The 57,671-nt window shown below is 61.8% G+C and carries 44 protein-coding genes and 7 pseudogenes (2 of these 51 only partly in view); 22 read left to right on the top strand and 29 right to left on the bottom strand.

Annotated features, from left to right (window positions below; all coding sequences use genetic code 11):
* Positions 1-720: the end of a P-loop NTPase fold protein gene (locus GLR48_RS01630; protein ID WP_237058109.1), read on the top strand. Its footprint begins 1,110 nt before the window's first position; the window shows 720 of its 1,830 coding nt (coding positions 1,111-1,830); its start codon lies beyond the left edge, outside the window; it ends in the stop codon at positions 718-720.
* A 200-nt stretch (positions 721-920) separates the two neighbouring features.
* Here GLR48_RS01630 and GLR48_RS01625 read toward each other — a convergent pair whose 3' ends face one another.
* Genes GLR48_RS01625 through GLR48_RS01615 form a run of 3 tightly spaced genes read right to left on the bottom strand, consistent with a single transcriptional unit; the run spans position 921 to position 3,480 of the window.
* Entirely contained in the window at positions 921-2,969 is a 2,049-nt protein-coding gene (locus GLR48_RS01625; protein ID WP_237058107.1) for a hypothetical protein, read from the bottom strand.
* Entirely contained in the window at positions 2,969-3,280 is a 312-nt protein-coding gene (locus GLR48_RS01620) for a hypothetical protein (protein WP_237058105.1), read from the bottom strand. Before GLR48_RS01620 ends, GLR48_RS01625 begins: the two co-directional genes overlap by 1 nt.
* A complete protein-coding gene (locus GLR48_RS01615; protein WP_237058103.1) occupies positions 3,277-3,480 on the bottom strand; it encodes a helix-turn-helix domain-containing protein in 204 nt (67 codons plus the stop codon). The genes GLR48_RS01620 and GLR48_RS01615 overlap by 4 nt, the downstream gene beginning before the upstream one ends.
* Before the next feature lie 338 nt (positions 3,481-3,818).
* Between GLR48_RS01615 and GLR48_RS01610 the strand changes: the two genes are divergently transcribed.
* On the top strand, positions 3,819-4,415 hold the full coding sequence (locus tag GLR48_RS01610; RefSeq protein ID WP_237058101.1) for a DUF4760 domain-containing protein: 597 nt from the start codon (positions 3,819-3,821) through the stop codon (positions 4,413-4,415).
* Between the two features lie 104 nt (positions 4,416-4,519).
* On the opposite strand, the gene GLR48_RS01605 is transcribed toward GLR48_RS01610, so the two are convergent.
* The 3 genes and pseudogenes from GLR48_RS01605 to GLR48_RS01595 form a co-directional block, all read right to left on the bottom strand.
* The gene (locus GLR48_RS01605) at positions 4,520-5,341 is read right to left on the bottom strand and encodes a hypothetical protein (RefSeq protein ID WP_237058099.1); all 822 of its coding nucleotides are present in this window, start codon (positions 5,339-5,341) and stop codon (positions 4,520-4,522) included.
* On the bottom strand, positions 5,334-6,494 hold the full coding sequence (locus tag GLR48_RS01600; RefSeq protein ID WP_237058097.1) for a tyrosine-type recombinase/integrase: 1,161 nt from the start codon (positions 6,492-6,494) through the stop codon (positions 5,334-5,336). Before GLR48_RS01600 ends, GLR48_RS01605 begins: the two co-directional genes overlap by 8 nt.
* Positions 6,495-6,844: 350 nt before the next feature.
* A pseudogene (locus tag GLR48_RS01595) lies at positions 6,845-7,012 on the bottom strand (integrase core domain-containing protein); the annotation flags it as partial.
* 82 nt (positions 7,013-7,094) lie between these two features.
* Here GLR48_RS01595 and GLR48_RS01590 point away from each other — a divergent pair.
* Positions 7,095-8,249, top strand: a complete 1,155-nt coding sequence (locus GLR48_RS01590; protein ID WP_237058095.1) for an IS3 family transposase — start codon at positions 7,095-7,097, stop codon at positions 8,247-8,249.
* 39 nt (positions 8,250-8,288) lie between these two features.
* On the opposite strand, the pseudogene GLR48_RS01585 reads toward GLR48_RS01590, so the two are convergent.
* Positions 8,289-8,800, bottom strand: a pseudogene (locus tag GLR48_RS01585) (transposase); the annotation flags it as partial.
* Between the two features lie 296 nt (positions 8,801-9,096).
* Here GLR48_RS01585 and GLR48_RS01580 point away from each other — a divergent pair.
* The 3 genes from GLR48_RS01580 to GLR48_RS01570 all read left to right on the top strand — a co-directional run bounded on the left by GLR48_RS01580 (position 9,097) and on the right by GLR48_RS01570 (position 12,700).
* Positions 9,097-10,545 (top strand): TrkH family potassium uptake protein, encoded by a 1,449-nt coding sequence (locus GLR48_RS01580; RefSeq protein WP_237058093.1) that lies wholly within the window; start codon positions 9,097-9,099, stop codon positions 10,543-10,545.
* Positions 10,546-11,286: 741 nt separating this feature from the next.
* Positions 11,287-12,528, top strand: a complete 1,242-nt coding sequence (locus GLR48_RS01575; RefSeq protein WP_237058091.1) for a flavin-containing monooxygenase — start codon at positions 11,287-11,289, stop codon at positions 12,526-12,528.
* Positions 12,529-12,535: 7 nt separating this feature from the next.
* On the top strand, positions 12,536-12,700 hold the full coding sequence (locus GLR48_RS01570; protein ID WP_237058089.1) for a hypothetical protein: 165 nt from the start codon (positions 12,536-12,538) through the stop codon (positions 12,698-12,700).
* Positions 12,701-12,887: 187 nt separating this feature from the next.
* On the opposite strand, the pseudogene GLR48_RS01565 reads toward GLR48_RS01570, so the two are convergent.
* From GLR48_RS01565 to GLR48_RS01535, 7 genes and pseudogenes are all read right to left on the bottom strand, one after another.
* Positions 12,888-14,030 (bottom strand): annotated as a pseudogene (locus GLR48_RS01565) (LysR family transcriptional regulator).
* A 40-nt stretch (positions 14,031-14,070) separates the two neighbouring features.
* Positions 14,071-14,745 (bottom strand): DUF1028 domain-containing protein, encoded by a 675-nt coding sequence (locus GLR48_RS01560; protein WP_237058087.1) that lies wholly within the window; start codon positions 14,743-14,745, stop codon positions 14,071-14,073.
* A complete protein-coding gene (locus GLR48_RS01555; protein ID WP_237058085.1) occupies positions 14,742-15,158 on the bottom strand; it encodes a RidA family protein in 417 nt (138 codons plus the stop codon). The genes GLR48_RS01560 and GLR48_RS01555 overlap by 4 nt, the downstream gene beginning before the upstream one ends.
* 28 nt (positions 15,159-15,186) lie before the next feature.
* The gene (locus GLR48_RS01550; protein ID WP_237064613.1) at positions 15,187-15,546 is read right to left on the bottom strand and encodes a hypothetical protein; all 360 of its coding nucleotides are present in this window, start codon (positions 15,544-15,546) and stop codon (positions 15,187-15,189) included.
* A 3-nt stretch (positions 15,547-15,549) separates the two neighbouring features.
* Positions 15,550-15,753, bottom strand: a pseudogene (locus tag GLR48_RS01545) (Rieske 2Fe-2S domain-containing protein); the annotation flags it as partial.
* Between the two features lie 279 nt (positions 15,754-16,032).
* A complete protein-coding gene (locus tag GLR48_RS01540) occupies positions 16,033-17,172 on the bottom strand; it encodes an extracellular catalytic domain type 1 short-chain-length polyhydroxyalkanoate depolymerase (RefSeq protein WP_237058083.1) in 1,140 nt (379 codons plus the stop codon).
* A 288-nt stretch (positions 17,173-17,460) separates the two neighbouring features.
* Positions 17,461-18,069: a TetR/AcrR family transcriptional regulator gene (locus GLR48_RS01535; protein ID WP_237058082.1), complete on the bottom strand. Its 609-nt coding sequence runs from the start codon at positions 18,067-18,069 to the stop codon at positions 17,461-17,463.
* Between the two features lie 136 nt (positions 18,070-18,205).
* Between GLR48_RS01535 and GLR48_RS01530 the strand changes: the two genes are divergently transcribed.
* The 6 genes from GLR48_RS01530 (at position 18,206) to GLR48_RS01505 (ending at position 24,947) form a co-directional block, all read left to right on the top strand.
* Positions 18,206-19,039: an FAD binding domain-containing protein gene (locus tag GLR48_RS01530; RefSeq protein WP_237058080.1), complete on the top strand. Its 834-nt coding sequence runs from the start codon at positions 18,206-18,208 to the stop codon at positions 19,037-19,039.
* Positions 19,036-19,536, top strand: a complete 501-nt coding sequence (locus GLR48_RS01525; protein ID WP_237058078.1) for a (2Fe-2S)-binding protein — start codon at positions 19,036-19,038, stop codon at positions 19,534-19,536. Before GLR48_RS01530 ends, GLR48_RS01525 begins: the two co-directional genes overlap by 4 nt.
* On the top strand, positions 19,533-21,914 hold the full coding sequence (locus GLR48_RS01520) for a xanthine dehydrogenase family protein molybdopterin-binding subunit (RefSeq protein ID WP_237058076.1): 2,382 nt from the start codon (positions 19,533-19,535) through the stop codon (positions 21,912-21,914). The genes GLR48_RS01525 and GLR48_RS01520 overlap by 4 nt, the downstream gene beginning before the upstream one ends.
* Positions 21,915-21,947: 33 nt before the next feature.
* Positions 21,948-23,000: a C4-dicarboxylate TRAP transporter substrate-binding protein gene (locus GLR48_RS01515; protein WP_237058074.1), complete on the top strand. Its 1,053-nt coding sequence runs from the start codon at positions 21,948-21,950 to the stop codon at positions 22,998-23,000.
* Between the two features lie 64 nt (positions 23,001-23,064).
* Positions 23,065-23,622 (top strand): TRAP transporter small permease subunit, encoded by a 558-nt coding sequence (locus GLR48_RS01510; protein WP_237058072.1) that lies wholly within the window; start codon positions 23,065-23,067, stop codon positions 23,620-23,622.
* Complete coding sequence (locus GLR48_RS01505; RefSeq protein WP_237058070.1) at positions 23,619-24,947, top strand: TRAP transporter large permease; 1,329 nt, start codon at positions 23,619-23,621, stop codon at positions 24,945-24,947. The genes GLR48_RS01510 and GLR48_RS01505 overlap by 4 nt, the downstream gene beginning before the upstream one ends.
* 401 nt (positions 24,948-25,348) lie before the next feature.
* On the opposite strand, the gene GLR48_RS01500 is transcribed toward GLR48_RS01505, so the two are convergent.
* From GLR48_RS01500 to GLR48_RS01490, 3 genes are read right to left on the bottom strand one after another with little or no spacing between them, the layout of a single operon-like run.
* On the bottom strand, positions 25,349-28,450 hold the full coding sequence (locus GLR48_RS01500; protein WP_237058068.1) for an efflux RND transporter permease subunit: 3,102 nt from the start codon (positions 28,448-28,450) through the stop codon (positions 25,349-25,351).
* The gene (locus GLR48_RS01495) at positions 28,447-29,652 is read right to left on the bottom strand and encodes an efflux RND transporter periplasmic adaptor subunit (RefSeq protein WP_237058066.1); all 1,206 of its coding nucleotides are present in this window, start codon (positions 29,650-29,652) and stop codon (positions 28,447-28,449) included. Before GLR48_RS01495 ends, GLR48_RS01500 begins: the two co-directional genes overlap by 4 nt.
* A gap of 3 nt (positions 29,653-29,655) precedes the next feature.
* The gene (locus GLR48_RS01490) at positions 29,656-31,023 is read right to left on the bottom strand and encodes an efflux transporter outer membrane subunit (RefSeq protein ID WP_237058064.1); all 1,368 of its coding nucleotides are present in this window, start codon (positions 31,021-31,023) and stop codon (positions 29,656-29,658) included.
* 139 nt (positions 31,024-31,162) lie between these two features.
* Between GLR48_RS01490 and GLR48_RS01485 the strand changes: the two genes are divergently transcribed.
* The 3 genes and pseudogenes from GLR48_RS01485 to GLR48_RS01475 all read left to right on the top strand — a co-directional run.
* Positions 31,163-31,855: a response regulator transcription factor gene (locus GLR48_RS01485; protein ID WP_237058062.1), complete on the top strand. Its 693-nt coding sequence runs from the start codon at positions 31,163-31,165 to the stop codon at positions 31,853-31,855.
* A gap of 6 nt (positions 31,856-31,861) precedes the next feature.
* The gene (locus tag GLR48_RS01480; protein ID WP_237058060.1) at positions 31,862-33,100 is read left to right on the top strand and encodes a HAMP domain-containing sensor histidine kinase; all 1,239 of its coding nucleotides are present in this window, start codon (positions 31,862-31,864) and stop codon (positions 33,098-33,100) included.
* Between the two features lie 236 nt (positions 33,101-33,336).
* Positions 33,337-34,174 (top strand): annotated as a pseudogene (locus GLR48_RS01475) (transposase); the annotation flags it as partial.
* 309 nt (positions 34,175-34,483) lie between these two features.
* Here the strand turns inward: GLR48_RS01475 and GLR48_RS01470 are convergent.
* Positions 34,484-35,135, bottom strand: a pseudogene (locus GLR48_RS01470) (transposase); the annotation flags it as partial.
* Positions 35,136-35,294: 159 nt separating this feature from the next.
* Here GLR48_RS01470 and GLR48_RS01465 point away from each other — a divergent pair.
* Positions 35,295-36,506, top strand: a pseudogene (locus GLR48_RS01465) (IS256 family transposase).
* A 538-nt stretch (positions 36,507-37,044) separates the two neighbouring features.
* Here the strand turns inward: GLR48_RS01465 and GLR48_RS01460 are convergent.
* The 8 genes from GLR48_RS01460 to GLR48_RS01425 are packed head-to-tail and all read right to left on the bottom strand — an operon-like array spanning position 37,045 to position 45,139.
* Positions 37,045-38,457, bottom strand: a complete 1,413-nt coding sequence (locus GLR48_RS01460; RefSeq protein ID WP_237058058.1) for an NADH-quinone oxidoreductase subunit N — start codon at positions 38,455-38,457, stop codon at positions 37,045-37,047.
* A 3-nt stretch (positions 38,458-38,460) separates the two neighbouring features.
* Positions 38,461-39,948 carry a complex I subunit 4 family protein gene (locus GLR48_RS01455; RefSeq protein WP_237058056.1) on the bottom strand — a complete coding sequence of 496 codons (1,488 nt, stop codon included), beginning with the start codon at positions 39,946-39,948 and terminating at the stop codon, positions 38,461-38,463.
* A 1-nt stretch (position 39,949) separates the two neighbouring features.
* Positions 39,950-41,857, bottom strand: coding sequence for an NADH-quinone oxidoreductase subunit 5 family protein (locus GLR48_RS01450; RefSeq protein WP_237058054.1), 1,908 nt, complete (start codon positions 41,855-41,857; stop codon positions 39,950-39,952).
* A complete protein-coding gene (gene nuoK / locus GLR48_RS01445) occupies positions 41,857-42,162 on the bottom strand; it encodes an NADH-quinone oxidoreductase subunit NuoK (RefSeq protein WP_237058052.1) in 306 nt (101 codons plus the stop codon). The genes GLR48_RS01450 and nuoK overlap by 1 nt, the downstream gene beginning before the upstream one ends.
* Position 42,163: 1 nt before the next feature.
* Positions 42,164-42,826 carry an NADH-quinone oxidoreductase subunit J family protein gene (locus GLR48_RS01440; protein WP_237058050.1) on the bottom strand — a complete coding sequence of 221 codons (663 nt, stop codon included), beginning with the start codon at positions 42,824-42,826 and terminating at the stop codon, positions 42,164-42,166.
* Positions 42,823-43,731, bottom strand: a complete 909-nt coding sequence (locus GLR48_RS01435) for an NADH-quinone oxidoreductase subunit H (RefSeq protein WP_237058049.1) — start codon at positions 43,729-43,731, stop codon at positions 42,823-42,825. The genes GLR48_RS01440 and GLR48_RS01435 overlap by 4 nt, the downstream gene beginning before the upstream one ends.
* Entirely contained in the window at positions 43,728-44,756 is a 1,029-nt protein-coding gene (locus GLR48_RS01430; RefSeq protein ID WP_237058047.1) for a hypothetical protein, read from the bottom strand. Before GLR48_RS01430 ends, GLR48_RS01435 begins: the two co-directional genes overlap by 4 nt.
* A complete protein-coding gene (locus tag GLR48_RS01425) occupies positions 44,747-45,139 on the bottom strand; it encodes an NADH-quinone oxidoreductase subunit A (protein WP_237058045.1) in 393 nt (130 codons plus the stop codon). The genes GLR48_RS01430 and GLR48_RS01425 overlap by 10 nt, the downstream gene beginning before the upstream one ends.
* Positions 45,140-45,688: 549 nt before the next feature.
* Between GLR48_RS01425 and GLR48_RS01420 the strand changes: the two genes are divergently transcribed.
* Both GLR48_RS01420 and GLR48_RS01415 read left to right on the top strand, forming a co-directional pair.
* Positions 45,689-47,239 (top strand): multicopper oxidase family protein, encoded by a 1,551-nt coding sequence (locus GLR48_RS01420; RefSeq protein ID WP_237058043.1) that lies wholly within the window; start codon positions 45,689-45,691, stop codon positions 47,237-47,239.
* Between the two features lie 170 nt (positions 47,240-47,409).
* Positions 47,410-47,868, top strand: coding sequence for a c-type cytochrome (locus GLR48_RS01415; protein WP_237058041.1), 459 nt, complete (start codon positions 47,410-47,412; stop codon positions 47,866-47,868).
* A gap of 391 nt (positions 47,869-48,259) precedes the next feature.
* Here GLR48_RS01415 and GLR48_RS01405 read toward each other — a convergent pair whose 3' ends face one another.
* The 3 genes from GLR48_RS01405 to GLR48_RS01395 form a co-directional block, all read right to left on the bottom strand.
* Positions 48,260-48,736, bottom strand: a complete 477-nt coding sequence (locus GLR48_RS01405) for a hypothetical protein (protein WP_237058039.1) — start codon at positions 48,734-48,736, stop codon at positions 48,260-48,262.
* Between the two features lie 205 nt (positions 48,737-48,941).
* A complete protein-coding gene (cueR, locus tag GLR48_RS01400; RefSeq protein ID WP_237058037.1) occupies positions 48,942-49,334 on the bottom strand; it encodes a Cu(I)-responsive transcriptional regulator in 393 nt (130 codons plus the stop codon).
* A 10-nt stretch (positions 49,335-49,344) separates the two neighbouring features.
* Positions 49,345-51,855, bottom strand: a complete 2,511-nt coding sequence (locus tag GLR48_RS01395) for a heavy metal translocating P-type ATPase (RefSeq protein ID WP_237058035.1) — start codon at positions 51,853-51,855, stop codon at positions 49,345-49,347.
* A gap of 142 nt (positions 51,856-51,997) precedes the next feature.
* Here GLR48_RS01395 and GLR48_RS01390 point away from each other — a divergent pair, with 142 nt between their 5' ends.
* The 4 genes from GLR48_RS01390 to GLR48_RS01375 form a co-directional block, all read left to right on the top strand.
* Complete coding sequence (locus GLR48_RS01390; RefSeq protein WP_237058033.1) at positions 51,998-52,195, top strand: heavy-metal-associated domain-containing protein; 198 nt, start codon at positions 51,998-52,000, stop codon at positions 52,193-52,195.
* Between the two features lie 88 nt (positions 52,196-52,283).
* The gene (locus tag GLR48_RS01385) at positions 52,284-53,549 is read left to right on the top strand and encodes a sialidase family protein (RefSeq protein ID WP_237058031.1); all 1,266 of its coding nucleotides are present in this window, start codon (positions 52,284-52,286) and stop codon (positions 53,547-53,549) included.
* Between the two features lie 271 nt (positions 53,550-53,820).
* Positions 53,821-54,891: a FecR domain-containing protein gene (locus GLR48_RS01380; protein WP_237058030.1), complete on the top strand. Its 1,071-nt coding sequence runs from the start codon at positions 53,821-53,823 to the stop codon at positions 54,889-54,891.
* Between the two features lie 112 nt (positions 54,892-55,003).
* Positions 55,004-57,671, top strand: the 5' portion of a protein-coding gene (locus GLR48_RS01375) for an EAL domain-containing protein (RefSeq protein ID WP_237058029.1). 77 nt of this gene lie beyond the right edge of the window; only the first 2,668 of its 2,745 coding nucleotides appear in the window; its start codon is at positions 55,004-55,006; its stop codon lies beyond the right edge, outside the window.

Genomic DNA, 57,671 nt, shown 5'->3' with positions numbered 1-57,671 from the left:
GCCGATCTTGAAAAGACATATGATGCGGTCAGCAATTACGTATTTAATGAGGAAAATATAGAGGCAGGTCCTTATCTACATATGGCAAACGACCTTGTATCAATTGCAAAGGATAGCGATGGCAGTGGCGCTGAAATTGCGAGTAAGATAAAAGATAGAATTCAAGAGCTTTCAAAAAATTGTATGATCCCTGCTGCGAAATTTGGGGTGGATTTCGGCTGGAGTTCAGATATGGGGTTTTCTTATGGGGGATATGCTTTCGATCTTGATGAATTGAGAGTGCCGTTAGTTGAGGCCATGAAAGTTGCCCAATTGGATGCATTCCATGCTACAATGCCCGAAGAGGCTGAGCGAATTCTTGACCTATTTTCCGAAGACTTGGATGCGTTTGCCAACGAAGTTACAGGTCGAGATGGCCGATCCGGCTATTACAAAACAGAAATTCTGCATTTAATCGACTCCCGAAAGTTTGCTGAAGTTGCCTTTCGTTACGTCGGTTCGGGTCAATTCGAGGCTATTGGAAGTTTGTTGAGAGCCCTGGCCGACCGACACGGCAACTTGCATAGCAATGAAAGTGAGGGGGCGTGGGCGAAGGAAGTCAGGGGTGCACTTTGCAGTATCGCTGCAGAAGCCGGATCACTCGAAAAAGCACGAATGCATTGGTTCTTGGGTTTATATTGGAGGCTTCCGAAAGACGGTGAGGAGGCCAGTTCGGATTGAAGGCCCTGCGCATTTCCCAAAACGACTGCTTTGGCGAAATTGCATTGCAGGTCCGCCCGACATCATGAAATCGGCCGTGGGCCGCTCGATACAGCAGTCCGCCTAGCTACCTATTTTGCCGTCCGCCCTGTCCGCCGCTGTCCGCCGCCAAGCCCTGTTGATTATGATGGCGGACGGGGGCGGACAGGGCGGACAGCTGTTTAGGTCAGTGTTATTTCTGTAACGCGGCGGCGTTCCTTCCCGGTGCGGGTGTGCGTGACGATCACGCCCCGCGACCGGAGCAGGGGCGCGATGCGGCGCAGTTCGGTCCCAAAGGCTGCGGGCTGGCGCGGAAAGGCATCACTGCCTTCGGTGATCGCCGGATAGCGCTTACGTAGATACGTAATGAGATCGGCAGTTGTGCCTTCCCAATGGCTCTGTGCCTGGATCATCGTCAGGATGGCGCTGGCAACCGCGTTGCATTCCAGCGCCGCTTCCTCTGCCTCTTTGCGGTTCGCGCTGTAGGCCCGCAAAAAGCTCCCCTGGGGCCACCCTAAGGTTTGTTCGGCAGCTGTGACCCATTTGGCAAAGTCGGCCATCCTGGGCCGCTCTGTGAGTCGCACAGAGGGTAGGGCGGACATTGCCCCCGATATAGCATTCAGCAACGCCCCCAGGATCGCAGGGCGGGCCGCCTCAAAGCGCTGCCAGAAGTCAGCCTCATATTCCCGGCGCGTTTCGGAGATCACGGGGAGATTGAGGCTGATGGCCCTGTCTGCCAGGTCAGGCCGCTCTGCCAGTTCAGGAATGCCGTTCAGGATGATCGGGCGGGTTGCCTTAAACAGCACCTCGTCGGCATCGCTGTGCAGCTTGCGGGTGGCAAAGCCACCACCTGTCGCCAGGCGGCATAGCGCGTCAGCCATCGCGGGCTTGATCCGTGAGAGATTGTCGAAGGCCAGCACATGCCCATTCTGTGCCGCGATCATCAAATCCCGCTCATCACCTGGAAAGCTGCGGCTATCCAGTTCTGCCGGATCAATCAGGCGGCGCAGGACTTTGGCCGTCGTGCTTTTGGCGCTGCCTTGCTCCCCTGTCAGGATTAAGAGCGGGTAGGGGCCTTCGGGCCGTAACGCGCCCAGGAGCCAGCCAACGATGAGCTTAAAGTCATCATCGTTGCGGACGTTCACGAAGGGTCTCAGGCATTCGAGATCGGCTCCCTGGCGGGCAGGGCGGGGCAGGGCCGCCATACCAGGCGAGCGGCGGAAACGCGGGCTGCCCATCGGCCTCTCGCGCCAGCCTTCCGCGTCAATGTCGATCACCGACCAATCCGCGCCGCCCAGGTCCAGGGCAAAACCCTCATCGGTTTGGCCCATCCTGAAGAATACCGGATGAGTCTCGCCTTCAAACAAGGCCTGGCCGATGTATTGCCGCGACAGGTCGTCCAGCTTGGCGGTGGCGGGTGTCTTGCCCTTGGCCTGGAAGTACTCGTAAGCCAGCAGTCGCTTGAAGCCGCCGCTGCCGAGGGCGAAGGTTTCAAAGTGATCGCCGCGCCGGATCGTGGCGAAGGGCGTCTTGTCCGGACTGTGCCACAGGTCGGCGTCCTCAAAGAGCTGGACGTCAGCGCTGGCGTCGTCAGCTTCAGGCGGTGGCGGGCCATCATGTAACGTAAGGGCGATAAGTCGATCGATCTCGGTCACACCCCAGCCGCCTGCGATGGCGTCAGCGGCGTCCCATCCCTTATGTAAGGTAACAGGCTGTGCTGCCGGATCGGCTGAACTCTGTACCATTACGTTACATAGGAGCGCGTCAGAGATCGGGATCACCTTCGCCGGGGTCTTAAATTCCCTATGTAACGTATCAGCGATTTGCGCGGCGTATTTCTGGCCTGGTTCGTCGTGGTCCGGCCATACGATGACCCGCCGCCCTGTAAGGGGCGAAAGGTCGGTTTTACGGGCCGCGTTCGATCCGCCGAAGGTCGTCGTCGCAATGAAGCCAAGTTTCGCCAAGGCATCGGCGCACTTCTCGCCTTCGGTGACGATGATTGGGCGGTCCAGGTTTGCGGCCTGGAGTTCGGGCAAGCGATACAGCGGGCGGCTGTCCAGGGCGGTCCAGGTTTCGGCGGCCACGTCATAGGGGATAAAGAACTTACCGCCGTCGCCGCGCTCAAAGCGATTGGCAATCAAGACAGTGTTGCCCTGGGCGTCACAGTAGAGGTGCTGCGTTGTCGGTGCGCCTGCTTTCGGGTGGCGCAATGCTTTCAGATTGTCGCGCATTATTTCAGCCCCCATTCATTGCCCAGCACGCGGGCCGCGTCGGTTTGCTTCAGCCCGTTTATGTAGGCGTAAAGACTCACAGGGTCGCCGCCCGCGTCACCTGTGGCGAAGTCTGCCCAGCGTCCCGTCACGGTGTTCACCTTGAACGATCCGGCGCGGCGATCTGCCCTGGTCGGATTGCGGGCCACCCATTCTTGGCCGCAGCGCCGCCCATCGGGCAGCCAGGCCGCCAAGAGGCCAGGGAAGCGGTCCATGCAGGCCATATTGACCACGACGAAGGACACGCTGCGCCAGTTGGTTTGAACGCTCATAGCCCCACCTCATGCTCGCGGGACGCTTCAAAGGCTTCCAGGTCTGCCAGGCGATACCGGACAAGCCGCCCGACCTTGATGTAGGTCAGCGCGTAGCGTTTGGTGCAGCGCCAGGTCGCAAGCGTTGTCGTGGACACGCCAAGCCGCGCTGCCACGTCCTGAGGGGTCAGGAGGTTCGGCTTTTGGATTGTAGTCGTCATGTTGTGGGCTCCTTTGAGCATGTTTTATCCATGCTCAAAGGGTCACAGCTTAGCCCGTATCTCTCAATCAAAGCTGATCGCGGATTACGGGAGCTCAACGCTCCCGGAATCTGCGATTACACCAACTTTTAAGAGATACGACGATTGTCGAAGTTCATCACGCGACATGCGAGAGGGCAGTGCAGCCCCAGTAAAAAGCGGCTATTTGTATCGTTCATTTAAATCACGTCAAGTTTGTATTTATGAGAGGCATGTAGCATGCTGATGATGCAATATTTGACCAACAGCATTATGATCGATATTCATGACGGTAGAGAGTGGAAAATTCAGGTGATGAAATGGAAGCTGCAGACTGGATCGGTCTAGGAACATTGATAGTAACAGCTATGGGTTTGGCTGCTGTATTTTTGGAAATTTTACAAGCTAAGTCAGTTCAAGAGGGTGAGTTCGCTAGGCAAAAGACCATCGATACATTTGAGTTTTATGATAATTCGCGGTCTAGAATTCGTGATAACCATCAAATTGTAATTAGCGCACTCACTAAAGCATTCCCTGATATCCCATCAGAAGGAACGATTCCGTTATGCGAGCTTCAGGTTTCTTACCTTGTTTCAGATGGTGAAGAAAATAGAGCGATTAGAGCGAAGGTTGTCGATAGCCTGGCGCTTCTCGAAAGGCTTGCTATTGGAGTAAACATGGGAGTGTTTGACGAGGAGGTCATATTTAAGCTTTCGCGAACTCAAATTTCTGGATATTTGGGTTATTATTCCAGATATATACTGTATGCAAGATCATGGACGCCAGCTGCATATGCAGAATTCGAGGCGCTAGCTAGTCGTTTCCACAAGCGAAGCGTATTAGATGGGAAGAAGCCATCTGTCGCATACGAAGCTGCAGTTGAATTGCAGCTTCTACCAATACGAGAGAAAAAATAATCATTATATGTGAGTGTGGGCTAGGGGGTCTTATCTCACGATAAACCTTACGGGCTCAAAGTTCATTTCCGGCGTTGTTTATAAGATGGTCTGCCATTCTCTAGTTAAATGGCATCAATTTGACAGCGTAAATTTTTTATCCCCGTCACTACAGCGCTGCGGGGCAGTGAGGGATCGAGTTTCTTGAGGACCATATGCACGGCATCGACAGCATAAGAAGCCGTTGATCTGGCCTCGGTGAAATACATTCCTTCAGTGAAAGGATGCTCTGAGTATTCTTCCCAAACTGGTTTAAAAGCCTCTAAAAATGCCATGACAGCATGGTTGGATCTTAGCTTGTGCGTTGCGCTGCGCTTCCGCCAGCTTTCTGTCTCTTGAGCCAATTCATCCGCATAATCTGGACCCCATAGGGCAGCGTGATCGGCGTCGTGTTTGGGCTTGCGATTGATCGCATCCTCTGCTGCCACGGCGATGTCAGTGGCGAGGCTTTGGAGCATTGCCAACGTGTGAGGTTTTTCGGCCAAGAGGCTCGACAACACTTTGGGGGATGATCCCTCTGAGAGGCTATCAAATTTCTGAATTTGAATTTCGAGCTTGTCGCTAGCCCGGCCAAATTCATATAAATCTAACAAGGCGAGGTGCAGTTCCTGCGCCGACCGCGCTACCTTTCCCAAGGCAGCATTTTCTGCTTTTTCTGACTGGTGGAACTCTTCATCATATTTAGCACTGAGAAAGGTGTCGATTGCAGTCGCAAGCCCTGCCTCAAGGCTTTTCTCATCGGTAGGCTCAGCACAAAAACTCGCAAGTTTAGCAGTAATCTCGCCACCCAATGCTGTGCTGTACCCCCCTTGGGGTGCATCGCCTCGATACAGCAAGTACCACAGCGGCGCTGTGGCAATGCTTTCGTGGTCTGAAGTTTTACTCATTGTGCCCCGTATAGCTGAACATCGCATCGGTGGCCTTGTTGACAGACTCTCGCACAGGATCAAGGTTCAGGCGGGCATAGACCGCTGTGGATTGCTGGCTGCGATGGCCCAGAGATTTGCCGATGATGTAGCTGTTGGCCCCGTGGGCGGCCTGCCAGCTGCCCAGGGTACGGCGCAGGTCGTGAATGCGCAGATCGGCAATGCCCGCTTCTTTCAGAATACGCGCCCAGGCCTTCTTTGGGTCCGCCAAGTGGCCCTTTGCGCCGTTGCCTGGAAAGACCCAAGGGCTGAGTGAGTGCAGCTTGCGTTCTCGCAGGATTGTCATGGCCTGGGGTGATAGATGCACGATTTGCGGATCGCTATTCTTCGTCACCGCGATCCGCCAGGTCGCCGCGTGGAAATTGATCTCTTCCCAGCGCATCGCAAGCGTGTTGGATTTACGCGCCCCGGCCAACAGCGAGATCATGAAGAAATCCCGCGCTGCTTCGTTGGGTTCATTAGCGAGGGCTGCAAAGAAGCGGGGCAATTCGTCCGGCTGCAAAAACCGATCCCGGCTTTGTTCGCGGAACTTCTTGATCCCTGTTGCCGGGTTTGCGCCCTGCCAGCCCCAATCCGCCGCCTTATTGAAGATCGAGCGGATACGCTCCAACAGCCGATTGGCCTGATACAGCCCACTATCCTTGCCCACCTTGGCGTGCAGCCGCTCGACCTCCGGCTTTTCGATGCTGGAGATCTTGCGCTTGAACCAATGCCGCAGGAACTTGTTCACTTCCCGCTCATCATAGGCCCAGGAGCGTTTATGCACCTTTGAGTGCTTTTCCAGGTATTCGGTGAACAACGCTTCAAAGGTCATTTCATCGCGGATCGCCCGCTTGGCCTTTTGTGGGTTCTCGCCCATCGCGATCTCGCCCTTGGCACTTGCTGCCAGCTTGCGGGCGTTCTCTACGGTCAGGTCGGGGAACTTGCCCAGCAGCAGCCGTTCAGGCCGTCCGTCGATCCGCTTGTACAGATAGAAGGTTTTGCTGCCTGCCGCCGTGACCGCCAGCACCAGGCCCTTTTCCTTGCCGTCGTAATAGTAATCTCGCTTGCCCTTTTCCGCTGCCTTGGCTGCCGAAAGCGCCGCCTTGGTGAAGTTGATCTCAAAGCTTGCCATATGCCTGTCCTCAGATGCGGTGCTACACTGGTGCTACACTAGAGCGCAAAAACGGACAATCCGCAGTCGTCTTAAGCAAAGCCGATATGGCCTTAAATAACTGTTTTAGATAGCTTAAAAGATGTTCAGCAATGCAGCGCAAGCAACGGGCCGTTAGACTCATAACCTGAAGGTCGTAGGTTCAAATCCTACTCCCGCAACCAAAGAAACAAATAACTACAGTGCTTTAGGCCCCTCATCACGCGGGGCTTTTTGCTGTCCAAATCCTAGCTCAACAATAGGGCAACAAAACAGGGCAAACTGCGTGCGAAACTGACCTGCCCCCCGTTCGTCCCCCGTTCGTCCCTCGTTCATAACGAGACTCCTAGGGTTTGATATTCGTCGGTTTCGGGTGTGGCAAGCGCGCCGGGCGCGGTGCCATCAAGTAGCTCAAGCGCTCGGCGCGCTTCTGCGGGGGTCTTGTTGCCGAGTGATGAATGCGGCCTGACGTTGTTGTAATCGTAGCGCCAGATGGCCAGCGTGAGGTGCCCCCCGAAAACTGGACACTGACGTAAGCTCCGATTTGCTGTCTGTTGATCTTCACCACGAAGGAGATCGAAGATGTCGAAACGAAAGCAGCACGCCCCTGAGTTCAAGGCGAAGGTGGCGCTTGAGGCGCTGAAAGGTGAGGCGACGGTGTCGGAGCTGGCGAGCCGGTTCGGCGTGCATCCGACGATGATCAACCAATGGAAACGTGCGCTGCTGGATGGCGCGTCCGGTGTCTTTGAACGCGGCGGCCGCAAGACGCCGGTCATCGATGAAGACCGGGTCAGGGATCTGCATGCCAAGATCGGGGGAGCTGGCGGTGGCCAACTCTTTTTTGGAAAGAAAGCTCAAACCTTGGGGCGGGAAGTGAGGCGCAGCATGGTCGAGCGCGACCATCCGGACCTGTCGATTGGCCAGCAGTGCGCGCTGCTACAGGTTTCTCGGTCGTCGTTTTACTATACGCCGCAGGGTGAGACGGAGCAGAACCTCGCGCTGATGCGGCTGATCGACGTGCAATTCACGGAGACGCCCTTCTTCGGCGTGCGCCAGATGACGTGGCACCTGCGCAACGAGGGACACGCGGTGAACGAAAAGCGCATCCGTCGGCTTATGCGCCTGATTGGTTTGATTCCAATCTACCAGAAACCCAACACCAGCAAGCCGGCGAAGGGGCACAAGACCTATCCCTACCTCTTGCGCGGGCTGCGCGTAGAGCGGCCCAATCAGGTTTGGTGCGTGGACATCACCTACCTGCCGATGCGCAGAGGGTTTCTCTATCTGGTGGCGATCATGGACTGGCACACCCGAAGGGTTCTGGCATGGCGGATCTCGAACACGCTGGACGCCGACTTCTGCGTCGACGCGCTGAACGAGGCAATCTATCGGTTCGGGCCACCTGACATCATGAACAGCGATCAGGGATCGCAGTTCACATCGTTTGCTTGGACAGACCGCCTGCGGCGGTCGGGCGTCCGTATATCGATGGATGGCAAGGGCCGCTACTTGGACAACATCTTCATCGAGCGCCTGTGGCGCACGCTGAAATACGAGTGCGTCTATCTGCATGTCTGGGAGACCGGGTCTCAGGCCCGCGCGGGTGTCCGGACATGGATGGGGTTCTACAATCACCGCCGCCCGCACAAAGCCCTTGGCGGCCAACCACCGGCCGTAGTCTACTCGCTGAAAGTCGAAGCAACGCAACCCGATCAGCAGGAGCAGATCAGAGCTTAGAAAGCGCCAGATCCTGTCCAAGGGAAGGGGAGCACCTCAACCTTCTTCCAGAACGTCACGCCAGACCCGGCGGGCGCCATAGGTGCGATCGCTGGCCTTGAAGCTCTTGTCGATCGACTGGACGAGCTTTGCATCCTGAGCCGCGCGTTCGCTTATCGGCCTTCTGAGCCAGGCATGAAAGCCGGATCGGGAGACGCCCAGCACCGCGCACATCCAGCTGACCGGCCAAATGTGCCGATGCTTTGCCACGTAAGCGAACGTCATGTCGCTTCCCGCGCGAAGTAAGCTGCCGCCTTTTTTAGGATGTCACGCTCCGCCTTGAGCTTGGCGACCTCTTTCTTCAGGGTCGCAATCTCGGCCAATTCTGCGCGTTGCAAGCCATTGCCGGGAAACGCCGCAACAGGCGCTCCCATCAATTCCCGCATCCAGCGACGCAGCACGCTCTCCGCAAGATCCAGGTCCCGGCACGCCTGAGCGACCGCAACGCCTCGCTCGGTCACCAGCCTTACCGCCTCGATCTTGAACTCGCGGCTAAACTTCCGTCTCGTCATATCCACTCTCCAGTTCAATGGTCACGATCTTATCTTCGTGTCCACAAAACCGGCAGCAGCTCAACACGCACTTCTAGAGAGCTGAAAATCATCAGTGCCAATGATGGAAAATCATGGCCTCAATGATGATGACGCCAATATATATATCGTTCAAATTATTGATTTTATTAAGTTTTTAGCCAAATAACGGCGGGCTTCTCGATGTTCGGACCCGACCGTGACCAACCCGTCCGTTACGTGTTATGGAGAGCTGCGCACTCTCGCACATGTCCACTGTCAAAAGTAGTTTTCTGCCCATGAGCTTCGTGGTCTTCATCAACGGGCTGGTCCTGATCTTCTTCGCGGTGCTGATGGGGCTTAATGCGCTTCTCTTTCCGACGACGGCGACGGTCTTCCTTTTTTCGATGGCGCTCGTGGGGGTGCCAGGCATCTTGCTTGCTCTGTCGTCGTCTTCGTCGGACGCTGGCCTGCGGCGGGCCCATACCTTTCTGCTGACGTCGACGGTATGGTTCATGGCCGCCGTGGCCGGTGCCGTGCCCCTGATGGTCTGGTCGATGACCCCTACGGACGCCCTCTTCGAGGCGATGTCGGGCATCACCACGACAGGTGCGACGGTCCTGGCCGGTCTTGATGCCATGCCGCATGGCATCATCATGTGGCGCGCGGCGCTGCAAGCGGTGGGGGGTGTGGGATTCATCGTGACGGGCATTGCCATCCTGCCGCTTCTGAAGGTGGGCGGCATGCAGCTCTTTCGGACCGAGAGTTCGGACAAGGGTGAAAAGGAACTGAAGAGCGCGGCCCTCTTCGCATCCGCGACCCTTCAGATCTACGCCGGTCTGATCATGCTCTGTGCCTTCGTCTACCTCGCCGGCGGCATGAGCGGTTTCGACGCGATCACCCATGCCATGACGACGATCTCGACCGGCGGCTATTCGGGGCACGATGCCTCGTTCGGTTTCTTCCGCAACCCGTTTCTGCAATGGGCCGGCACCGTCTTCATGCTGATGGGGGCGCTGCCGTTTGCATGGTATATCAGGGTGGCCCAGGGCGGCTCTTTCCGCAGCGAGCAGGTCGGCGCCATGGTCCAGACCCTGACCATCGTCATCCTGCTACTGACGGTCTGGGTCATGGCCAGAACAGGCATGCCGCCGCTGACCGCGCTGCGGCAGGTGTCATTCAACGTGGTGTCCGTCGTCACGACGACCGGCTACGCGACGACGGACTACACTCTGTGGGGGCCCTTTGCGGTGGCCATGTTCTTTGTGCTGACGGCCGTCGGTGGCTGCACGGGGTCCACGGCAGGCGGTGCCAAGGCCATGCGGTGGCTTTTGTTGAGCCGGTCCATCAAGGCACAGGTTCAGGCCCTGCATTCGCCCCACCGTATCGTGACGGTGCATTACGAAGGGCAACGGGTCGATGCGGATGTGATCGCCGGACTGATCACGTTCTTCGCGGTCTATCTCGCCACCTTTGCCTTATTGTCGTTCGCGCTGACCTTCCTGGGGCTTGACGTGACAACCGCAACCAGCGGTGCATTGACTGCTCTTGCCAATGTCGGACCTGGCGTCGGTGCGATCATTGGCCCGGCTGGCAATTTTGCGTCACTGACCAGTCCCGTGAAGCTGACGCTCGTGCTGGGCATGTTTCTGGGACGGCTGGAATTGCTGACCGTCCTCGTCATGCTGACGCCCCTCTTTTGGCGTGAGATCACGGCCGATGCGACACGGAAGATGGGCCAGACGTGAAACGCGCCAGGTGTGGGGCTTGGACAGGCAGAGACCGGATGGCGTGCCACGCCATGCCACGGGTAATCTGCGCCGCGATCAGGATGATTGCATCGACCGACGCATCGGTCGTGGGGTTGGCCCATGTCTGCCATGGCGATCGTACCTTCACGCGCATAGACACCGGCCATGCAGGTGGCTTTGGCCTGCGCGCGTGACCTGCTGGCATCACCCCTGACACACCGCGGCCTGCCATTGCTCACGAACTGGCACGGTCATCCCCTCGCTGACGCGCACAAAACTGATCTAACTTCGAACCTTTCCTGAAAGACTTGGCGGGGATCAATTCACCTTCGTCAAGTTTTGCGACCAAGTCGCGCAGGCCAAGTGCAATGGCACGTCAATTGAAATCGCAGAGAGGCATGTCCGCATTGCGCAAGGATGCAGTTCTCGCCTTTAACTTCAGATGCTGCGGGACAGCAGTCTTAAGGGAGTGCTCGAATCGGACCTTCTGCGCAGCCCGTGACGAGGTCCGGTTGCCGGACAAAGTGCGCAGCCAACTTATTTATCAAAAGTCTGATTTAGGTGTAAGTTGGTTCGCGGGCCCCCGGATCGAAGGCCATGCCGCAATTTAGACGTCGAACGGCGACATAAGCCTGCGTGCAATCAGTGCTTAGTTCAATCGTATTTTCAGCAAGTCCTTACCCTGAGTATGCTGGTGGGGCATGTGCCAGACGGCTTACAAACGCGCAAAGGATCAGCATGTTACCCGAAAAGACGGATACAGTTGTCGTCGGAGGCGGTCAGGCCGGGCTGGCGATGAGTGAGCATCTTGGCAATTGCGGAATCCCGCATGTGGTGCTGGAGCGCGCGCGCGTCGCCGAGCGCTGGCGGTCGGAGCGTTGGGATTCCCTTGTGGCCAACGGTCCGGCCTGGCACGACCGTTTCCCGAGCATGGCCTTCGCGGATACGGCACCGGACGCGTTTGCGACCAAGCACAGCGTTGCGTCCTATTTCGAGGATTTTGCCAGGCAGATCGACGCCCCGGTTCACTGCGGGACAGAGGTCCGCAAGGTCCGGCGCGTTGAAGGCGGCACAGGCTTCCGGGTCGAGACATCCAAAGGCACGATCGAAGCGCAGAATATCGTTGCCGCAACGGGACCGTTTCAAAAACCGGTCATTCCGCCCGTGTTGCCCGAACTTGCCGGTTTGACGCAGATGCATTCATCAGCCTACCGCAACCCGGACCAGCTGGCGCCGGGTGCCGTCTTGGTCGTCGGTGCCGGATCGTCCGGCACGCAGATCGCCAGCGAGCTGCAGCGTGCCGGTCGCAGGGTCTACCTGTCCGTTGGGCCGCATGACCGGCCGCCCCGCAGCTATCGCGGACGGGACTTTTGCTGGTGGCTTGGCGTCCTTGGGAAGTGGGAGTCCAAAACGCCGCCCGTCGGAAAAGCGCATGTGACCATTGCCGTCAGCGGGGCCAACGGTGGCGAGACGGTCGATTTTCGCAGACTTGCTGCCGCGGGCATCACGCTCGTCGGTCGGACACAGGGCTATGACAACGGTGTCCTGCGGTTCAACGCCGATCTGGTTGCAAACATTGCAGCAGGCGACGCGAACTATCTGTCGCTGCTACAAGAGGCGGATGACTATGCCTTGCGTGAAGGGCTCGATCTTCCGGCAGAGTCCGCGGCCCATGTCATCCCGTCCGATCCAGGTTGCCTGACCGATCCGATCCTGTCGCTTGATCTGGCGGAGGCGGGCATCACGACGGTCATCTGGGCGACCGGATTTGCGCAGGATTTCAGTTGGCTTCAGGTCGATACCTTTGGGCCGGACGGCAAGCCGCAGCATGACTGCGGCGTGGCAACCGCACCCGGTGTCTATTTCATCGGCTTGCCCTGGCTGTCGATGCGGGGATCGGCGTTCATTTGGGGCGTCTGGGTCGATGCCCGGCATGTGGCACAGCATATTGCGGCGCGGCATTCACAGGCGACGGGATAGACAGCGCATGCAAACGGTTGATATTCTGAAGGCGCTGATCGAGTTTCCGACGGTCTCCGACATCAGCGGCACGTCACTGCAGGATGATGACGACGTTATCGCCTATTCGATGCTGCATGTCGGGCGCATCTGTGGCGGTGTTGCGCTGAATATCGTGCCCAAGACGGCATAGTTGCTGTTTGAAATCCGCAATCTGCCGGCCGATGATCCGCAGGTCATTCTGGACCGGCTGAGACAGGTAGCACAGGATGTGCTGGACCCGCTGCGTCAGACCTTTCCAGAGGCCGACATCGTGATCGAGACCACCGGCAGCTACCTTCCACTTGCGACGGGTGAGGATTCCGACGTGGTCCGTTTCGTCACATCCCTGACCGATGGCATGCGACGATCAAGGTCGCCTTTGGCACGGAGGGCGGTTTGTTTTCAACGCAACTGGGGATCCCGACAGTCGTTTGCGGGCCGGGGTCCATGGCGCAGGGGCATCGGCCGGATGAATTTGTCAGCCGCGACCAACTTGCCAGATGCGACCGGATGCTGGACGCGCTTCTGGAACGGCTTGCCACGGGGCTTTCATGCGGATCGTCCAAGCCCAGCAGTCCGGTGTCGTGCAGGTGGTCTTTGGCGTGCCGAAAGAAGGCCGCCACAATGCCGAACCGATGATCTGACCGCTTGGTCGCCAATCCCAGCGCCACGGGCCGGACTGGCCCCGTCAGCGGTAGCGTCACCAGCTTTTCGCCATTCGGTGCCAGATCAGAGCGCGTGCGCATATTGACCAGACCAAACCCAAAGCCATTGGCTACAAGGCTGCGGACCATCGACATGTCGGATGTCCGCGCGGTGATATTCGGCCGCAGACCGCAATCATGGAACAGCGACAGGAAATATTCGCGGCTGAGCGGCAGGTCGAGCAGGGTCATGGCCTCGCCTGCCAGCTCGGCCAGGGTCAATGAGGGTTGCGCGGCCTTCGGGTGATCCTTGGCCAGCATGACGCAGGGCGGCAGGGCCGCCAATGCCTCGAACTGGATGTCCTTCAGGATTTAAAGGTCATAGGTGATCGCGACGTCGATTTCAGCCTGCCCCAACATGCGCAGCAGATCGGTTTGGCTGCCTTCTTTCAGTATCACCGATGCGTCCGGATATGCGGACTCGAACGACCGGCGCAAACGGGCGCTGACGATCGGGGCGACCGTCGAAAGCGCGCCCACCGTGATCGGTCCACGCGCCGTTTCCACGATGTCATTCGCAAGATCCGTCAGGCCGTTGGCGCTGAACAGGATCTGTTTCGCCGCGTTGAAAACCCGCCGACCGCCCGGCGTCAGGGACAGTCCTTGGGCATGATGGCGCACGAACAATTGCAGGCCCAGATCGGTTTCAAGCTGGCTGATCGCCGACGATATCGACGGTGACGACACGTTGACGCGCTGTGCGGCCATGGCAATCGTGCTCGCCTCGCCGACGGCCACCAGATACTCCAGCTGTCTGAATGAAAAACGCAAAGGCATGCGCAAGAGTGGCGTTCGGTGCCCGCAAGTTCAAGCTGCGTTATTCGTCCCCCGCAACACCGTAGGACGGGGCCGCACGCGGGTCGAGGGCCCGTTGCACATAGGCGTCAAGCTGCGGGTGATAGACGGCCCATGCCGCAGCGACCGCCGCAATCGGGCAATCGTCGGTCCAGTCGCACCGCAGATCGGCTACCGGCCAGGGCACGGCATCGCAGAGCTGCAGACCCGCCGAATGGATCGGACCTGCCTCTCCGCCAGCCGCCAGGCCGGCAGCCATCGCCGCCATCAGGCGATCACCCAGATGGCCGGTCGCGGACTCGAACGCGGCTACCATGGCCTGTGGCACGGCTTCATTGTCCAGCAGGTTGCCCGCCGCAATCACGTCCTGTCCGCGCGCCTGCGTCCAGATGCCAAGCGAGCGCGGCCCCGAGTGGATCGCCGTGCGACCGCCGCGATCAATGGCCAGAACCTGCCGGTAGTCCAGGAACTGCCCGTGTTCCTGAATGTGCGCAATTGCGTCCTCTGCGGACAGGCCGTCTTGCATCAAATCCAGCGCCAGTGGCCCCAGTGTCGGATCGGTGATGTTCTGGCTCGACACGGCACCAACGCCCTCGCGGGTATAGGAACACCGGGCGGCCACGGCGGGCGAGGACGAGGCGACCGCCGTCCCGAACATGCCAGTTTGCGCGCAGCGCGCGACCAGCGAGAACGTCATGCCGGGATCACCGCAGTGCCGTCGATCTCGACCAGCCATTCCGGCCGCGCCAGCGCCTGCACAACCAGCCCGGTCGAGACCGGGTGCACGCCTTTGATGTATTCACCCATGGTCCGGTAAACGGCCTCTCGGTGACGCACGTCGGTGATATAGACGACCACTTTGACCAGATCGGCCATTTCGCCACCAGCTTCCTCGATCAGTTGCTTGATGTTCTGCATGACCTTGTGGGTCTGTTCCGCGGGATCATGGCTGTCGATGTTCGTGAAGTCATCCAGGCTTTGCGGGCATTGCCCACGCAGATACACCGTCTTGCCACCCTGCGTCACGACCGCCTGACACAGGTCATTGTCGAGCGACTGTTCGGGATAGGTGTCCTTGGTGTTGAATGGGCGGATGCGAATATGAGTCATGTCTGGTCCTGCTTGTTGCCCGCAGCCTTTATGCCTGCGTTGATATACTGCGCAAAATCATAGTCTGGCCTTTCAAGATGTGACAGATGCCCCCGATAGAGCTTGTCCGTGCACCCCTTGTCCCTGCATGGCAGACGGACAAGTGACAGCTTTCCATGAAGTTCTCGGCCAGAACCTTCCAATGGGTGTCCCGGATGTGAGTTTCAAAAATGGTTTCGGTGGGGTTTGCCATGTCGTCGTCACCGACAAAGGCTTCGACCTTTGCCCGTTGCTGCGCGACGGGCAGCGCGTCCGGGTCCAGCGTCGCAAAGACCCAGCCCAGCCAGTCGTCACAACGGATATCCGGCAGACTGTCGACCGATTTGCAAAATCCATCGTTCTGATCCATCGCAGGCCCCCCGCGCAGTGATCCGTCCAGATTGTAGGTCCAGGTGTGACAGGGGCAGACAATGCGACACGTGTTGCCACGGCCTTCGAGCAGGACCGACATGCGGCGCCGACAGACATTTGACATCGCACGAAAGGTACTGGCCGTGTCGCGCAAAACGATGATCGGTCGGTCCGCCAGGTCCAAGGTGACGTCTCCCCATGACACGGTAAAACATCCTCATGGCGTCGGGTCGGAGCGCTTAGAAAGCAGCTCTGCAATCATCCCGTCGCATCCTACACATCGTCAGAGATCGCAGATAAATAAAGCAACCTCTTTCGCAGTCATGCTTTGGCAAAAGCTAACCATGGACTACTGAAAAAGCCGCCACTCGCTGCTTAACGTAAAATCGGAAAGGTCGGCGCGAACCGGACCTTCGCCACGCCGGTCACCAAGGTCTGCTTTGCGACTTACCAAGAAGACATCGCGATCTTCGGTTCCCAGATATCAGGTTGCGCTAACCCGTGCCGCAGCCTTGCGTAGCTTCAATGTCGTCCGGTGTTGCAGCATGAAGCGTAGCATTTCACGGGACGCGTCGGGGCCGGCAGGATCGGTGAACCGTCCCGCTGGGCTTCCGCCTGACCATGTATGACCGGCACCCGTAATGACCCAGAATTCGGTAAACGATTTTCCTGTGCCCTTGCGGTGCGATTGGCGCACGAACGGGTGCCCGTCGGGGATGCGACCCTTGCGTGCGGTGCTGATCAGGTCGGGGTAAGCGTCGGCCGCGCGCGCGGCGACATAGCGTCCGTTCCGGACATGAACGACCTTGTCGTTTTCGCCGTGGAAATTGATCGTGGGCATCGGCGCGGGAGAGCGGCTACCCGGTGCGCCATGCTTCATGGCGATCATTGCGGTCGACGCATCGTGGGCTGACCCGACGGAGAGCCCCGAATGGGCACCGACGGCGGCAAAGATGTCGGGATATGCTGCGGCCAGGATCAGCGCCATCGAGGCCCCGGCCGACAGACCGGCCACATAGACCCGCGCGGGATCGGCAGGTGTGGTGCTCAGGACCATGCGCGTCAGGTCTGCAAGAAGGGCGGGTTCGCCGGTGACCCGGCTTTGATCCCCCCGGCGATACCAGTTCCAACAGCGGTTCTGCTGCGCGTGGCGGTTCTGGGCTGGGTAGACGACGATGAGACCGAGCTCCTCGGCCAATGCGTTCATGCCTGTGCCGGTCGCGAAATCATCCGGTGTTTGTCCGCAGCCGTGGAGCATGACGAGGAGTGGCAGCGCGCGCTCTGCACGTGTGGCTGTGGCGGGCAGATACAGTTTGTAGTCCAGGCTGCCGAACGGAGCCTCGTGGGTCAGTGACCTGAAGGTTGCCCCGCGCGGTATCGGCATGCGTGACCGCGTAGTCGCCGTTGGCGGCTTGGCCTTCGCCGCAGGTTTTACCGACACTTTCGGTTGAACGTTGACCCGGTTCAGCGCCTGACCGGCACCCTTCAACGGGGATTTCGGCCGGGCCTTTGCCTTGGTGGGCTTGGGCCGCATCGCGCCGGCCACCTGTCCGAGAGCCAACGTGGTGGCCTTTCGCATCTGCTTGCGGCTGCGGGCCTGCACTGTCTTGAACGGATTGAACATGCGCCTCACCAGATGAATTCGGACAGGGACGCCGTGGCGGATTGTTGTTCGTGCGACACACGCCAGCGCAGAGACGGCCCACACAGCTTACGCGCGATGTGGATCATCAGTTCCAGCCAAACGGCCTACGCGGCGCAAACCGGCTATGTGTTCCGGTCATGTCACTGAATACACTCGGCGCCAGGCTTGGTTTGCCGCGACGAAAGACATCTGTCTGCGAGAGGGATCTACGATCCCACCAGAACCGGAAATTCGGTTCTGACTCTGCAATGATCCTTGAATTTCAATTCATCTGACGTCGAACGCCGTGAGAAAGCGATCGACGGCGCGTGTGATGGCCTCGGTCGGGTTCGCGGGGCAGGGGACCTGATAGATGTGCTGGCGGATGCCGATATAGACGATGCCGCCGTGCAGGTTCCACAGATCCTCCATCTGGACCTTGTCCGGATGACGGGACGCCGCCTGCATTTCGGCCAGCAGGGGGATGAAGATGACCTGCCGCAAATGATCCAGATAGCGCCGATTCAATTCCGCGCCTGCCAGACCCGAGAACATGAAGATCCGCATCCATTCATACTGAAAGATCAGCTTGCTGTAGGCGTCGTAGAACTGCAGCACGCGGTCGCGGATTGACCGGTCGCGGTCCGTCAGAAGGGTCGGCCAGTCGTCGGACAAGCGGTTGAGGTAGACGTGTTCATAGACCGCTTCGAGCAGGTCGGATTTGGAAGCGAAGTAGTTGAACAGCAGGGACTGCGTGACGCCCAGCCGTTTGGCCAGGTCACGCGTGTTGCCGTCAAGCCCGACGTCGGCAAAGAACGCCACGGCCCCGTCCACGATCTGGCGTCGACGCTCGTCTGGGGGTAGGCGGCGGCGGTCTGGGGCGGTCTCGTTGTCCATGGTCGCTCCTTGATACGATCGGCCCAAAAATACCACTTGCAATGTTGTGCCAACTAATGATCGTATGATCAATAAGGTTGATCGATTGATCAACAATCGTGCTGGAGGGCGCGACGCGAACGGGAGGAGGGATGCGGTGAAAGCATCGGTTGGTGGCTATGCCCGCGCTGTGGATTTGCGTCATGCGCTGGATCTTCTGGCGCAGGGCGATGGAATGGCGCGCGTGCTGGCGGGCGGGCAAAGTCTTGTCGCCGCGATGAATATGCGTCTCAGCACCGGCGACCTGCTGGTCGACATCAATCATATTGCCGCGCTGAAAGGTGTTGCGCGCGAAGGCGACCGTCTGCGGATCGGTGCCCTGACCCGACATGCTGAAGTGGCGAGCGATGCTCTGATCGCGCAACATGCACCCTTGTTGCGCAAGGCAACGGACCTGATCGCCCACGCTGCGATCCGGAATCGTGGCACCATCGGCGGCGCCTTGGCCCATGCGGACCCGGCCGCTGAATTTCCCGCGTGCGTGCTGGCGTTGGATGCGACGATCCATGTGAACGGACCGGACGGCGTGCGTGACATTCCCGCCGCTGATTTCTTTACCGGCGTGTTCGAGACGACGCTGCGCGAGGGCGAAATCCTGACCGCACTCAGCCTGCCAGTGGCCGAGGAGGGCGAGCGTCAGGTGATCCATGAACTGGCCCGCAGGTCCGGCGATTACGCTCTGGCAGGGCTCTGCGTCGTGCGCCGCAAGGCAGGGCACCGGATCGTCTGCATCTCGGTCGGGACGCACCCGGAACTGGCGACGGCGGCGATGGACAAGCTGGATGGGGGCGATGTGGCGGGCGCGGTCGCAGCCCTGCGCGACGCCCTTGACCCGCCGTCCGACACGCAGGCCAGTGCCGCCTACCGCCGCCATCTGGCCGGCGTTCTGCTGGAACGTGCAATCGCCGACCTGAACGGAGAGTCCGCATGACCGCCACTTTCACCGACCGCATCGACATCGCCCTGACCGTGAACGGCGAGGCGGTCGAGGCCCGCGTGCCGGCGGGCCGCCACCTCGTGGATTTCCTGCGCCTCGATCTGGGGCTGACCGGGGCGCATGCCAGTTGCGAACACGGCGTCTGCGGGGCCTGCACCGTGCGGGTCGACGGGCAGGCGGTGCGCGGCTGCCTGATGCTGGCCGCACAGGCCGACGGGGCAGAGGTCTGGACGATCGAGGGCCTGAGCGACAATGGCAGCGTCAGCGACCTGCAGGCCGCCTTCGTCGCGCGCAACGCGCTGCAGTGCGGCTTCTGCACGCCGGGCATGCTGGTCGCCGCCGCCGATCTGCTGGCCGTGGGCGGCGTGCCCGACCGGGCCACGATCCGCGAACACCTGTCCGGCAACTATTGCCGCTGCACCGGATACGAGGCGATCGTCGACGCGATCGAAAGCGTCGCACAGGCGCGCGCGGATGGAGGGGTGGCATGAATTCCCCCTTCGGCAACCCGGACCGGCCCAACAGCTATATCGGCAAGACGGTGCCGCGCCCGAACGCCAAGCGTCTGGTGCAGGGGCGCGGGCAATACGTTGATGACATGGTGTTGCCGCGCATGGTGCACGTCGCCTTCGTGCGTAGCCCCCATGCCCATGCGAAGATCACCGGGATCGACGCGACCGGGGCGCTGGCCGTCAAGGGCGTGCTGCGGGTCTTCACCGGGGCCGAGATTGCTGCGGTCTGCACGCCTTGGGTCGGCACACTTGCGCACCTCAAGGGGCTGAAGTCGCCGCCCGAGCACGCCATCGCCGTGGACCGCGCCTGCTGGGTCGGCGAGCCTCTCGCCGCTGTCGTGGCCTCGACCCGAGCGGCGGCAGAGGATGGCGCAGCGCTGGTCGACGTCGACTACGAGACCTTGCCAGAGGTCACCGACATGATGACCGCGCTGGACGAGGCGACGCCGGTCCTGCACCCGGACATGGGCGACAACCTCGCCTTTCAGCGCCAGCACGACGAAGGCGACGTGGATGCGGTCTTTGCTGCCGCGCATACCGTGGTCGAGGCGCATTTCCAGACCGGGCGACATACCGGCGTCACGCTGGAACCGCGGTCCATCCTCGTTGACTGGAACCCCGGCGAAGGGCAGATGACCGCCTGGCACGCCACGCAGGCGCCCCACATGATCCAGGTCGTGCTGGCGCAACACCTCGACCTGCCGGAATCCCGCGTCCGGGTAGTTTGCGGTGACGTCGGCGGGTCCTATGGCATCAAGGTCCACATCTATCCGGACGAGATCGCGACCGCGGCCATCGCCAAGATCATGGCGCGGCCGGTCAAGTTCATCGCCGACCGGCTGGAAAGCTTCACCACCGACATCCACGCCCGCGATCACGAGATCTGGGGGCGCATCGCGGTGGACAAGGACGGCAAGATCCTCGCCTTCGACATCGACGACTGGACTGCGATCGGGGCCTATTCTGTCTATCCCCGCACCTCTGCCATCGAGGGCAATCAGGTCGTGAACCTGTGCGGCGGGCCTTACGACTTTAAGGACTACCGTGCCAAGACGACTGTCGTGTTTCAGAACAAGACGCCGACCAGTCAGTATCGCGCCGTAGGCCACCCCATCGCCGTCACCGTGACCGAAGGTCTGGTGGACATGGCGGCGGCAAAGCTGGGCATGGACCCGGTGGAAATCCGCCGTCGCAACCTGTTTGCCGACGACGCCTATCCTGCCGTGTCTCCTGCCAAGATGCGGTTCGAGGGGCTGTCGCATCATGCGAGCCTCGACAAGCTGATCACCTTGATGGACTACGACGCCCTGCGCGCCGATCAGGCCGAGGCAAAGGCGCGTGGCGTCGTGCGTGGTATCGGGATCGCGAGCTTCATCGAACTGACGAACCCGTCGCCCTTCATGTATGGCATCGGCGGTGCGCGGATCTCGGCGCAGGACGGCTGCACCGTGCGGATGGACCCGGACGGCAGCATCGTCGCCGCGTCGTCGGTCACCGAGCAGGGGCAGGGGACCGAGGCCATGCTGTCGCAGATCGTTGCCGAAGGCGTCGGTGTCCTGCCCAGCGCGGTCCGCATCATCACCGGTGACACCCAGTCCACGCCCTACGGCGGCGGCACGTGGGCGTCTCGCGGGGCAGGCATCGGCGGTGAGGCGGCGTTGCAGGCCGCACGCGCCCTGCGCGGCGCCATTCTTGAGGTCGCAGGCGCGATGCTGCAATCTGCGTCCGACACGCTCGACATCCGCGACGGCGCGGTGGTGGACATGGCCGACGGGGCCGACCGCATGCCGCTCGCGGAATTGGGCCGCATCGTCTATTTCCGGGGCGACACCTTGCCCAAGGGGCTGCCGCGCGAGTTGGTGCAGACCCGGCATTACACGCCCGCCGACTACCCCTTTGCCTTCACCAACGGCGTGCAGGCGTCTTACGTCGAGGTCGACACCGACACCGGCGCCGTCACGCTGCTGAAGCACTGGTGCGTCGAGGATTGCGGCCGCGTCATCAATCCGCAGCTGGTCGACGAACAGATCCGGGGCGGCATCGTGCAGGGGCTGGGCGCCGCCCTGTTCGAAGAACTGCATTACGATGCCGAGGGGCAACTGCTGAACGGGTCGATGGCCGACTATCTTGTGCCGATGGCCGGTGAAATGCCCGACATGATCATCGCCCACGTCGAGACGCCGACGCTGGAAAGCGACCTTGGCGCAAAGGGCGCGGGCGAGGCGGGGACGGCAGGCGCCGCCGCTGCCGTGATGAATGCGATCAATGACGCACTGCGCCCGCTGGGGGGGGAGGTGACGGCAATGCCGTTCACACCCGAGCGGGTGCTGCGCGGACTTGGAAAACTGACAGACTGAACCGGGCCAACGCGCCCACAAGGGAGGAACATCATGACCATCAGGACACTCTTCGCCAGCACCGCCCTGACGCTCTTGGCCGGCACGGCCTTTGCGCAGGACACCGTCACCGTCAACATCGGGTCCAGCCACCCCGAGGCAAACATCTGGGTTTACGCGATGAAGAACGCGTTCCAGCCCGAGGTGGATCGCATCCTTGCCGAAAAGGGTGAGTACAAGGTCGAGTGGAACGAATCCTACGGCGGCACGCTGTATAAATTCACCGACACGCGGGCGGCCGTCAGCGACGGTATCGTCGACGTGGGCATGGTCGGCACGGTCTGGGAAGGGGCGGCGATGCCCTTGCAGAACGTGACCTACTTCACGCCCTTTGCGACCGAGGACCACAAGCTGCTGATCAAGATCTTCGACGATCTCTCTGCCAACCTGCCCGCCCTGCACGACAGCTGGACCGCGCAGAACATGGTGCCGCTGTCATCGCTGATCACTGACAGCTATGACATCTACGCCAATTTTCCGATCAACACGATGGAAGACCTGCAGAACCGCAAACTGAACGCGCCCGGCACTTCGGCAAACTGGCTGCAGGGGACAGGGGCCACGCCCGTCGACGGGGCGCTGACCACCTATTACACCAACATCCAGACCGGCGTGACCGAAGGCACGCTGTCCTTCGCGTCGGGCATCCTGCCGACCCGCGTGTATGAAGTTGCCCCCGACCTGACCCGCGTCGGGCTGGGATCGATGTATTTCGGCGCGATCGCCGCGAACAAGGACTTCTTCGACGGTCTGCCGGCCCCGGTGCAGGAGGCGTTCTTGGCCGCGGCCAAGGTGACCTCTACCGCTCATGGCGACTACGTCACCGAACTCGCGACCAAGGCCATGACCGAGATGCAGGCGGCCGGCCTTCAGGTGCATGAACTGGCACCAGAAGAAAAGGCCAAGTGGATCGCCAATCTGCCTGACATCGTGGCCCCTTGGCTGGAGCAGACCGGCGAGGACGGCATGACCGTGCTGGCCGCCTATTTCCAGGCACTGCGCGACAATGGCGTGACGCCGGGGCGCGACTGGGACGCGAACCGCTGAACCTGAACGACGGCCCGCGCCCCGCACGCCGGGGCCGGGCCAATACCATGACATGGTGAGGGCGATGGCAGAAGAGACCGAGATCAAGACAGATTCCGCCCCGTCCTTTGCCACGGCTCCTGTCGGGGCCGCGTTGGGCAGCGTGGCAAACCTGATGTCCGCCATCGGCACCATCTGGATCGGATTGATGATGGTGATGATCGTGTTCGACGTGATCGGGCGCAACTTCTTCAACGCGCCGATCACCGGGGTCGCGGAAATTGCGGGCCGATCGGTCGTCGCGATCGTCTTTCTGCAGATTGCCGCTGCCGTGATGCAGGGACGTCTGACCCGCGCCGATTTCCTGATCCGCCGGATCGGCAGCGCCAGCCCCGGTGCCGCGCGCGTGCTGGACACACTTTTCGCGCTGATCGGCGCGCTGGTCTTTGCACTAATCCTCTGGGCGTCCTGGCCCAATACGGTCAACGCCTTCACTACGGCGGAGTTTTTCGGCGTGCAGGGCGTGTTCACCATTCCAACGCTGCCGTTCCGCGCGATTACGGTGCTGGGCTGCGCCGTGGCGTTGCTGGCCTGCCTCTACCGTGCCGCGATGATGTGGCGCGCGCCGGGCGGTGCCGCATGACGACCCTGACGATCGGTTTTCTGCTGATCGCTCTGCTGGTCGGACTCGTCCTGCTGGGGCTGCAGATCGCCTACGCGCTGTTCGCGGTGGGCTTCCTCGGCATCTGGATCATCCGCGACAACAGCGGACTTGCGTTCAAGATGCTGGAACTGACCGCCTATAGCGGCATCGCGGATTACCTCTTTGCCACCATCCCGCTGTTCGTGCTGATGGGCCTGCTGGTCAGCGTCTCCAACGTAGGCCGCGACACTTTCGAGGTGGCAGAGGAGTTGCTGCGCCGCGTGCTATGCGGTCTGGGTGTCGCGACCGTCGCCGCGAACACGATCTTCGCCGCCGTCACTGGCGTCTCCATGGCGTCTGCGGCCGTCTTTACCCGTGTCGCGGTGCCCGAGATGACACGGCACGGCTACCGCCCGGCCTTTGCCGCAGGGACCGTCGCGGGCAGTTCGGTCCTGGGGATGCTGATCCCGCCCAGCCTGCTGCTGATCATCTACGGCGTGCTGGCCGAGGTCAGCATCGGCGGCATGTTCATCGCGGGCCTGATCCCCGGCGTCCTGCTGGCCGTGGGCTTTGTCGTGATGCTGATGGGCGTGTCTGTTGCGTTTCCGGGGTTCGTCTATACCGATCCGGCCGCAGCCCGCGCCAAACGGCTGGATCGCACCGGACCGAACATGTCAGCCGGCACCATGTTCGCCAAGCTGATCCCGATCATCCTGCTGGTGATGCTGGTGCTGGGCGGTCTTTATTCCGGCTTCTTCACACCGACCGAGGCGGGCGGAATCGGCGCCTTTGGTGCGCTGGTCATCGCGCTCTGGCGGCGCAGCCTTGGTGGCGGCAAGATGTGGCTGGTGATGAAGCAGACAGGCGCGATCTCTGTCGCGATCCTCGTCCTGCTGATTGCTGCCAGCTATTATTCCCGCATGCTGTCCATCGCGGGCCTGCCCAATGCCATCGCCGACCTGGTGCGGGCAGGCGGATTTTCCCCGCTGGGTTTCCTGTTCTTTTATGCCGTCATCATCCTTGCGATGGGCATGATCCTCGACAGCACGTCGATCCTGTTGATCATGGTCCCGATTGCGGCCCCGATCGCGCAGGGCCTTGGCATCGACCTCAGCCACTTTGGCATCATCACCGTGCTGGCGGTCGAGATCGGATTGCTGACACCGCCGTTTGGCATTTCCGTCTTCACGGTGCACAACACGCTGAACGATCCCGATGTCACGGTTGAGCAGATATTTGCCGCCACGCTGCCGTTCATCGGAGTCATGCTGCTCGTGCTGCTCGTCGTCGCGCTTTTGCCGGCAACGGCGACAGCACTGCTTTGACCGATGTATTGATCGGGTTCTAAAATCAAATGGTGTCTGCCAGATGAGCCGTCGCGACGTCCGCTGACGCCAAGTTTGGCGTGCGACGCATCGTCATGGTTTCGGCACCCTCTGGCTGGCCGACGTCTGGCTTCCAGTTGGCCGCAGTTTGACTGGTAAGGGGCTGGAAAAGGGCCGGGGGAGTTCTTTGTCGAGCAAAAAAAATCCAACGGCATCAAATTTTTAGGCTTGGGCGGGACGTGAACGTTCGCTGCGATTTGCACAGAGGTCTGCTTTGCGGACGACAGGGCAGTGCCGGGCAGTGCCTGACTGATCGCGGCAATATCACGAATTTGAGCCGTCATCGGGATGTGATGTGCCAAAGAGGCGATGCAATCGAAAGTGTTGCTGCATAAATCGCATCACCGGTCTTTGACGATCCGATCATGAGGACCCGCGCCTTCGGCTCCCTTGACTCTGAAACGGCGCGCGACGACCTGCTCAAGATCGTCGATGAAGGTATAGACCACCGGAATGACCAGCAGACTGAGCAACGTGGATGTCACCAGCCCCCCGATCACGACCGTCGCCATGGGTTGGCGGAAGCTGGGGTCGCCCTCGACCAAACCAAGTGCGGCGGGCAGCATGCCGGCCGACATGGCGACCGTGGTCATGACGATGGGCCGCGCGCGCTTGTGACAGGCGTCGACCAGCGCGTCGAAGCGGTTCATGCCGGTCTTGCGCGCCTCAAGCGCGTAATCGACCAGCAGGATCGAGTTCTTCGACACGATCCCCATCAACAGCAGCAGCCCGATAACCGCCGGCATCGAGAAACTGGTGCCAGTCACGACGAGCGGAAACAGCGCCCCGCCAAGGGCCAGTGGCAAAGCCGTCAGGATCGTGACCGGTTGCAGGAAGTCGTTGAACAGCAGAACCAGCACCGCGTAGACGCAGAAGATGCCCAGTGCCATGGCGGTCGCGAAGTTCGTGAACAGTTCCGACTGCTGCTTGATGTCGCCCTGTTCGACAAGGCTGACGCCTGCGGGCAGGGTCTGGTAACTGGACAGTCGGGCCACCTCTGCATTGACGTCCGACAGGCCGCGTCCGTTCAATTCGATCGTGACGGACACGTTGCGGGACCGGTCAAGGCGGTTGATTTGCGACGGTGACGACCCCATCGACACGTCGGCGATGGCACCGAGCGTCACATTTCCGTCGACCCCTGCCACCGGCAGTTGCTTGATCTGCTCAAGGCTTTGGCGCGCCTGATCGTCCAGCGTGACCCGGATCGGAATCTGTCGTTCTGGCAGGTTCAGTTTCGACAGTGCCGAGTCGTAGGCACCGGAGGTCGCGACGCGGATCGCGTCGGAGATGCCTTGCGACGTCACGCCGTAGGACGCCGCGACAGCGAGGTCGGGTGTGATGACGATCTCGGGCGACTGGATGGACGCGGAGGAGGTGACGTTGCCGATCCCCTGAATGTTGGCGCGCACCTCCTCTTCCAGATCGGTGGCGGCCTGTTCCAGCGTGTCGGAATTGTCGCCGGCCATCGTGATCTGAAGCTGCGTGCCGTTGCCGCCCGATCCGACCTCGATCCGGGCACCGGGGATGTCCTGCACCGCTTCGCGCAGGGATGCCTCGATTTCGGTCTGGGTCACGTCGCGGTCGTCGATGTTGGTCAGGTCGACGACGATGGTCGCCGCCGTGACGGAACTGGTCGCGCTGCCACCCCCCATGCCGCCGCTGGACGCGGACCCGGTGGCCTGAAACACCGCCAGCACATGATCGACACCTACGACCGCATCGGACACCCGGCGCGACACGGCGTCGGTTTCCGCGATGGTCGTGCCGGGGGCCGTGGTGATGTTCACCTGCGTCTGGCTGCTGTCGGAGGCCGGGAAGAAGCCCGTCGATAGGTGGCCCAGCATGAAAATGGTCAGCCCGAAGAAAGCGATGACACCCAGCACCGGAATCCAGCGCCGCCGCAAGGCACCCCGGATTAGCGTCAGATAGCTGCGCATGATGATGCCGTCGGGCTTTTCCGCCTCGGGTTTGGCCTGCATCATATAGGCGGCCATCATCGGGGTGATCAGGCGTGCGACAAGCAGGGAAAAGAACACCGCGACCGACGCCGTTATCCCGAACTGCTTGAAGATGATCCCGATGACACCCCCCATGAAGGCGGTCGGCATGAAGACGGCGATCAGGGTGAAGGACGTGGCGATCACCGCGAGGCCGATCTCGTCCGCGGCCTCCATTGACGCCTCATAGGCGGGTTTGCCCATCTGCATGTGACGCTCGATATTCTCGACCTCGACGATGGCGTCATCGACGAGGATGCCGACGACCAGTGACAGGGCCAGCAGAGTCACCGTGTTCAGTGAATAGTCCAGATAGTCCATCACCAGAAACGTCGGGATGATCGACAGAGGCAGGGCGATGGCGGCCAGCATCGTGCCGCGCCATTCCATCAGGAATAGGAACACCACGATCACGGCGATGATCGCGCCTTCGTACAGCATGGTCATGGAGGCGTCGTAGTTCTGCTCCGTCGGCAGGATGGTGTTGTAAGCCTCGGTGATCGTGACCTGCGGGTTTGCGGCGGCGAAGGCTTCGACTGCGGCGCGGGCATTTTCGGTCACCTCGATGTCCGAATACCCGGTCAACCGCTTGATCTGCGCCGCAATCACAGGCTGCCCGTTCAGATAGGCGAGCGACGAGATGTCGGCGTTCGTGTCCGTCACGGTGCCGAGTTCATCCAGCCGCACCCAGCTGCCGTTGGGCAGCGGGATCGGTGTTGCGCGCAGGTCCGCGACGCTTTCGGATGCGGCCAGCACGCGGACGGACTGAGACACGTCGCCAATCTCGGCCTTGCCGCCGGACAGGTCGCGCTGCACGGCGTCCAGTGCGCTGTTCACGTCGGATGTCGACAGGCCGAGACCGTTCAGCAGCAGCGGGTTCAGCGTGACATGAATTTCCCGGTCCACACCGCCCAGACGGCCGACCTCGCCCACGCCGTCGACGGACATCAGCGCCCGCTTCAGGTCGTTGTCGATGAACCAGCTGAGTTCTGCGTCGCCCAGCTTGTCGGAACTGACGACGTAGGTGATCAGCGGCCCACCCGAGAGGGACGACTTGGACACAGTTGGCGCGTTCATCTCGGACGGCAGGTCGCTCCGCGCCTGATCGACGGCGGACTGCACCTCGTCCGCGGCGATCTGTACGTCCTTGCCGACAGCGAAGGCGACAGAGATGTTCACGGATCCGTCGGTGATCGTCGTTGTGACGGAATCGAGTTGCGACAGGCCTGTCAGCTGATCCTCGATCTTGCGGGCGACCTCGGTTTCCAGTTGTGCCGCAGCAGCCCCTTCAAGGCTGGCCGAGATCGTGATCGTCGGCAGCGACATGTCGGGAAAGTTCTGCACGTCGAGCCGGTTGAAGGCCATCAGACCCATGACGGTCAGCAGCAAGAAGGCGAGGATTGGCGGAACCGGATTGCGGATCGCCCAAGCGGACATGTTCATCGGTCGGCTCCTGTCTGGTCATTCGCCGTCTTCAGCGCCGTTTGCGTATCCGCCGCGTCGGCACTCGCTGCATCCTGCGTCACAACCCGCACGACGGACCCGTCCGACAGGAAGGCGCCGCCCGAATGGACGATCTGCGCGTCTGCAGACAGGGCGCTGGTGATCTCGACCCGGTCGCGCTGTCGGCGGTCCGTGTCGACCTTGATCCGCGTGACGGTCGCCCCGTCATCGTTCAGCGCGAAGACATAGGAAAAACCGTCCTGCATCACGACGGCAGAGGCGGGCACCGACAGCGCGGGGCGCAGGCCGGTCTGGAATACGCCGGATATCATGATCCCGGTCTTGGGCTGCGTGTCGCCGTCCGGCGGGGTCAGGGCCACGTAGACGATCACCCGTCCGTTGCTTTCCGATGCGGCAGGCGCGATGCGCCGCACCGTTCCGGTGATGTTTCCAAGCGGCGTCGGCACGATGACGGGTGTGCCGACCTCGACCTGCCGCAACTGCCCCAAGGGGACTTCGGCCTGCCATTCGACGCGGCCATCGCGGACCAGACGGAACAACTCTTGCCCCTCGGCCACGACATCGCCGATCGCCGCGCTGCGGGACGCGACGATGCCGCCTGTGACTGCCGTCACCTGCGTATGGGACAGGTCGAGATTGGCAGACGCAAGTTGCGCCTCGGCAGAGGCGACGTCGGCTTTGGCTTTGCGTTCGGTCGCGACATATTGGGCGGCTTGCTGCTCGGATATCGCGCTGCCGCCGCTCAGCTTTCGGGCGCGGTCCGCCTCTGCCGTGGCCTGATCAAGGGCGGCCTGCGCGGATTCCAGTGATGCCTCCAGCTGCAGGATGTCGTTGTCCAGCGACGTGCGCGACAGGGTGGCGATGACGGCGCCCTCTGCCACGGTGTCACCCACGGCGGCCTCGACCGTCTGGATCATCTGGCCGCCGACCTGTGCGGAAATCACGACATCCTGCCACGCGGCCAGCCAGCCGCTTGCGGTCACCTCGACCGGCCAGTCGGCGGTTTCAGGCGGGCTGACGGTGACGGTCAAGGCGGCGGCTGTCGTCGCAGGCTCTGCCGTGGCCGGGGTGGTCCCGGTATGCGCGACCGTGGGCGACTGTGTCGGGCGCAGGAAATAGACGGCAACGGCAAGCGCGATCAGAGCGATCACGATCAGCAGGGTGATGCGTTTCTTGAACATGTCTCAGCTTTCTGTTGTGGGCGCTGCGGCGGGGGCGACGGGCACCCAGCCGCCGCCGACCGCCTTGTAAAGTGTGATCCACTGGTTCAGCACCGTCTGGCGCTGGATGATCCGGGTGATCCGCGCCGACTGCACCTGCCGGCGTGCATCCTCGCGGTCCAGCAGTGTGGCACCGCCCGCCTTCCAGTCTTCGTCCACCGCGTCGAAATAGTCCTGATATTGCGCGACCAGCCGTTCGGCGCTGTCCAGATTGGACCGCGCGGCGGCCAGACGGGTCAGCGCGCCTTCGACCTCTGCCACGGCGGTCAGGACGGTGGCACGGTAGGTCTCGGCCGCGATCAGCGCCGCTGCGTTCGTCGCGCGGACGTTGGCGCGCGATGCGCCGCCATCAAGGATCGGCAGCGACAGGGCCGGGCCGAACGACCACGACGCAGGGTCTGACAGGCTGACATTGCCGCCAAGGGTCAGGGAGGGGTAAAGCTGTGCCTGCGCAACCTTGAGGTCCAGCAGGCTGGCTGCGAATTGCTGTTCGGCGGCGACGACATCGGGGCGCTGGCGCAGCATGTCGGCGGGGACCGACGCGACCCGGAACGCCTTTATGCCGGGCAATCCGCCACCCTTCGCCAGCGTAGCGTCGATCTGCGTTTGCGGCACACCGACGATGCGGGCCAGACCTTGCGCCGCGACCCGGCAGTCGGCTTTCTGGCTGGTCAACGTGATCTCGGCGCTTGCCACATTGGCGCGGGCCAAGGACAGGTCGGCGGCGGCGCTGATGCCCGCGTCCACCAGACTGCGCGATGCGGACAGCGTGTCCTGCTGGGATGTGAGAGCGGCGGCGTAGTCCGTCTCGGCCAGTTTGCAGGCGCGGTAGGTGACGTAGCCATTCGCGACTTCGGCGGCGAGCGAGACATAGCTACCGGCGTAGGACACCTCCTCGGCACGGGCGCGGATTGCATCGGCCGTTGCGGCATTGCGCGTGCGACCGAAGAGGTCAACCTCCCAGCTTGCATCCAGCAGGGCCGCACTGGTCGTCGTGCGCTGGTCGAACCCGACAGCCGTTGTGGTGGCAGACGCCGACCCGTTGACGCCGGGCGCCAGGTTCGCAGCGCTTTGCCCGGCCTGTGCGCGGGCCGCAATGACGCTGGCTGCGGCGCTGCGCAGGTCGGGGCTGTTGGCCTGTGACAGGGCCAGCACCTGCGTCAATTGCACATCGCCCAGGTTGGACCACCAGTTCACGTCCAGCGCAGGCCCACGGGGCAGACCGGCCGCACTGTAATGATCTGACACCTGTTGCGTCGCATCCGGCTGGATCAGCGGGACGCTGCACCCTGCCAGCATGCAGGCACTGAGAATGGTAAGGGCGGTCTTCATCTACAGGCTCCGAAACGCGGTCGGTTTCATATGGCGCGGGCGGATGTTAAGTTGTGTCAAGTTTGTGCAAAGAAGCGAAAAGCTGGCTATCCGGGCCGTGGCAGACCGTTAAGGTTGCCACGAGAGGAGCCTTTCGACCATGACACGCATCCTGTTGATCGATGATGACGCAGCACTGACGGCCTTGCTGGGCGAGTATCTGGAGCAGGAGGGCTTTCAGGTGTCCGTCGCAGGCGATGGCGAGCGTGCCTTGGGCCGCATCGTCGACGCGCGCGCCGACATCGTCGTGCTGGATATCATGATGCCCCGCGTCGACGGATTGCAGGTGCTGCGTCACATCCGGTCGGAAGGCACCGTGCCGGTGCTGATGCTGACGGGACGCGGTGACGAGGCGGACCGGATCACGGGCCTCGACCTGGGGGCCGATGATTATCTGGCCAAGCCGTGTTCGCCTGCCGAACTGGCCGCACGGGTGCGCGCCATCCTGCGCCGCAGCCATAGCGCTGCAGGCGCTGTGACCGAGAATGCGGCCGTGCAGAAAGAAGGGCCGCTGACCATCGACCGGCAGCGCCGCATTGCGACTTGGGCCAATCAACCGATTACGCTGACCGGGGTGGAATTCAATATCCTCGACGTGTTGATGGCGCAGATCGGAAAGCCCGTGTCGCGGTCGGACCTGTCGCAACAGGGTCTGGGCCGTCCCATTGCCGCCTACGACCGCGCGGTGGATGTGCACGTCTCGGCGATCCGGCAGAAGATCGGCAGCTTCGACGATGGCCGCTCTCCGATCCAGAGCCTGCGCGGGATCGGGTATCTTCTTGTCCGGGAGTAACGCGCCATGATCCTGCGGGTCTTTGCCTTCGTCTGGGCGGCCAACCTGCTGACGCTGCTGCTGGTGTCGGTCTTGATCCTGTTCGTGGACGTCACACCGCCGCAAGAGGCGCGGCGCATGGCAGAGCCCGAACTTCTGCGCGAAGAGTTGCCGCTGATCCACGCCGCGTCCGGTGCAGCGGGCGTGCTGACCTTCTGGCAGCAGGTCGCCCCGGCGCATCCGAATGTCCACCTCGACCCGCAAGTGCCCTGCGGTCGGCCCGGGGTCATCGGGGCGCCCGGTCCGGACTGTTTTGAGGTCGTGCAGATCAGCAGCACTGACGCTGTGGTGATGGCCTTGCGCCCGGCGACGCTGCCTCTGTTCCTTGGCATCTGCGTCAGTGCATTTATGGCGATCTGGCTGTCCCGGTGGCTGACGCAGCCGATCAGGGCGGTGAGCCAAGGGCTGCGATCACTTGCAGCGGGCCGGCTGGAGACGCGGATGCAGGGGCGTTTGCGCACGACTAACCAGGAAATTCAGGACCTGGGCCGCGACTTCGACCATGCGGCCGCACGGCTGCAAGCCTTATCGGACGGGCGCAGCCGGCTGTTCCACGACATCTCCCACGAAATCCGGTCGCCGCTGGCGCGCTTGCGTGCGGCCGTGGGACTGATCGAGAAAACACCGGCGCGGGGTGTCGCGCTCGCCGGCCGGATGGAGGGGGACATCGCGCGGCTCGACCATCTCGTCGATGAAATCCTGACTCTGGCCCGGTTCGAGAAAAGCGAGCGGGTCAATTCCTTCCAGACATTCGATTTGCTGGATATCATCGAGAATATCATTGCGGATGCGAAGTTCGAAGGTCGCGCCCGGGGCATCGATGTGCGTTATGCCGGGGCTGACGTCCTTGACCTGCAAGGCGATCCCGAACTTCTGCACCGGGCGTGCGAGAACGTGATCCGCAATGCGCTGAACCATTCGCCGCCGGGGGGCACCGTGATCGTGACGGGGTGCCGCAGCACCGAAGCCATGACACTCGCGGTGGCCGACGAGGGGGCCGGTGTGCCAGAGACTGACCTTGACGCAATCTTCAGTCCATTCGTGCGGCTGAATGCGCAGGCGGATTCCGTCGGTGTCGGCCTTGGTCTGGCAATTTCATATGGTGCAATCAAAGCGCATGGCGGTGCGATTGCCGCGTCGAACATAGACAGCGGTGGCTTCCAAATTACGATCACGATTCCCGTAGACGATAGAAGCCTGAAATAGCTTCGGAACGTGTCGGACATGCTCATCGTGTCAGTGACGAATTGCCCGGCTCGTTGCACGGTCCTAACGGATATTCTTGAAACCGGACACGATGTATCGACGACAAAAGTGCTGATCAGCGGCACGCGCCGGGGCCTGACGCCAAAGCTGAAGACACTGCTGAGGCGACGTGGCCTGCTGCCCGGAAGTTCCCTCGATCTGATGTAGTTTCTGCCCAACCTGAAGGAGCAGACGAGATGAGGAAAAGCTGTTTCACCGAAGCGCAGATAATCGGGATGATCAAAGAGCAGGAGGCTGGTTTGCCGACGGCTGATCTGTGCCGGAAGCATGGCTTGGGTCCTGCCACGTTCTACAAGCTGAAGGCCAAGTATGGCGGGATGGATTTGTCTGACGCCAAGCGGCTGAAACAGCTCGAAGATGAGAACGCGAAGCTGAAACGCCTGGTGGCAGATGTCATGCTGGACAATGTTGTGCTGAAGGATCTCTTGGGAAAGCTCTGACGACGCCGATGCAACGGCGGGACGCAGCGCTGCGGGATCATCAGATCTCTCAACGCCGGGTCTGCGTCCTGATCGGTGTCGAACCGAAAACCGTGCGGTGCGAAAGGCCGCCCGATAACCCGGAGATCCGTCTGGAAATGAACAAGATTGCTGAGAAACGTCGCCGGTTCGGTTATCCCGCTGCCCGGCAGGCGATTGCGCAGCAATCTGCCGAGAGGGGCGCATTGGCGTCCTGCTGGAGCGCGTGGGCATGATTATGAACGAAAAGAAGCTCTATCGGATTTACCGGGAAGAGGGCCTGTCAGTGCGCCGCCGTAGAGGCCGGAAACGGGCGCGAGGCAGCCGCACACCAATGCCAATGCCATTGCGCCCGAACCAGCGCTGGTCCTTGGACTTCCTGTCCGACACTTTCGGGGCCTGTCGCAAATTCCGCATCCTGGCGGTCGATGACGATTGTTGGCGCGAAAACCTATGCTTGGTCCCCGACACCAGCATCTCCGGGGCCAGGGTCGCACGAGAGTTGGATGCACTAGTCCGGATCTATGGGAAACCCGCTTGTATCGTTTCCGACAACGTCCTAGCTCGGGAACAAGACCCCCGCAGAAGCGCGCCGAGCGCTTGAGCTACTTGATGGCACCGCGCCCGGCGCGCTTGCCACACCCGAAACCGACGAATATCAAACCCTAGGAGTCTCGTTATGAACGAGGGACGAACGGGGGGTAGGTCAGAACGCATAGCCAGTCTTCTGGCGCAGCGCCTGACCCGCTCCCCTGAGAGTCCTCGTTTATGAGTTAGCTCTGTTCAGGTTTTGGTCTTCTTCTGACCGGTTAGCATATTCCTGTGGTGTCAGGCCAGCGAGGCTTGAATGCGGGCGGTGAAGGTTGAAGTCGTCGATCACGTTCAGTATCCGGAACCGGCGACCGCAGGACAAGCTGTCGGAAACGAAGTCAAGGCTCCACCGCTGGTTTGGCCCCTGCGGGATTGCCATCGGCGCTCTGGTGCCCAACGCACGTTTTCTGCCACCACATTTTCGCACGGTCAGCCCCTCCTCCTTGTAGATCCGGTAGAGTTTCTTCCAGTTCACAGACTAGCTTCGTGCCGCAGCAGGACATGCAGTCGCCGATAGCCGAACCGCCGGCGTTCCGACGACGGGGCCTTGAGGCGTGCCCGCAGGTCAACGTCTTCCGATCGCAGCGGTGGTCGGCGATAAACGCGCGGATCGATGCCTGCCAAAGCACAAGTCCGCCGCTGCCGGTATTCCTTCTGTGTCATGGCCCAATCCACGGCGCGACGCCGTGCACCGGGCCTCAGAAGTTTTTTCCCAGCATCTCCTTCAGCGTCGACACATCCATCATCTGCTCGGCCAGCAACTTCTTGAGCTTGGCCTTCTCAACCTCAAGCGCCTTCAGCCTCTTCGCGTCCGACACCCCCATCCCGCCGAACTTGGCGCGCCATTTATAGAAGGTCGCATCGCTGACGCCGTGCTTGCGGCACAGATCCTTCGCCCCAAGCCCAGCCTGGTGCTCCTTCAAAATGGGCTATGCTCCGGGGCGTGGTGTAAATCCCAAGGTAGCGCGGGCTGAGTGAAGCCATGCGTAGCTCAGGCGAAGCCCGCGCGGGTTTCTGGGTGGCCATGGACGTTCTCCGTTAGGATTTGGGTTGCAGACCTAACCTACCGATCGAGGAGATCACCCATGACCAAGGATACTATAGCAGAAGCCATGGCGCTGAAGTCGCTTCCTTCAGAGACCGCAGACCATCAAATACTGGCCGAGATGCTGGGTTTTGTCGCCGACCGTTGGATGTCGCTCGACGTGGACCAACTGTGCGGTGCCGGTGCGCATGAGCGCCGTGCTGAGCGGGTCAACCAGCGGAATGGATATCGTGAGCGCCGGTAGGAAACCCGGGCCGGGACCGTCGATGTTCAGATTCCGAAGCTTCGGAAGGGGTCATATTTTCCGGAGTTCCCGGAACCCCGTCGGGCCTCGGAATAGGCAATGACGGCTGTGATCCAGGAAGCCTACATTCAGGGCGTCTCAACCCGCTCGGTCGATGATCTGATGAAAGCGATGGGCATGACCGGCGTCTCCAAGAGCCAGGTCTCGCGCCTGTGCGTCGAGATCGACGAACGCGTTGAAGCCTTCGTTGAGAGGCCACTGGAGGGCGAATGGCCCTATCTCTGGCTGGATGCCACCTACATCAAAGTCAGACGCGCCGGACGCATTGTCAGTGTCGCTGCCATAGTAGCGGTGGTGGTCACTCTGGACGGGCGACGCGAGGTTCTGGGCGTCGCTATTCAGCCCAGCGAGGCGGAGGTGTTTTGGGATGAGTTCCTGCGTTCGCTGGCTGATCGCGGCCGGCGCGGCGTCAAGCTGATCATCGCTGATGAGCATAAAGGTCTAAAGGCCGCAGCAGCAAAGGTGTTAGGGGCTACGATCCAGCGTTGCAGGTTTCACTTCATGCGCAATGCTCTGGCCTGTGTTGGCAAGAAGGACCGTCAAATCTTCGCGGCGGCGCTCAGGACGGCATTTGACGAAGACACACGCGTCGCATCGAAGTAGCACTGGGCGAAGCTGATCGAGGCCTTCCGTCCACGTCACACCAAACTCGCCGAGCTAATGCTGCGCGCAGAAGACGACATGCTGGCCTACAAGACTTTCCCGCAGGCACGTTGGCGGCAAATCCACTCGACCAACCCGCTTGAACGCCTCAACAAAGAGATCAAGCGCCGAACCAACGTCGTTGGCGTTTTCCCCAATGCACCAGCCATCAGACGTCTCATCGGCGCCTTGATGCTAGAGCAGAACGACGAATGGGCGGTCACGCGCCGCTACATGACTCTGGAAACAGTCGCCGCCGTCTGCGAAGATGGTACCATAGACCCGGCGCAAATCGCCGCCCTATAATCCGGCTCAAGTCCGAGCCGGAGAAAAAATTACACCACGCCCCAGAACGCTATCTCAAAATGCCTATGATCTGCTCTTCCGTGAACCCTGATAGCTTCATCGTCTGTCTCCTTTGCAAAGAACAGACTAACCCCAAATCGCGGACATTTCAGGGGAGCAGGTCAATGCGCCTAGCCACGAGCTGATAGATTTTACCCGTCGGATGGTCACAGGCGACAACGAACGCACCGCGTTGCGCAGGGTGGAATTGTAGCGCTTGGGGGTGATCCCGGTGAACCTGACGCCCAAGGGCCATGATGTTCGAACAATGGGACGCAGCCTGGCCCTGTAGACCTAGCCTCTCTGAAACCACGGTCAGGCCGGAAATGACGCTAACGTCCCGAAACTTCGGCATGACAGGTGCGAGATTTCACAAAATTTAATGTGTGACGTGTAGTCCGAAATGACGGATGATCTCATTGCGGTCAGAAGCCCCGCAATCAGTTACTCGAAACAGGTGACATGGCCGCAGTCATACCGCGGTGTTGCCGCGAGCGTATCACAGCGGCAACAGGGTGCTGACGCGGAAGGCGGCGAACGCGAATTGTGCGACGGCGGCACCGCCCAGGACAGCGATGGCAGAGGCCCACATCGCAACCCCGCTGAGACGGTCCAGAACCTCTACCGTGTCAGGCGGCGTTCCAAAATACATGGTCCCCATGATGCGCGCATAATAGAACAATGACGCTGCGGTATTCGCTGCGGCAAGCAAGGCCAGCCACAGGTAGCCGCCCTGCATCGTTGCCAGAAACAGCGTCAGCTTGCCCAGAAATCCGACGGTCGGCGGGATACCGACCAGCGACAGGAATGCCAGGACAAGCGCTGCAGCCGCGATGGGTTGTCGCCGCGCCAACCCGGCATAGTCCGCGATCGCCGTGCGCCCACGCAGGTGCGCCACGACGGCGAAGGCCGCCAGATTGCCGATGGCGTAGCTGGCGACGAAGGCCAGCACCGCCATCAGCGCGTCGGGGCTGAGGCCCAGCACCGTGACTGCCATCAGCAGATATCCGGCCTGTGCGACCGAGGACCAGCCGATCAGGCGACGTACGTCGTCTTGCCAGAGTGCGGCGAGGTTGCCGACCGTCATGGTCAAAGCCGCCATGACGGCGAGCAGAGGGCGCAGTCCCAATGCGTCGGGCGGGACGAGTTGCACCAGCCGCGCCATTGCGATCGCGGCCCCGATCTTTGGCACGACGGTCAGAAAGGCGGCGGATGGGACCGGCGCGCCTTCGGCGACATCGGGCAACCACGCCTGCGCAGGCACGGCCCCCAATTTGAAGGCCACGCCGACGAGCGTCAGGGCGAAGCCCACGAACAACAGGGGCGATGGCGTAACACCCGCCGCGAAGGTCGCCGAGAGTGCGGTGTAGCCACTGTCGCCCAGCAGTCCCAGCACCAGCGCGACGCCCGTCACCAGCAAGGCGTTCGCCAAGGCCCCCATCAGAAAGTATTTCATGCCCGCCTCGACCGACAGGGCCCAGTCGCGGTGCCACGCGGCCAGTGTGTAGCCGGTGACCGATGACAGCAGCACCGCGATCACCAGTTGCAGCAGATCGCCGGCCCCGGCCATGGCCATGGCACCCAAAGCGGACAGCAACAGGATGGTGTAGTATTCGCCGTGGCGGGGGTCCGTGCGAAACCAGCCGGGCGACAGCAGGATGCAGAACGCCGTCGCGAACAGGATCATCAGCCGCGCCCAGATGCTGGCCCCGTCGATGGCCCAGGTGCCGGAAAAGGTAAATCGCGTCTCACCAATTTGCTGCACCAGCAGGGTGGCGGCGACAAGAATACCTGCCAGAGCGATCAAGGCCGCACCCGCCTGCCACCTGCGAGGCGCAAAGGCCGCAAACAGCAGGGCCAGCACCGCGGCGACGATGATCGCGATCTCTGGGGACAAGTCGCCGATTGGCATCACCTATCCTCCGACGATCGCACGGGTTGCGCTGCCGATCAGATCCAGCAGCCAGCGCGGATAGATGCCGATCAGCACGACGAGGAACAACAGCAACGACAGGACGGCCCCCTCGCGGCGGCTAAGGTCGGGAAAGCCTTTCCGCGCGGTCGGCAGATCGCCGAAAAAGACCTGCTGCAAGAGCCGCAGGAACAGCGCGGCCGTGATCAGGATACCCAGAAGGCCGATGGCTGCGATCACGGGGAACACGGCAAAGGCGCCGACGAAGATCTGCACCTCGGCCACGAAACCTGCCAGTCCCGGCAGGCCAAGGCTGGCGAAGGCCGCAATGACGGCGGCGACGGTCAGTTTTGGTGCAACGCCCGCCAATCCGCCAAAGGCGTCAAGATCGTAGGTCTGGCTGCGCGCCCAGAACCCGCCTGCGATCAGAAACAAGGCACCGGTAATCAGGCCATGGGCTACCATTTCGACCACGGCACCGGTCAGGGCAAGGGACCGCGCATTCTCTGCACCGGCCAGCATGGCCCCGGCGGCGGCGATCCCCAGCACGGTATAGCCCATGTGATTGACCGAGGTGTAGGCGATGCGGCGTTTCAAGTTGGTCTGCCCCAGTGCCACGATGGCCCCCCACAGGATCGAGGCCAGCGCGAACAGCGCGATGGGCAGGGCATAGGCGGCAAAGCTTTCGCGCAGCATCTGCAGCGGAATGCGTACCATGCCGTAGGTGCCCATCTTCAGCAGCACGCCTGCAAGGATCGCCGATACCGGGCCGGGGGCCATGACGTGCGCCGGCGGCAACCATGTATGGACCGGGAACAATGGCGTCTTGACGGCAAAGCCCACCATGAAGCCCAGCAGGATCAGCCCGCCGCGCAGGTCCATGCCCGCCAGTGGCTGCGCCGCGATCAGCGCGCGCATGTCGAACGTGATCGGGTCCACAGACAGGACCAGCCCGATGATCGCCAGCAGGATCGCGAGCGATCCGGCCAGCGTATAGATAAAGAACTTCAACGCTGCCCGCTCTGCGCCGTTGTGGCCCCATCGCCCGATGAGGAAGAACATGCCGACAAGGCTCAGATCGAAGAAGACGTAGAACAGCAAAAGGTCCAATACGAGGAACAGGCCCAGCGACACGGATTCCAGAAACAGGAACCACGCGTAATAAGCGATAGGCCGGTCCGGGTTTTCCATCGGCCAGGCAATGCAGGCAATGAACAGCACGCCGCTCATCAGTGACAGGGCCAGCGACATGCCGTCCACGCCCACGCGCCACGCGACACCCAGCGACGGGATCCACGGCACCTCGGCCACGGATTGAAATGCCGGTGCCTCTTCTCCGGTCTTGAACAGCGCCCAAACGATGATCAGGCAGGCGAAGGACAGGACCGATGCGCCGATGGACAGCCACCGGGCCTTTTCATGTCCAAGGCCCGGTGAAAGGACCAGCGCCAGTGCCCCCAGCATCGGGATCAGGATGGCGAGTGTCAGCATGTCAGGCTCCTGCAGCGAGTATGGCGACGACGGCAAAGATGCCGCAGACGATGTAGGCGTAGTAATGATGTGACAGGCCGGATTGCAGGCGTCGTGCCTCGCGTCCCAGCATGCCGGTGATATCGGCCGTGCCTTCGGGTATGCCGTCAGATAGCGCTTCTCCGAAGCGGTCGGCGACCCGGGCCAGCCAGTCGCCAAAGGCGGCGGTGGCGCGGACGCCCTTGTCGACGACCCGGTTGTCCATGGCCGCAATCGCCATTGAACCGCGTCGGGCCAGCGCGGCAACGCCACGGGGTCCGGCATCCAGTATGTCGTCGTCCAAACGTGCGGCAGCGCGTGCCAGCGCATCGAACGGCAGCACCACGCACCGTGTGATCAGCGTCGGCAGGCCAAGCCAATCCGACGCGGCCGCCGCAGCGCCGGTGCGGCCAAGGGCGGGGTTGTGGCGCACGAGGAAGATGCCGGAGGCGACCCCCACAGCCACGCAGATCAGCGAGAGGACGAGGCCCAGCGTGCTGCCTTCGGGCAGGGTGAATCCGGTTGCTGCCGCCAGCGTGTCGGAGAGGGGCGACACCCACAGCAGACCGGTCGCCAGCGTCAGGGCGCCAAGTCCGGCAAGACCTGCGGTTTCCGCCCAACCGGGGGCCGCGATGTCGCGGTCGTCGTCACTGCGACGGCCAAACGCCAAGAGCACGAACCGGGTCGCATAGGCGGCACTGAGGGCACCGCCGATCATGACGCCGACCGAGAGCCAGAAGTCTGCGTGCTCTGCGGCCTTGACGATTTCTTCCTTGCTCCAGCCGCCGCCGGTCAGTGGCAGGCCCGCCAGACCGGCCGCGGCGATCACCGCAAGGCCGGCCATCAGCGGCATGATCTGCCCCAGCCGCATCCGGTCCAGCCGGTAGCTGCCTGTCGCATCGCCAGCTGCGCCGGCGACAAGAAACAGCGGGGCCTTGAAGGTCGCATGAACGATCAGGTGAATCGCCGCCACACCGGGGTAGCCCGCACCGATAGCGACAAACATGAACCCCAACTGGGCAGAGGTCGAAGCCGCCAGAAGGCGCTTGGCGTGGTTCTGCAGGACGCCGGTGACGCCGCCTGCCAATGCCGTCGTCAGGCCGATCGCGATGGTCGTTGCCTGCCACCCCGGGACAACCGACAGGGACGGATGCAGGCGCGCGATGATGTAGGCCCCGGCCGCCACCAGCGTTGCCGCGTGCAGCAGGGCGGATACAGAGCTTGGCCCGGCCATCGCGCGAAACAGCCAGGGCGCGAATGGCACCTGTCCTGCCTTCGATGCGGCGGACAGCAAAATCCCGTAGGCGACGATGAACGACAATGGCCCTGACAGCGTCGCGATCCCGGCATAGTCAAACGATCCGGTCCCTGCAAACAGGGCCATCGCCGCGGCGAAAAGGCCCAGATCGCCAAACCGGGTGACGACAAAGGCGTAAAGACCAGACCGAGGGTTTTCGATGGCGCGCCACTTGTGCGCGATCAGCGCCCACGAACACGCACCGATCAATTCCCATCCGATCAACAACGTCAAAAGATCGCCCGCGACGACGACCAGCTGCATCCCGCCCGTGAACAGGATCATCAGTCCGGTCAGACGCCCGATGCCCTGCGCAGCCTCGTGCTGGGTCGCATGAAACACCACTGCGAGCGCCACTGTCGGCACCATCAGCGCGATGGCGGCCGACAGCGGCGTGAGTGCGGCGGACAGACGGATCGCATCGCTCCAGATCAGTGTCGCGGTCCAGCCCTGTGCAGCGGCCAGCAGCGTCAGACACAGCGTCGCGCCCAAGACCATGACAGCAACCGTGCCCAGCCAGCGCCGCGACCGGTCGCCCATCGCTGCGATCACAGCGCCGGCGACGATCGGAAAAAGGGGGATCAGCCAGAGCATCAGTTCTTCAACGTCTTGATGGATTCGATGACGTCCGCCTGCCGCTTGCGATAGACCGCCACGACCAGCGCAAAGCCGATGGCCAGTTCGACCGCCATCACGGCCATGATCAGGATCGCCAGCAACTGCCCCTTTGGCAAACCGGCAAGGGTATAGGCCCAGAATCCGACGGTCGCCAGAAGGGTCCCGTTCAGCATCAGCTCCAGCCCCATCATCAGCATGACGAAGGACTTCTGCGACAGCGCGCCGAACAGGCCAATGCCGAACAATGCCGCGGCGACAATCAGAAGGGCCGTCAGGGTCATGTCAGTGGCCCTTTCCGTGATCGTCATGGGCCTGCATCGCGGGCTTTTTCTGCATGCTCATGCCGTGTCCGGCGTGGCCACCATGGCCCTTGCCGTCTTCGGCCGTGCGACCCGCCGGGGGACCGCCTGCGGTCAGGCCGGGCGGGACGGACCCTTGCCCGGCCGACCCGAAGCGTCCACTGGCGCTCGACAGCACGACGGCACCGACCATTGTTGCCAAAAGGGTCACGCCCGCCGTCTCAAAAATCAGCATGGAGTTGCCCAGAAGTTCGAACCCTAGATCGCGCAGCGTGTCGCCGCCCGGCGGCAACGGGTTATCGGGCAGCGGTGTCGTCAGGATGGCGATGGTCAGGCCGACGAAGGCGGCGATCCCGGCCCCGATGGAGAAGCGATACTGATGCACCATCTGCATCGGGTTCAGGCCGGCGGGGTTCATCATGAACATGACCATGAACAGGCCCATGACCATCATCTCGACGGCCATCATGAACACGGTGGCGACGCCAATATAATCCGCTGACATCAGCAGCGCGATGCCACCCACAGCGATAAAGGACACCATCAGCGCAAACGTCGCGCGGATCATGGAATCGACCCGAAAGACGCGCCAACCGCTCCAGATCGCGAGTGCGGAGAGGGCGTAGAACAAGATATCCTTTGTCATAGCGCCACCATTCCTGCCCAGATCAGGTCAGCGAACGACAGCGGCAACAGGACCATCCAGATCAGGCTCATCATGCGGGACACGGGCATGCGCGCTGCCAGATGCGACAGGCCGATCACGAGGGTCATGACGAGAAGGGTCTTCAAAGCGATCCAGAGCGGCCCCGGCAGCAGCGGCCCCAGATAGCCGCCCAGAAAGATGGTCGCCGCCATGGCCGAAAACCCCGTCAGCATCGCCAGCCGCGCGATCTGCCAGCCCAGGCGGTCCGGTCCCGACGCTTCGACAGAGGTTCCACCCGCCAGATCGGCGCTATCAGCATAGTCGAACGGGCCGCGCAGGGTCAGCGACAGGCCAAGCAGCAGGAACAGCGGCAGGCCCAGCGGCTGGCGGATCAGGTTCCAGACATCGGCTTGCGCCGTTACGATGTCGCGCAGGTCCAGCGACTGGGCGGGCAGGGCGGCCGCGATCAGGGCGAACATGCTGAGCAGCATGATCGGCAGGCCAATGGCGACATAACGGTAGGCCCCGATCATCGCCAGCGGCGCATTCGGTGACCAGCCATGTAGAAAGACGACGACAACGACCAGTGCTTCGCACGCGCCCCACAGGACAACGCTGGTCGGAAGGGCGATCAGCGCCGTGTCGGGTCCCAACGGCACCAGCGCCAGCCCGGTCAGGGCCAGCGCCATGTAACCGGCAATGGACAAAAGCGCGTTCATCCGGTCAGGGGCCTCAGTGGTCAGCCGCTGTTGTGTCAACCACAGGGCTGCCGTCCGGAGCGGTCCGTCCGCGCGATCGGCACCCTGTCCCGAGATCCAGCCGCGACACGCAGTATCAAGAGCAACCGCCAGCCAAACGCTGGTGCACAGGAAAACGAGCATGCCAAGCACGGTCAGCAGCGTCATGACATATGCCCCGCGTGCATCTCACTTCCGGATTCGTCCTGCTTCTCGTCCTGATCACCCGTGTCGCTGTTTTTGCAGATATCGCGCAATATCGCGGGATCGAGGCTGCACAAAACCAGCATGGCCGAATGCCATTCCAGACCCACTAATAAATGTTCAAGCGTCGTGTCGCCCGCATCCTGCGAGGCGGCATCCGGCGCTGCCCCGGTCATGCGATCGAACCGGGTCCGCACGTCCGATCCGTCGGGCAATCGACCCAGCCCGGATGGGATCGCAAACCGCGCACCGGACAGCCGGATCAACCGCCGCAGGACGGGATCGTCGGCACGGTCGCCCAATGATCTGGTGGCGAGTGCTGGCAAACCGAGCAGGTTTAATAGCGTGGCAAGCGGTGACCCGTCATGGTCGAACGGCGGATGCGTCACCACGGCCTTCTGGATCACATCGCCCTGCAGCGTCAGTGTCAAGACCAGACCGGGCGGAAAGAACGGCAGGAACGGTCCGAAAGCAGCTGTGTAACTGTCCAGCGCCAACCCGTCGCGGATGTCGTTGTCGGTCATGGCCATTGGCCGACCGTAAGGTGTGCCACCCATCATGCCCTTGCCGCCTTGCCCGTGAGGGCCGACACCGCGCCATTCCGAAGGGGGCGCGTCGGGCAGGATATCGGGCGCGGAGGCACGCTTGCCTGCCAGCACCTCGGCGAAAATGTCTGCCACCGCCTGGCCGATGTCATCATCAGCGGCGACTGCGATGGCGTCCGGCAAGGAAGGGAGGGGAGGGGACTGCCACAAAAGCGTCGCTCTGGGATGCGGCAGCTGGTCGTGCAGACGATGCAGATAGGGGATGAGAGCGTCAGGCATCTGGCCAGCCACCAGCAGAATGCTGGCGGCGCGCGGCGTATCAACGACTGACAGACCCGGGTGCCGAGAGAGCGTCGTTGCCGCGGCTGGGGCACCGTCCCCCATTGCGATGAACACAGGCACCCGTGCACCAGCCGCAAGGCGCGTGATCCACGTCATTCCCATTTGAAAATGCCTTCCCGCCATCCATAAAGGATGCCGACGGACAAGATCGCAAGGAACATGCCCATCTCAGCCAAGGCCTTGCCGCCTTCTGCGACATAGACGACAGCCCACGGATACATGAACATCATTTCCATCTCGAAGGCGACGAAAAGCAGGGTCATGGTGTAATAGCGGGCGTGGAACCGTTGCCACGCGTGGGTTTGCGGATCGCCGCCGCCCAACACCGGGCGCTGCTGCGGTGCCGTGGCCGGGCCGGAAAAATCAGACCAGCCCGAAGCGCGAAGACCGCCGACGAACACAAGCGTTAAGGCAAAGACACCGGTAAGGGTTAAAATTGTCTCCATGGGTCTGTGAAGATCCCTCTTGACGGGGTCGCCGGACATGATGTGCCACGTGGCGCTGTGCAGAACTCGTGAACCAACCGACCTCCAGCGGGGGAAGGTTCCACAGATGCTGAATTTTTTTGATCTCCGGACATGATGACAGCAGGTCTTCCCGAAGATGTCCCGCTCAAATTGCGGAGGTTTCATCGATGTGAAAGGGCTTCTGACGCGGTATCAATCCCATGCAGACCATTTGGCAACGCGGGCCTGAACACTGGCCCTGCGAGGTTGTCCAGTCTCAAGCCGGACTTCTTGGTCGTCTGGCCTGCAACGCGCTTGGCAGTCCGATCGGTGCAGGGCCGCTCTATACCGTAAGCGGACTTCTTCTCTCCCCAACAATTGCGGCTGCGTCGGGTGACGTTGGAGCGTCTGAGATGATCCCGATGGCCCTGATGCCACCACGTTCCCTGCGAACACACTGCGGTAATCACAGGACCGCGATCTGAGGCTGGCGGCCTCAAAAGCGACTTGCCTTCCCCTACAGGAAGGTGGGTAGCGCAAAACATCGATAAAATCTGCTTCCAGACCAGTCACATCGGAGTTCTCCCCATGCGCGATCAACACGCCTTTGACCGTCGTCAATTTCTGGCTCTCGCCGGGTCCACCACGCTCGCCGCCGGTCTTGGCTTCAGCCCGGCAGCTTGGGCTGCGACGCCCCGTCAATCGTTGACGGTCGGCACACGGACCATCGAGGTGAACGGCAAGGCTGCGACGGTCTTCGGAATCACGGATACCACGGGACGATCCGGTTTGATCCTTGACGCCGCGGGTGGGTTCAACGTGTCGCTGACCAACGCGACTGACGTGGCCACGATCATGCACTGGCACGGGCTGACGCCCCCGTTCGGCATGGACGGCAACCCGCTGTCCCAACAGCCCATCGCACCCGGTGCGTCGATGGTTTACAGCTTCGATCTGCCGCGCGGCGGGACCAACTGGATGCATTCGCACATGGGCTTGCAGGAAACACAGCTGATGGCCGCCCCCCTTATTGTCCGCGAGGGCCAGCCGCAGATGCAGGAGGTCGTCGTCCTGTTGCACGATTTCTCATTCACACCGCCAGAAGAGATCCTTGCGACCCTGAAAGGAAAAGGCGCCGCAGTCGTCGGATCCGGCACGGCAGCGATGGACATGGGGATGGCCGACAGCGGGACCGCGATGCCGGGGATGGACATGGGCGGCATGGCAGGGATGGACCATTCCGGCATGACCATGGGCGGGAACGATCGGGCCGCAGCGACGCCCGCGATGAACATGGGCGGCATGGCGATGGGTGCCATGGACAACATGGACATGGACCTGAACGATATCACCTTCGATGCCTATCTCGCCAATGACCGCACGCTGGCCGATCCTGAAATCGTCGGTGTCGAAAAGGGCGATACTGTCCTGCTGCGGATCATCAACGGGGCGGCATCGACAAACTTCTGGATCGACCTTGGCCAGATCGAGGGTACGGTCAAAGCCGTCGATGGCATGCCCGTTCACCCCCTGCGCGGCAGCCGGTTCGGCCTCGCCATGGCGCAACGCATCGATATCGAGGTCACGATGCCGGCCGACGGTGCCGCCGTTCCTGTGCTGGCGCAGCGCGAAGGGGACATCGCCCGCACGGGGATCGTGCTGGCACCGACCGGTGCGACGGTCACGAAGATCGCCGCGGCCGCCGACACAAAATCCGCTCCCGTCCTTCTGGAACAGGAGCGTCAGCTTGTGGCCGCATCGCTGCTTCCGGCCAAACCTGTCACGCTGCAGATCATGGCGATGCTGACGGGCGACATGCAGACCTATGTCTGGGGGATCGACGGGCAGACCTTCGACAACCGTCAACCGCTGGAGGTCTCTACGGGCGACCGCGTCGAAATCACGATGCACAACATGACCATGATGTCGCATCCCATGCACTTGCACGGACACCACTTTCAGGTCGTCGGCATCGACGGGCAGAAAATATCCGGCGCGATGCGGGACACCGTTCTGGTCCCGGCGATGGGAATGGTCACGATCCAGTTCGACGCTGACAACCCCGGTGAATGGCCGTTGCACTGCCATAACCTTTACCACATGGCGGCGGGCATGATGACGACGGTGAAATACATCTAGAACGCGCAGCGCGGGGGGCGCACCCATCTTAGGCCATATGTGCTACGCCTTGCAGGCCGGGCCTCGACGCCTTGCAAGTCGAGCCTGACTCCGGTTGTCGTGCTTGATCCGTGTCCTGCATCGGATTGCGCGCGTGAAACGCGCCCCCCACACGAGAGACAAGGCACAAGATGAACAACACGTATAAGGCCATCATCGCGGTTTTCGTGCTTGCCAGTTTGGGCTTCTACTGGGCCGCCCGACAGGCTTCACCCGAAGATATGCCTGCATCCATGCAACCTGCTGCTCTAAGCCCGCTGGCCAGCACTGCGCCAATCGTCGACGTTGCGGTTCCGGCCGAACTCTCGGCCGACGCCCGGATGGGGCAGCGCGGGTTCGAGGCGAAATGCGCATCGTGTCACGGCACACATGCTGCAGGGCAGACTGGCGTGGCGCCACCGCTGGTCCACAAGATCTACGAGCCCAACCACCATTCTGACGTGGCATTCGTGCTGGCGGCAAAAAATGGCGTACGGGCGCATCATTGGCGGTTTGGAAACATGCCCCCGGTCGATGGCGTGACCAACGCCGATGTCATGTTGATCGCGCGCTACATTCGCGAACTTCAACAGGAAAATGGTATCTTCTGATGTCACACGCCGACGCTGCGTGCAGTCTGAAGGGTGTCATCGGACCGTCCACATCTGTCGTTCTTCCGATGAAGATCTTTATAGGCACCTTGGCTGCCGGCGCAAAGGCGGCGCACAGCGCATGGTCCCGGCGGTTCCATGGAAGGTCCGCCTGACTGCGCACGCCGGCAGAAAGTTCCGCCGCCGTGATGCTGAACACCGGACTGGACCCGGTCTTACCTGCCATGGTCTGCCCTTCGGCCGCAATCCGCGATGATCGTGCCGTGCCACGTGCTGCATTGACGACATCCGTCACCCTTTCCAGACTCTGCAGGATGGTGCCGTCGGGACGGTCGTCGCCTGCGCAGGACCAGACGCGACTGCATCAGCGCAAAACGCCGAAGGTCCCGTTTTAAGGACAAACTGAATGACTGATTTTTCGATCTAGCCTGCGCAGATACCACAGAACCAGCATCGGCACGAAAATCCATTGCAGGATCGGTGTCAAACCCGTGCCAATGACAGGGAGGACCGGCATGGCCCCGTCGTACGCCCAACGTCCCGTGATCTGGGTGTGGACATACTCCAAACCGACGGTCAGCAGCAGCCCGACCGCAAAAAATACCACCCAAGCACGTTGGCCCGGCCGCATGAACCATCTTCGACTTCGACCCACGCCTGCCGCACTCCAGAATGCCGAAAGAGCGATTGCCAGATCCCCCAACGTGGCCTTCAGACAAATGAATATTCCGGCAAAATGGCTTACATCGCTCATGCTTGAGAACAGGGGGGCCTGAAGCATCTCCCATGCAAAATGGCCTAGGAAAGACAAAGCGAGAAGATCGACTTCCACAGGTAACTGGCGGACGTCTGTAGTTGGTGGCGCCATGTCTCGTCTCATTTATATTTGTATTCAGAAGGTTTTGCAGAGCTTCGCCAACCTGGGGGCAAGGCACTGGAATCATTGTCGATCTGGTCGCCAGAAAGCCCGTTTGGTGCGATTTCGGATACCTACGCGCGGACGTGACGACCGCCTTGTTTGCGATCATCACGAAGACGGGCAAATATGGTCTGGGCTGCCGTAGGTGCGCCGCCTAGCGGGTCGCCTTTTCCAGACTTTGCAGGATCGGGCAGTCGGGGCGATCGTCGCCGGCGCAGGATGAGACCAGATGCGACAGTGTCTCGTGCATGGCCTGCAGATCGGCGATCTTGTTTTCAATCTGGATCAGATGGTCGGACGCGATGCTGCGGACGTCCGCGCTGGCGCGCGCCTTGTCCTCCCACAGCGCGGTCAGGGCGCGGCAATCCTCGATGGTGAATCCCAGCGCCCGCGCGCGTCCCAGAAAGACCAGTTTATGCACGTCGCTTTCGCGGAAGGCACGGTAGCCATTGGGGTCACGCAGGGGTTTCACCAGCCCGATCTCTTCGTAATAGCGGATCGTCTTGGCGGGCAGGTCCGCCCGGGTCGACACTTCACCGATGTTCATGGTGTGGCTCCTATGCTGTTGCGGGGACGGGCCGGGATTGCGGTGCGTCTGGCGAAGCGATGACGGGGGCCGCCGACGGCACCCGCCGCAGGCGCAGCGCGTTCGTCAGGACAAAAACACTGGACAGCGCCATCGCCCCCGCCGCCAGGGCCGGCGACAGTAGCGTGCCGTTCAGCGGATAGAGAACGCCCGCCGCCACCGGGATCAGCGCCACGTTGTAGCCAAAGGCCCAGAACAGGTTCTGGCGGATATTCCGCATCGTCGCACGGCTGACGGACAGGGCATCGACGACCGCCCGCAGATCGCCGGACATCAGCACGACATCCGCCGTCTCGATCGCGACGTCCGTGCCGGTCCCGATGGCCAGCCCCACGTCCGCGCTGGCCAGTGCCGGGGCATCGTTGATCCCGTCACCGACAAACGCAATGGCACCCTGCGTGTGGCGCAGCCGGTCCAGTGCGGCGACCTTGCCGTCGGGCATCACCTCGGCGACGATCTCGTCGATCTTGAGTTGCGCCCCGATGGCCCGCGCCGTCGCCGCGTTGTCGCCCGTGATCATCGCGACCTGCAGGCCCATGTAATGCAGTGCGGCAATGGCGGCGGCCGTGCCGGGCTTGACCGGATCGGCGACGCCGAACAACGCCGCCAACCGCCCGTCGATCGCGACATAGAGCGGCGAGCGTCCGCGGTCGGCGAGGGCGGTCGCAGAGGGGGCTGCGGTCATGTCGACGCCTTCGCGCGTCATCAGCCGGTCGGCCCCGACCAGGACAGTCCGTCCGTCCACGGTCGCGGAAATCCCCAGCCCGGTGATCGATTGGAACGCCGAGACCGTTGACAAGACCAGATCCTGCGCCTGCGCCGCCCGGGTGATCGCGCTGGCGATCGGGTGTTCCGAGGCCCCTTCTGCGGCTGCGACAAGGGCAAGCACGTCGTTCCGATCAAAGCCGTCGGTCATGATCGTATCCGTCAGTTCCGGTCGCCCGGCCGTCAGGGTGCCGGTCTTGTCGAGTGCGACGACCCGGACACCCTGCAGCGCCTGCAAGGCATCGCCGCGCCGGAACAGCACGCCCAGTTCCGCAGCGCGGCCCGTGCCCACCATGATCGAGGTCGGCGTTGCCAGACCCATCGCGCAGGGACAGGCGACGATCAGGACCGAGACTCCGGCGATCAGTGCATGGGCCAGCGTGGGTGCCGGTCCCCAGATCAGCCAGACGCCGATGGTCAGCGCGGCCAGCGCGATGACGGCAGGGACGAACCACAGGGTCACACGATCGACGAGGGCCTGGATCGGCAGACGGGCGGACTGGGCATCCTCGACCATGCGCACGATCCGCGCCAAAACCGTATCGGACCCGACGTGGGTCGCGCGGTAGACCAGTGCGCCGGTGCCATTGACCGTGCCGCCGGTCACCGTCGCCCCCGCCTGCTTGTCGACCGGCGCAGGCTCGCCGGATATCATGCTTTCGTCGACCCATGACCCGCCGGACGTGACCTCACCATCCACGGCCAGCCGTTCGCCGGGCCGGACATGGACAAGATCGCCGACGGCGATGTCGGCGACTTCAAGGGTGATGATCTGCCCGTCCCGTTCCACCTGCGCTGTCTTGGGCCGCAGTCCGATCAGTTGCGTGATGGCGGCCCCGGTGCGGCCCTTTGCCCGCGCCTCCAGCGTGCGGCCCAGCAGGATCAGGACGACGATGACGGCCGCCGCCTCGAAATAGACGGCGCGGCCTTCGGGCGGTAGCAGGGCGGGCGCAAAGGTGGCCACGGTGGAATAGCCCCAGGCCGCCGCCGTCCCCAGTGCCACAAGGCTGTTCATGTCGGGGGCGGCGCGCAGCAGGGCGGGCACACCCTTGGTATAGAAAGACCGCCCGGGCCAGGCCAGCACGAGGGTCGTCAGCAGGAACTGGATGATCCAGGATGTCTGCATCCCGATGCTGTCCGCGATCAGGTGGTGCAGCGCGGGAAAGACGTGTCCGCCCATCTCGGTCACGAAGACCGGCAGGGTCAGGACGGCAGCGATGATCATGCGGCGCTGCAGATCCTGCGCCTCTGCATCCTTGCGGGCGGCGCGGTCCGTGGTGGCGTCACCGGACCCGGCACCGCCATTCAGCGTGGCGGGATAGCCCGCAGCGGTCGCCGCAGCGATCAGATCCGCCGGGGTCGCCATGCCGTCGATGACATGCACCTGCGCCGTTTCCGTCGCCAGATTGACTGCGGCCGCCGTGACGCCGGGCACCGCAAGCAAGGCGCGTTCGACGCGGCCCACGCAGGAGGCACAGGTCATGTCCGCGATCGCCAGATCGACGACCGCATCCCGCGCGGGATAGCCTGCATCCGACAGCACCGCGGCCAGACGGGCGGGCGGGACGGTGCCTGTGACCCGTGCCGTCTCGGTCGCGAGGTTGACCTCGGCCAGCGTGACGCCCGGTTCCGCAGCAAGGGCGCGCTGCACGCGCCCCACGCAGGACGCGCAGGACATGCCAGTAACGGACAATGTGATCGGGGACATATCGGACATGGAAAGGTGCCTCACGCTCTGGTTCAGCGCCTTACATAAGGGTTCCAGTCGGGGGAAGGTCAAGAGTGCATTTCCACAGAATTGCGTTTGACCTTCCAGCGGGGGAAGGCGCCATATGTCAAATCAAGCACAGGAGACTGCGATGACCACGTATTCCATTCCTGCCATGAGCTGCGGCCATTGCAAGGCGACCGTCGAGAAAACGGTTCTTGCTCTCGACCCCGGCGCAACCCTCTTGTTCGACATGCCGGCCCGCACGGTCGCCATTGCGACCGGGCACGACGACGCAAATCTGCGTGCAGCCCTGAAAGACGCAGGCTATCCGGCGGCAACGGTCTGACCCAAGCCGTTACGCCAAAGCCGGTTTCATTCCGAGGACTGCGCCGCGTACCGGCGCGGTCGTGTTTTCTGTGTAAAAGGTTTTTGCCATGACACGCGGCTCTCTGGTTTGTCTCATCGCATGTTGCATACTCGGCCTGACCGGCAGCCCGGGAGCGGCGCAGGTCTTTTCCACGCTGGCCGAAATCGACGTGCCCAGCACCGGTGTTGTCGAAGAGCCGTCTCTTGTGACGCTTGCAGATGGTCGCGTTCTGATGTCCTGGACCGAAGTCTCCGGTGACACCTTCGCCAAGGTCGAAACCGCGATCTACGACGGTGCCACTTGGTCGGCCCCTGTCACGGTCGCTGAGGGTGATGACCTGTTCATAAACTACGCGGATTTTCCGTCCGCCGTGGGTCTGCCGGATGGCCGGATCGCCGTCACGTTTCTGCGGATGAACGGGCAGTCTTATTACGATTACGACGTCAACATTGCGATCTCGGGTGATGACGGCACGACATGGGACCCGCCCATCGTGCCACACCGGGACGGCTTGGCCCGTCAGCATGGTTTTGTCACACTCTTACCCGATGCAAAGGGCGGTCTGCTGGCGATGTGGCTCGATGGACGGGCTTACAATACCGGCGATACGCTTGGCGGCGATGGCACGGACGCCGGCGCCATGCAGCTGCGGGCGACGACTGTCACTGGCGACCGAGCCCTGTCGGACGATCTGCTGCTGGACGACCGGACCTGTACCTGTTGTCAGACGAGTGCGGTCGTGACCGACGACGGGACCGTCCTGCTGGCCTACCGTGATCGGACCGCGGACGAAGTCAGGGACATTTCGGTGGTGCGGCGCGTGGAGGGGAGATGGACAGATCCCCAGCCTGTCAGCGGCGATGGCTGGGAAATCGACGGATGCCCGGTGAACGGCCCCGCCATCGCAGCCCGCGGCGATCATGCAGCCTTGGTCTGGTTCACCGGCGCCGGCAGCGTGCCAGCGGTCAAGATGGCCTTCTCGGATGATCGTGGGGCCAGCTTTGGGCCCGCACGACAGATCGATCTGGGCGGACCCGCGGGCCGGGTCGACCTGCTGCAACTTGTGGACGGATCGGCCCTGGTCAGCTGGGTCGAATGGACGTCGGCCGGAGAAGTGCTCCTGACCTGCAGGGCGACCGCGGCGGACGGCTGCGGAGATCCGGTCGCAATTTCGGTCAATCGCACGGGAAACGCGATGGGTTTTCCCCGCATGACGCTGGCAGGTGACGATGTCTACATCGCCTGGACCGCACCGTCCGTCGATGCAGCGGGCCGACCGGATGATGGGACCGCCATTCATGTCGCGCGCGGAACGGTCGACCTGTCTGAATGACCTGAACCGATGAGATTGAGGCATTCGAATGTGGAAAAGTCCGGACTCTTCTGTCCGGCTTGCAAAACGTGTGGCCGTGACGTGACGGTTTTCTGCCGCATCATTCACACGCAGCCACTTCAGCCGAGGCGATCGTGTGTCCAGCGAAGGCGCAATGGGTATGTCGGACAGTCATCGGTGCCTTACCGTCGGTCTTCGAGCGTTTAACCGGGCCTTAGGTGTTCTGCGTATAGGCAGGTACCACGCTCATACGCTGTCAAAGGAAAGCCTCATGTTTAGAAAATGCGCTCTCACGGTCTTTCTGTGCTTTATAGCAAATTTCGTCTGGGCCAACCCATGGATCGTCGAACGGACGACAGCTGGCGCATCCTACTCGCTGGATGGACAGAACTGGTCGCAGATCCGAAATGAGATCGAAATTCCCAACACCAGTTGGATTCACACGTCGAAGTCTGCGCGTGTGCAACTGCGTCGCGACGCGGAACGGATCGTTATTCAGCCAGATTCTCTGGCGGCGATTACAACGTGGGAAGAGAACGGTCAGAAAACACGGGTCGATCAGCGCCTGGGCGTGATCTTTCTTGATGTCGAAACCCGCGCGCGGCAACACACGTTCGTCAACACGCCGCATCTGGCGGCTGTGGTCAAGGGCACGGCATTCGAAGTTTCGGTCAGCGCCACCGGGTCTACCGTGCGCGTCGAACGTGGCGAGGTTGCCGTCTCGCAACGTGGATCGGATCGGTCAGTCCCAGTAGGGCCCGGGCAATCGGCAACGGTACAAAGTCGTGAATCCGTTGCCGCGGGCCAAGCCGCGCAGACGTCGACGGCTCGAAACGCTGCGACAGCCAAAAGTGCGACTGCCTCCGGCGTGGGAGTCCGTAGCGGGGAGAACCGTCCAGATAAGACTCGGAGCAATGGCAAAGGTAATGCCGGGAATAACGGTAACGGCAATGCCGGGAATAACGGTAACGACAATGCCGGGAATAACGGTAACGGCAACGCTGGGAACGCCGGCAACGGCAATGCTGGGAACAACGGTAACGGGAACGGGAACGCTGGGAACGCCGGCAACGGCAATCCCGGGAACGGCAGTGGCGGCAACAACGGCAATGCCGGTAACAATAGTGGCGGCAACAACGGTAACGGCAACGCCGGGAACGACGGCGGCGCCAACAACGGCAACGGCAATGCCGGGAACAACAGTGGCGGCAACAACGGCAACGGCAATGCCGGGAACAACAGTGGCGGCAACAACGGCAATGGCAATGCCGGGAACAACAGTGGCGGCAACGGAAACGGCAATGCCGGGAGCAATGGCAACGCTGGTAAAAACGGCAAATAGGTCAAGGCGGAATTCGAGCGCCGCAGCGCGTCTTGCGTCTGCATTGCCCAACATGAACCGTTACCCGTTAGACTGTTTTTCGCTCTGAACTGCGATCGTGAAGGCGGACCTTGTGCTTGGGAAAATCGGTCGAGGATCAAGGCCCCTTTTGCCGTTTGTCGGCCTGATCGCAATTCTGTTGATCTTTGTACAAACGGACGTTCTGACCCCGTTTGACCGTCGCATCACTGCGTTGCGGATGACCTATTCACAGACCCCTGCCAGCGGCGATGTCGTCGTCGTTGCCGTCGATAAACGCAGCTTGGACGCCGTGGGGGCCTGGCCGTGGCCGAGGTCGATCCATGGCGCGTTGATTGATCGCCTGCGCACGAGCGGTGCGCGGGATATTTTCCTCGATTTCGACTTCAGCTATCCAACGATACCCACCGAGGACGACGCCCTGCGTGACGCGTTGGATCGGGCCGGCGGCGGCGTGCTGCTGCCGATCTTTGGCCAGGATGACGCAATGGGCCAAGGGAGCGCCGGTCTCGTCGGCATCAACCGACCGTATGCCCCGTTCGAGAAGCTGTCGTGGCCCGTCGCCGTGACCGTACCGGCCGATCCCGATGGTGAGATCAGACACTATTTCTACAGCCTAAATCTGCCAAATGGTCCGATAGAGACCGTCGCCGCTGTGCTTGCGGGTCAGCAAGGCCCGCCCGACACCACGTTTTCGATCAACTTCGGCGTTCAGGCGCGCAGCCTGCCGATCTATTCCGCCTTCGATGTCCTGCAGGGGCAGATCGATCCGGTCGCGTTTCAGGACAAGTCGGTCATTGTCGGAGCATTCGCGTTGGAACTGCGCGATAATTTCAATGTCCCGGTGCACGGCATCCTTCCGGGCGCGGTCATCCACGCCCTCGCTGCCGAAACCCTCCGTAGCGGCACGATACCGAAGATGATGAAACCCGCATGGGGCATCGGCTGGTCCGTTCTGCTGGTGGCGCTCATGAACATCTGGCACCGGCGGTTGCGCGCCTGGGCGGTCGTTGTCGGGCTGCTGGGGAGCTGCCTGCTGACGGAAGCGCTTGCCTACGTCCTTTACCGCGCTGACCAATTGCAATCACCAACGGCCATCTTTCACGTCGCCGTCCTGTGCTATGGGTTCTGGCGACTGTCGGCCTCGTTGGACGTGGTGAATTGGCGGCTTCGCGATCAGGTTGCCCGGCTGGATAACGCGACAGAGTTGCTGCAACGCATCTTTGAACATAGCGCGGCCTGCATTGTGGTGATTGACGATCGTGGCATGATCCTGACGTTCAGTCGCAGCGCGGAGCGGCATTTCGGAGCCGGACCCAAAGCGATTGCCTTGCCGCAGGTCTTTGCCGATATCGCCACTGCTGCGCTTGCTGCTGGACCGGGTTGCACCGGGTCGGGGCCACAGCAGATTGCGCTGGATGACAAAGTTTTCGAATACACCGCGACGTTGTCGAAACTGCGCCGCGCAGCGACCGGCAGATTGCACCGCATGACTGAAGAGCCGCTGGTCACCCTGTCGATCACGGACGTCACCACGGAACACCTGCAGCAACAGCGCATCGCTTATCTGTCAAACTACGATGTTCAGTCAGGCGCATTCCGGCGCCATGCCTTTGAAAATAGGCTGTCCGATACACTTTCCGTCGACACGCCTGCGACGGTGCTGGCGCTTCAAATCAATGGGCTGGCAAAGGTAAATGCCATTCTGGGCCGAGAGGTCGCGACCGCATTTCTGAGAGAAATCGTGACCCAAATGAGGGGCGTCTTTGGCCCGCAGGCCGCAATTGGCCGCTTGAGCGATCAGGTCTTTGCGGTGCTGTCCGTTTCGCCTTCAGCGCCCGAACAGAACGACGCCCTCGCACAACGTCTTTACACGACGCTGGCAACGCCGATCCAGGTCAAGACCGCCATGATCGACGCCCGTCCTCAAGTCGGTTACGCCTTCAAGCCGATGGCCGTCAGGATTGACGGTGCCGCCCTGCTGAAGCAGGCCGAAATCGCGCTTGATGCTGTTGTGCATACGACCGGCATCGACACGATGCCCTTTAGTCCCGCGCTGGCCGACCACAAAACGAGGCTTCTGCAAATCGAGGATGCCTTGTGGGGTGCCCACGCGCGTGATGAGTTCGTCTTGCTTTACCAACCACAAATTGACATGGAAACGGGGCAGCTTGTCGGAGTCGAGGCCCTGTTGCGGTGGATGCATCCTAAACTGGGCTCGGTGCCACCCGACGTCTTCATTCCGATTGCGGAATCGAACGGATACATTCATGAATTAGGGCGCTGGGTCCTGACGAAGGCCTGTCACGATGCGCGGCACCTGCCGGATCGCATCGAGGTTGCCGTCAACGTTTCAGGTCATCAATTGCACGGCGACACCTTTGCCGTAGAGGTGCAGCAGGTGTTGAAGGCCACTGGGTTGCGGCCCGCAAGGCTCTGCCTGGAGCTGACGGAATCTGTTTTTGTCGACACCACCGACAAGATTATCCGCCAGATGCACGCCATTGCGGCCTTGGGGCCGACTTGGGCGCTGGATGATTTTGGAACAGGCTATTCGTCGTTCGCCTACCTGTCCCGCTTCCCTCTGAAAAAGGTCAAGCTGGACAAGAGCTTTATCCAAGCGCCAGACGATGATTGTCACGCTGATGCGATCCTGCGTTCAGTGGCGGTTCTCTGCGATGGGATCGATGCGGTTTTTTTGGGTGAGGGCGTAGAGACTCAATCGCAGTTCAACCGACTCCACGATGCAAATTGCAAGCTTG

It is taken from the genome of Loktanella sp. M215 (assembly GCF_021735925.1).
In the GTDB taxonomy this organism is placed as follows: Bacteria; Pseudomonadota; Alphaproteobacteria; order Rhodobacterales; family Rhodobacteraceae; genus Loktanella.
The sequence above is the reverse complement of the archived record's forward strand: the minus strand, read 5'-3'. Positions and strand labels throughout refer to the sequence as shown.

Excerpts from the sequence above, each read along its gene's own strand:
- GLR48_RS01625 (WP_237058107.1), bottom strand. The coding sequence starts at position 2,969 with ATGCGCGACAATCTGAAAGCATTGCGCCACCCGAAAGCAGGCGCACCG.
- GLR48_RS01620 (WP_237058105.1), bottom strand. The coding sequence starts at position 3,280 with ATGAGCGTTCAAACCAACTGGCGCAGCGTGTCCTTCGTCGTGGTCAAT.
- GLR48_RS01615 (WP_237058103.1), bottom strand. The coding sequence starts at position 3,480 with ATGACGACTACAATCCAAAAGCCGAACCTCCTGACCCCTCAGGACGTG.
- GLR48_RS01610 (WP_237058101.1), top strand. The coding sequence starts at position 3,819 with ATGGAAGCTGCAGACTGGATCGGTCTAGGAACATTGATAGTAACAGCT.
- GLR48_RS01605 (WP_237058099.1), bottom strand. The coding sequence starts at position 5,341 with ATGAGTAAAACTTCAGACCACGAAAGCATTGCCACAGCGCCGCTGTGG.
- GLR48_RS01600 (WP_237058097.1), bottom strand. The coding sequence starts at position 6,494 with ATGGCAAGCTTTGAGATCAACTTCACCAAGGCGGCGCTTTCGGCAGCC.
- GLR48_RS01590 (WP_237058095.1), top strand. The coding sequence starts at position 7,095 with ATGTCGAAACGAAAGCAGCACGCCCCTGAGTTCAAGGCGAAGGTGGCG.
- GLR48_RS01580 (WP_237058093.1), top strand. The coding sequence starts at position 9,097 with ATGAGCTTCGTGGTCTTCATCAACGGGCTGGTCCTGATCTTCTTCGCG.
- GLR48_RS01575 (WP_237058091.1), top strand. The coding sequence starts at position 11,287 with ATGTTACCCGAAAAGACGGATACAGTTGTCGTCGGAGGCGGTCAGGCC.
- GLR48_RS01570 (WP_237058089.1), top strand. The coding sequence starts at position 12,536 with ATGCAAACGGTTGATATTCTGAAGGCGCTGATCGAGTTTCCGACGGTC.
- GLR48_RS01560 (WP_237058087.1), bottom strand. The coding sequence starts at position 14,745 with ATGACGTTCTCGCTGGTCGCGCGCTGCGCGCAAACTGGCATGTTCGGG.
- GLR48_RS01555 (WP_237058085.1), bottom strand. The coding sequence starts at position 15,158 with ATGACTCATATTCGCATCCGCCCATTCAACACCAAGGACACCTATCCC.
- GLR48_RS01550 (WP_237064613.1), bottom strand. The coding sequence starts at position 15,546 with ATGGATCAGAACGATGGATTTTGCAAATCGGTCGACAGTCTGCCGGAT.
- GLR48_RS01540 (WP_237058083.1), bottom strand. The coding sequence starts at position 17,172 with ATGTTCAATCCGTTCAAGACAGTGCAGGCCCGCAGCCGCAAGCAGATG.
- GLR48_RS01535 (WP_237058082.1), bottom strand. The coding sequence starts at position 18,069 with ATGGACAACGAGACCGCCCCAGACCGCCGCCGCCTACCCCCAGACGAG.
- GLR48_RS01525 (WP_237058078.1), top strand. The coding sequence starts at position 19,036 with ATGACCGCCACTTTCACCGACCGCATCGACATCGCCCTGACCGTGAAC.
- GLR48_RS01520 (WP_237058076.1), top strand. The coding sequence starts at position 19,533 with ATGAATTCCCCCTTCGGCAACCCGGACCGGCCCAACAGCTATATCGGC.
- GLR48_RS01515 (WP_237058074.1), top strand. The coding sequence starts at position 21,948 with ATGACCATCAGGACACTCTTCGCCAGCACCGCCCTGACGCTCTTGGCC.
- GLR48_RS01510 (WP_237058072.1), top strand. The coding sequence starts at position 23,065 with ATGGCAGAAGAGACCGAGATCAAGACAGATTCCGCCCCGTCCTTTGCC.
- GLR48_RS01505 (WP_237058070.1), top strand. The coding sequence starts at position 23,619 with ATGACGACCCTGACGATCGGTTTTCTGCTGATCGCTCTGCTGGTCGGA.
- GLR48_RS01500 (WP_237058068.1), bottom strand. The coding sequence starts at position 28,450 with ATGAACATGTCCGCTTGGGCGATCCGCAATCCGGTTCCGCCAATCCTC.
- GLR48_RS01495 (WP_237058066.1), bottom strand. The coding sequence starts at position 29,652 with ATGTTCAAGAAACGCATCACCCTGCTGATCGTGATCGCTCTGATCGCG.
- GLR48_RS01490 (WP_237058064.1), bottom strand. The coding sequence starts at position 31,023 with ATGAAGACCGCCCTTACCATTCTCAGTGCCTGCATGCTGGCAGGGTGC.
- GLR48_RS01485 (WP_237058062.1), top strand. The coding sequence starts at position 31,163 with ATGACACGCATCCTGTTGATCGATGATGACGCAGCACTGACGGCCTTG.
- GLR48_RS01480 (WP_237058060.1), top strand. The coding sequence starts at position 31,862 with ATGATCCTGCGGGTCTTTGCCTTCGTCTGGGCGGCCAACCTGCTGACG.
- GLR48_RS01460 (WP_237058058.1), bottom strand. The coding sequence starts at position 38,457 with ATGCCAATCGGCGACTTGTCCCCAGAGATCGCGATCATCGTCGCCGCG.
- GLR48_RS01455 (WP_237058056.1), bottom strand. The coding sequence starts at position 39,948 with ATGCTGACACTCGCCATCCTGATCCCGATGCTGGGGGCACTGGCGCTG.
- GLR48_RS01450 (WP_237058054.1), bottom strand. The coding sequence starts at position 41,857 with ATGCTCTGGCTGATCCCCCTTTTTCCGATCGTCGCCGGCGCTGTGATC.
- nuoK (WP_237058052.1), bottom strand. The coding sequence starts at position 42,162 with ATGACCCTGACGGCCCTTCTGATTGTCGCCGCGGCATTGTTCGGCATT.
- GLR48_RS01440 (WP_237058050.1), bottom strand. The coding sequence starts at position 42,826 with ATGACAAAGGATATCTTGTTCTACGCCCTCTCCGCACTCGCGATCTGG.
- GLR48_RS01435 (WP_237058049.1), bottom strand. The coding sequence starts at position 43,731 with ATGACGCTGCTGACCGTGCTTGGCATGCTCGTTTTCCTGTGCACCAGC.
- GLR48_RS01430 (WP_237058047.1), bottom strand. The coding sequence starts at position 44,756 with ATGGGAATGACGTGGATCACGCGCCTTGCGGCTGGTGCACGGGTGCCT.
- GLR48_RS01425 (WP_237058045.1), bottom strand. The coding sequence starts at position 45,139 with ATGTCCGGCGACCCCGTCAAGAGGGATCTTCACAGACCCATGGAGACA.
- GLR48_RS01420 (WP_237058043.1), top strand. The coding sequence starts at position 45,689 with ATGCGCGATCAACACGCCTTTGACCGTCGTCAATTTCTGGCTCTCGCC.
- GLR48_RS01415 (WP_237058041.1), top strand. The coding sequence starts at position 47,410 with ATGAACAACACGTATAAGGCCATCATCGCGGTTTTCGTGCTTGCCAGT.
- GLR48_RS01405 (WP_237058039.1), bottom strand. The coding sequence starts at position 48,736 with ATGGCGCCACCAACTACAGACGTCCGCCAGTTACCTGTGGAAGTCGAT.
- cueR (WP_237058037.1), bottom strand. The coding sequence starts at position 49,334 with ATGAACATCGGTGAAGTGTCGACCCGGGCGGACCTGCCCGCCAAGACG.
- GLR48_RS01395 (WP_237058035.1), bottom strand. The coding sequence starts at position 51,855 with ATGTCCGATATGTCCCCGATCACATTGTCCGTTACTGGCATGTCCTGC.
- GLR48_RS01390 (WP_237058033.1), top strand. The coding sequence starts at position 51,998 with ATGACCACGTATTCCATTCCTGCCATGAGCTGCGGCCATTGCAAGGCG.
- GLR48_RS01385 (WP_237058031.1), top strand. The coding sequence starts at position 52,284 with ATGACACGCGGCTCTCTGGTTTGTCTCATCGCATGTTGCATACTCGGC.
- GLR48_RS01380 (WP_237058030.1), top strand. The coding sequence starts at position 53,821 with ATGTTTAGAAAATGCGCTCTCACGGTCTTTCTGTGCTTTATAGCAAAT.